The organism is Tsuneonella sp. CC-YZS046, assembly GCF_035581365.1.
In the GTDB taxonomy this organism is placed as follows: domain Bacteria; phylum Pseudomonadota; class Alphaproteobacteria; order Sphingomonadales; family Sphingomonadaceae; genus JAWKXU01.
This window is the reverse complement of the sequence record NZ_CP141590.1, coordinates 1474901-1529721: the sequence shown is the minus strand read 5'-3', so window position 1 is coordinate 1529721 and position 54821 is coordinate 1474901. Positions and strand designations below refer to the sequence as shown.

57 protein-coding genes, 2 tRNA genes and 1 riboswitch (1 of these 60 cut by a window edge) are annotated in these 54821 nt (G+C 64.7%); of the genes, 33 read left to right on the top strand and 26 right to left on the bottom strand.

Annotated elements, in window-relative coordinates; genetic code table 11:
* A protein-coding gene (locus tag U8326_RS07520) for a bifunctional GNAT family N-acetyltransferase/carbon-nitrogen hydrolase family protein (protein ID WP_324743338.1) crosses the window boundary here: on the bottom strand, positions 1-605 show its beginning. Its footprint begins 1009 nt before the window's first position; 605 of the gene's 1614 nt are visible here — the first part of the coding sequence; the start codon lies at positions 603-605; its stop codon lies beyond the left edge, outside the window.
* A gap of 84 nt (positions 606-689) precedes the next feature.
* Here U8326_RS07520 and U8326_RS07515 point away from each other — a divergent pair, with 84 nt between their 5' ends.
* The gene (locus U8326_RS07515; RefSeq protein ID WP_324743337.1) at positions 690-1910 is read left to right on the top strand and encodes an FAD-dependent oxidoreductase; all 1221 of its coding nucleotides are present in this window, start codon (positions 690-692) and stop codon (positions 1908-1910) included.
* Between the two features lie 19 nt (positions 1911-1929).
* On the opposite strand, the gene U8326_RS07510 is transcribed toward U8326_RS07515, so the two are convergent.
* A complete protein-coding gene (locus U8326_RS07510) occupies positions 1930-3150 on the bottom strand; it encodes an NADP-dependent isocitrate dehydrogenase (RefSeq protein ID WP_324743335.1) in 1221 nt (406 codons plus the stop codon).
* A gap of 177 nt (positions 3151-3327) precedes the next feature.
* Here U8326_RS07510 and U8326_RS07505 point away from each other — a divergent pair, with 177 nt between their 5' ends.
* The 3 genes from U8326_RS07505 to U8326_RS07495 are packed head-to-tail and all read left to right on the top strand — an operon-like array spanning position 3328 to position 6870.
* Positions 3328-4617: a 3-methyl-2-oxobutanoate dehydrogenase (2-methylpropanoyl-transferring) subunit alpha gene (locus tag U8326_RS07505; protein ID WP_324743334.1), complete on the top strand. Its 1290-nt coding sequence runs from the start codon at positions 3328-3330 to the stop codon at positions 4615-4617.
* Complete coding sequence (locus tag U8326_RS07500; RefSeq protein ID WP_324743550.1) at positions 4614-5618, top strand: alpha-ketoacid dehydrogenase subunit beta; 1005 nt, start codon at positions 4614-4616, stop codon at positions 5616-5618. Before U8326_RS07505 ends, U8326_RS07500 begins: the two co-directional genes overlap by 4 nt.
* Before the next feature lie 4 nt (positions 5619-5622).
* On the top strand, positions 5623-6870 hold the full coding sequence (locus U8326_RS07495) for a dihydrolipoamide acetyltransferase family protein (protein ID WP_324743333.1): 1248 nt from the start codon (positions 5623-5625) through the stop codon (positions 6868-6870).
* A 67-nt stretch (positions 6871-6937) separates the two neighbouring features.
* On the opposite strand, the gene U8326_RS07490 is transcribed toward U8326_RS07495, so the two are convergent.
* Positions 6938-7012, bottom strand: a tRNA-Val gene (locus U8326_RS07490).
* Between the two features lie 123 nt (positions 7013-7135).
* A complete protein-coding gene (cpdR, locus tag U8326_RS07485; protein ID WP_324743332.1) occupies positions 7136-7510 on the bottom strand; it encodes a cell cycle two-component system response regulator CpdR in 375 nt (124 codons plus the stop codon).
* A 121-nt stretch (positions 7511-7631) separates the two neighbouring features.
* Here cpdR and U8326_RS07480 point away from each other — a divergent pair, with 121 nt between their 5' ends.
* The gene (locus tag U8326_RS07480) at positions 7632-8594 is read left to right on the top strand and encodes an N-formylglutamate amidohydrolase (protein ID WP_324743331.1); all 963 of its coding nucleotides are present in this window, start codon (positions 7632-7634) and stop codon (positions 8592-8594) included.
* A 172-nt stretch (positions 8595-8766) separates the two neighbouring features.
* Here U8326_RS07480 and U8326_RS07475 read toward each other — a convergent pair whose 3' ends face one another.
* Positions 8767-9549: a SapC family protein gene (locus U8326_RS07475; protein WP_324743330.1), complete on the bottom strand. Its 783-nt coding sequence runs from the start codon at positions 9547-9549 to the stop codon at positions 8767-8769.
* A 70-nt stretch (positions 9550-9619) separates the two neighbouring features.
* Entirely contained in the window at positions 9620-11065 is a 1446-nt protein-coding gene (locus U8326_RS07470) for an FAD-binding oxidoreductase (RefSeq protein WP_324743329.1), read from the bottom strand.
* 174 nt (positions 11066-11239) lie between these two features.
* Here U8326_RS07470 and U8326_RS07465 point away from each other — a divergent pair, with 174 nt between their 5' ends.
* Both U8326_RS07465 and U8326_RS07460 read left to right on the top strand, forming a co-directional pair.
* Entirely contained in the window at positions 11240-11842 is a 603-nt protein-coding gene (locus tag U8326_RS07465) for a hypothetical protein (RefSeq protein ID WP_324743328.1), read from the top strand.
* A 153-nt stretch (positions 11843-11995) separates the two neighbouring features.
* The gene (locus U8326_RS07460) at positions 11996-13330 is read left to right on the top strand and encodes a DEAD/DEAH box helicase (RefSeq protein WP_324743327.1); all 1335 of its coding nucleotides are present in this window, start codon (positions 11996-11998) and stop codon (positions 13328-13330) included.
* A gap of 301 nt (positions 13331-13631) precedes the next feature.
* Here U8326_RS07460 and U8326_RS07455 read toward each other — a convergent pair whose 3' ends face one another.
* Both U8326_RS07455 and U8326_RS07450 read right to left on the bottom strand, forming a co-directional pair.
* Entirely contained in the window at positions 13632-14210 is a 579-nt protein-coding gene (locus U8326_RS07455; RefSeq protein ID WP_324743326.1) for a TMEM165/GDT1 family protein, read from the bottom strand.
* 21 nt (positions 14211-14231) lie between these two features.
* Positions 14232-14405: riboswitch (yybP-ykoY riboswitch) on the bottom strand.
* Positions 14406-14454: 49 nt separating this feature from the next.
* Positions 14455-16761: an ATP-dependent helicase gene (locus U8326_RS07450; protein ID WP_324743325.1), complete on the bottom strand. Its 2307-nt coding sequence runs from the start codon at positions 16759-16761 to the stop codon at positions 14455-14457.
* A 126-nt stretch (positions 16762-16887) separates the two neighbouring features.
* Here U8326_RS07450 and U8326_RS07445 point away from each other — a divergent pair, with 126 nt between their 5' ends.
* Positions 16888-17463, top strand: coding sequence for a hypothetical protein (locus U8326_RS07445; protein ID WP_324743324.1), 576 nt, complete (start codon positions 16888-16890; stop codon positions 17461-17463).
* 102 nt (positions 17464-17565) lie between these two features.
* Positions 17566-18855: an MFS transporter gene (locus tag U8326_RS07440; RefSeq protein ID WP_324743323.1), complete on the top strand. Its 1290-nt coding sequence runs from the start codon at positions 17566-17568 to the stop codon at positions 18853-18855.
* Positions 18856-18867: 12 nt separating this feature from the next.
* On the opposite strand, the gene rsmD is transcribed toward U8326_RS07440, so the two are convergent.
* Complete coding sequence (rsmD, locus tag U8326_RS07435; protein ID WP_324743322.1) at positions 18868-19410, bottom strand: 16S rRNA (guanine(966)-N(2))-methyltransferase RsmD; 543 nt, start codon at positions 19408-19410, stop codon at positions 18868-18870.
* Positions 19407-20354 (bottom strand): pseudouridine synthase, encoded by a 948-nt coding sequence (locus U8326_RS07430; protein WP_324743321.1) that lies wholly within the window; start codon positions 20352-20354, stop codon positions 19407-19409. Before U8326_RS07430 ends, rsmD begins: the two co-directional genes overlap by 4 nt.
* A gap of 240 nt (positions 20355-20594) precedes the next feature.
* Here U8326_RS07430 and U8326_RS07425 point away from each other — a divergent pair, with 240 nt between their 5' ends.
* Positions 20595-22304: an AmpG family muropeptide MFS transporter gene (locus U8326_RS07425; RefSeq protein ID WP_324743320.1), complete on the top strand. Its 1710-nt coding sequence runs from the start codon at positions 20595-20597 to the stop codon at positions 22302-22304.
* A 12-nt stretch (positions 22305-22316) separates the two neighbouring features.
* On the opposite strand, the gene U8326_RS07420 is transcribed toward U8326_RS07425, so the two are convergent.
* Genes U8326_RS07420 through trpB form a run of 4 tightly spaced genes read right to left on the bottom strand, consistent with a single transcriptional unit; the run spans position 22317 to position 26541 of the window.
* Positions 22317-23627 (bottom strand): folylpolyglutamate synthase/dihydrofolate synthase family protein, encoded by a 1311-nt coding sequence (locus U8326_RS07420; protein WP_324743319.1) that lies wholly within the window; start codon positions 23625-23627, stop codon positions 22317-22319.
* Positions 23628-23642: 15 nt separating this feature from the next.
* A complete protein-coding gene (gene accD / locus U8326_RS07415; protein ID WP_324743318.1) occupies positions 23643-24491 on the bottom strand; it encodes an acetyl-CoA carboxylase, carboxyltransferase subunit beta in 849 nt (282 codons plus the stop codon).
* Positions 24488-25300 (bottom strand): tryptophan synthase subunit alpha, encoded by an 813-nt coding sequence (gene trpA / locus U8326_RS07410; protein ID WP_324743317.1) that lies wholly within the window; start codon positions 25298-25300, stop codon positions 24488-24490. The genes accD and trpA overlap by 4 nt, the downstream gene beginning before the upstream one ends.
* The gene (trpB, locus tag U8326_RS07405; RefSeq protein WP_324743316.1) at positions 25297-26541 is read right to left on the bottom strand and encodes a tryptophan synthase subunit beta; all 1245 of its coding nucleotides are present in this window, start codon (positions 26539-26541) and stop codon (positions 25297-25299) included. Before trpB ends, trpA begins: the two co-directional genes overlap by 4 nt.
* A 235-nt stretch (positions 26542-26776) precedes the next feature.
* On the opposite strand from trpB, the gene U8326_RS07400 reads away from it, so the two are divergent.
* Positions 26777-27238 carry an outer membrane protein gene (locus U8326_RS07400; protein WP_324743315.1) on the top strand — a complete coding sequence of 154 codons (462 nt, stop codon included), beginning with the start codon at positions 26777-26779 and terminating at the stop codon, positions 27236-27238.
* Positions 27239-27292: 54 nt separating this feature from the next.
* Here the strand turns inward: U8326_RS07400 and U8326_RS07395 are convergent, their stop codons facing one another.
* On the bottom strand, positions 27293-27934 hold the full coding sequence (locus U8326_RS07395; RefSeq protein WP_324743314.1) for a phosphoribosylanthranilate isomerase: 642 nt from the start codon (positions 27932-27934) through the stop codon (positions 27293-27295).
* A 116-nt stretch (positions 27935-28050) separates the two neighbouring features.
* Here U8326_RS07395 and U8326_RS07390 point away from each other — a divergent pair, with 116 nt between their 5' ends.
* A complete protein-coding gene (locus U8326_RS07390) occupies positions 28051-28767 on the top strand; it encodes a glutathione S-transferase N-terminal domain-containing protein (protein ID WP_324743313.1) in 717 nt (238 codons plus the stop codon).
* A 20-nt stretch (positions 28768-28787) separates the two neighbouring features.
* Here the strand turns inward: U8326_RS07390 and pyrF are convergent, their stop codons facing one another.
* The 5 genes from pyrF to U8326_RS07365 form a co-directional block, all read right to left on the bottom strand.
* Entirely contained in the window at positions 28788-29465 is a 678-nt protein-coding gene (gene pyrF, locus U8326_RS07385) for an orotidine-5'-phosphate decarboxylase (protein WP_324743312.1), read from the bottom strand.
* Positions 29462-29824, bottom strand: coding sequence for a DUF1049 domain-containing protein (locus tag U8326_RS07380; protein ID WP_324743311.1), 363 nt, complete (start codon positions 29822-29824; stop codon positions 29462-29464). The genes pyrF and U8326_RS07380 overlap by 4 nt, the downstream gene beginning before the upstream one ends.
* An 86-nt stretch (positions 29825-29910) precedes the next feature.
* Positions 29911-31221 carry an adenylosuccinate lyase gene (purB, locus tag U8326_RS07375; RefSeq protein ID WP_324743309.1) on the bottom strand — a complete coding sequence of 437 codons (1311 nt, stop codon included), beginning with the start codon at positions 31219-31221 and terminating at the stop codon, positions 29911-29913.
* A gap of 306 nt (positions 31222-31527) precedes the next feature.
* A complete protein-coding gene (locus U8326_RS07370; RefSeq protein WP_324743308.1) occupies positions 31528-31848 on the bottom strand; it encodes a 2Fe-2S iron-sulfur cluster-binding protein in 321 nt (106 codons plus the stop codon).
* A gap of 35 nt (positions 31849-31883) precedes the next feature.
* The gene (locus tag U8326_RS07365) at positions 31884-33185 is read right to left on the bottom strand and encodes a cytochrome P450 (protein WP_324743307.1); all 1302 of its coding nucleotides are present in this window, start codon (positions 33183-33185) and stop codon (positions 31884-31886) included.
* A 180-nt stretch (positions 33186-33365) separates the two neighbouring features.
* On the opposite strand from U8326_RS07365, the gene U8326_RS07360 reads away from it, so the two are divergent.
* Positions 33366-34325: a fatty acid desaturase gene (locus U8326_RS07360; RefSeq protein ID WP_324743306.1), complete on the top strand. Its 960-nt coding sequence runs from the start codon at positions 33366-33368 to the stop codon at positions 34323-34325.
* Here the strand turns inward: U8326_RS07360 and radC are convergent.
* The gene (gene radC, locus U8326_RS07355) at positions 34299-35036 is read right to left on the bottom strand and encodes a RadC family protein (RefSeq protein WP_416385522.1); all 738 of its coding nucleotides are present in this window, start codon (positions 35034-35036) and stop codon (positions 34299-34301) included. The two genes, U8326_RS07360 and radC, sit on opposite strands and share 27 nt — an antisense overlap.
* A gap of 37 nt (positions 35037-35073) precedes the next feature.
* Here radC and U8326_RS07350 point away from each other — a divergent pair, with 37 nt between their 5' ends.
* The 8 genes from U8326_RS07350 (at position 35074) to U8326_RS07315 (ending at position 41774) form a co-directional block, all read left to right on the top strand.
* Positions 35074-38295, top strand: a complete 3222-nt coding sequence (locus tag U8326_RS07350) for a YdbH domain-containing protein (protein WP_324743304.1) — start codon at positions 35074-35076, stop codon at positions 38293-38295.
* A gap of 47 nt (positions 38296-38342) precedes the next feature.
* Positions 38343-38561, top strand: coding sequence for a YnbE family lipoprotein (locus U8326_RS07345; RefSeq protein ID WP_324743303.1), 219 nt, complete (start codon positions 38343-38345; stop codon positions 38559-38561).
* Entirely contained in the window at positions 38561-38968 is a 408-nt protein-coding gene (locus tag U8326_RS07340) for a YdbL family protein (RefSeq protein ID WP_324743302.1), read from the top strand. Before U8326_RS07345 ends, U8326_RS07340 begins: the two co-directional genes overlap by 1 nt.
* 185 nt (positions 38969-39153) lie before the next feature.
* Positions 39154-39471 (top strand): AtpZ/AtpI family protein, encoded by a 318-nt coding sequence (locus U8326_RS07335; RefSeq protein WP_324743549.1) that lies wholly within the window; start codon positions 39154-39156, stop codon positions 39469-39471.
* A 118-nt stretch (positions 39472-39589) separates the two neighbouring features.
* Positions 39590-40348 (top strand): F0F1 ATP synthase subunit A, encoded by a 759-nt coding sequence (locus U8326_RS07330; RefSeq protein ID WP_324743548.1) that lies wholly within the window; start codon positions 39590-39592, stop codon positions 40346-40348.
* A gap of 44 nt (positions 40349-40392) precedes the next feature.
* The gene (locus U8326_RS07325; protein WP_324743301.1) at positions 40393-40620 is read left to right on the top strand and encodes a F0F1 ATP synthase subunit C; all 228 of its coding nucleotides are present in this window, start codon (positions 40393-40395) and stop codon (positions 40618-40620) included.
* 82 nt (positions 40621-40702) lie between these two features.
* Positions 40703-41197, top strand: coding sequence for an ATPase (locus U8326_RS07320; protein WP_324743300.1), 495 nt, complete (start codon positions 40703-40705; stop codon positions 41195-41197).
* The gene (locus U8326_RS07315; RefSeq protein ID WP_324743298.1) at positions 41190-41774 is read left to right on the top strand and encodes a hypothetical protein; all 585 of its coding nucleotides are present in this window, start codon (positions 41190-41192) and stop codon (positions 41772-41774) included. The genes U8326_RS07320 and U8326_RS07315 overlap by 8 nt, the downstream gene beginning before the upstream one ends.
* A gap of 725 nt (positions 41775-42499) precedes the next feature.
* Here the strand turns inward: U8326_RS07315 and rpsA are convergent.
* Together rpsA and U8326_RS07305 are read right to left on the bottom strand one after the other, a co-directional pair.
* Complete coding sequence (gene rpsA, locus U8326_RS07310) at positions 42500-44200, bottom strand: 30S ribosomal protein S1 (protein ID WP_324743297.1); 1701 nt, start codon at positions 44198-44200, stop codon at positions 42500-42502.
* 489 nt (positions 44201-44689) lie between these two features.
* Complete coding sequence (locus U8326_RS07305; protein WP_324743296.1) at positions 44690-45562, bottom strand: MBL fold metallo-hydrolase; 873 nt, start codon at positions 45560-45562, stop codon at positions 44690-44692.
* Between the two features lie 71 nt (positions 45563-45633).
* Here U8326_RS07305 and U8326_RS07300 point away from each other — a divergent pair, with 71 nt between their 5' ends.
* From U8326_RS07300 to U8326_RS07290, 3 genes are read left to right on the top strand one after another with little or no spacing between them, the layout of a single operon-like run.
* Entirely contained in the window at positions 45634-45948 is a 315-nt protein-coding gene (locus tag U8326_RS07300) for a metalloregulator ArsR/SmtB family transcription factor (protein ID WP_324743295.1), read from the top strand.
* Positions 45949-45954: 6 nt separating this feature from the next.
* Positions 45955-46479, top strand: coding sequence for a rhodanese family protein (locus U8326_RS07295; RefSeq protein ID WP_324743293.1), 525 nt, complete (start codon positions 45955-45957; stop codon positions 46477-46479).
* Positions 46480-46486: 7 nt separating this feature from the next.
* Entirely contained in the window at positions 46487-47269 is a 783-nt protein-coding gene (locus U8326_RS07290) for a sulfite exporter TauE/SafE family protein (RefSeq protein WP_324743291.1), read from the top strand.
* Between the two features lie 6 nt (positions 47270-47275).
* Here U8326_RS07290 and U8326_RS07285 read toward each other — a convergent pair whose 3' ends face one another.
* From U8326_RS07285 to aroA, 3 genes are read right to left on the bottom strand one after another with little or no spacing between them, the layout of a single operon-like run.
* Positions 47276-47896: a d(CMP) kinase gene (locus U8326_RS07285; RefSeq protein WP_324743290.1), complete on the bottom strand. Its 621-nt coding sequence runs from the start codon at positions 47894-47896 to the stop codon at positions 47276-47278.
* Positions 47893-48147 (bottom strand): CBU_0592 family membrane protein, encoded by a 255-nt coding sequence (locus U8326_RS07280; RefSeq protein ID WP_324743288.1) that lies wholly within the window; start codon positions 48145-48147, stop codon positions 47893-47895. The genes U8326_RS07285 and U8326_RS07280 overlap by 4 nt, the downstream gene beginning before the upstream one ends.
* On the bottom strand, positions 48144-49466 hold the full coding sequence (gene aroA, locus U8326_RS07275; RefSeq protein WP_324743286.1) for a 3-phosphoshikimate 1-carboxyvinyltransferase: 1323 nt from the start codon (positions 49464-49466) through the stop codon (positions 48144-48146). The genes U8326_RS07280 and aroA overlap by 4 nt, the downstream gene beginning before the upstream one ends.
* Positions 49467-49666: 200 nt before the next feature.
* Here aroA and U8326_RS07270 point away from each other — a divergent pair, with 200 nt between their 5' ends.
* From U8326_RS07270 to rplS, 9 genes are all read left to right on the top strand, one after another.
* Positions 49667-49996, top strand: coding sequence for an FYDLN acid domain-containing protein (locus tag U8326_RS07270; protein ID WP_324743284.1), 330 nt, complete (start codon positions 49667-49669; stop codon positions 49994-49996).
* A 149-nt stretch (positions 49997-50145) separates the two neighbouring features.
* Positions 50146-50221: transfer RNA gene (locus U8326_RS07265), tRNA-Ala, on the top strand.
* Positions 50222-50337: 116 nt separating this feature from the next.
* A complete protein-coding gene (gene ffh / locus U8326_RS07260) occupies positions 50338-51801 on the top strand; it encodes a signal recognition particle protein (protein ID WP_324743282.1) in 1464 nt (487 codons plus the stop codon).
* A gap of 32 nt (positions 51802-51833) precedes the next feature.
* Entirely contained in the window at positions 51834-52391 is a 558-nt protein-coding gene (gene rpsP, locus U8326_RS07255; RefSeq protein ID WP_324743281.1) for a 30S ribosomal protein S16, read from the top strand.
* Positions 52392-52396: 5 nt separating this feature from the next.
* Complete coding sequence (gene rimM, locus U8326_RS07250; RefSeq protein ID WP_324743279.1) at positions 52397-52888, top strand: ribosome maturation factor RimM; 492 nt, start codon at positions 52397-52399, stop codon at positions 52886-52888.
* Between the two features lie 30 nt (positions 52889-52918).
* Positions 52919-53191 (top strand): antitoxin, encoded by a 273-nt coding sequence (locus U8326_RS07245; RefSeq protein WP_324743277.1) that lies wholly within the window; start codon positions 52919-52921, stop codon positions 53189-53191.
* Positions 53191-53577 (top strand): type II toxin-antitoxin system VapC family toxin, encoded by a 387-nt coding sequence (locus U8326_RS07240; protein WP_324743276.1) that lies wholly within the window; start codon positions 53191-53193, stop codon positions 53575-53577. The genes U8326_RS07245 and U8326_RS07240 overlap by 1 nt, the downstream gene beginning before the upstream one ends.
* Positions 53578-53691: 114 nt before the next feature.
* The gene (gene trmD / locus U8326_RS07235; protein ID WP_324743274.1) at positions 53692-54423 is read left to right on the top strand and encodes a tRNA (guanosine(37)-N1)-methyltransferase TrmD; all 732 of its coding nucleotides are present in this window, start codon (positions 53692-53694) and stop codon (positions 54421-54423) included.
* A 13-nt stretch (positions 54424-54436) separates the two neighbouring features.
* Positions 54437-54817, top strand: coding sequence for a 50S ribosomal protein L19 (gene rplS, locus U8326_RS07230; protein WP_324743273.1), 381 nt, complete (start codon positions 54437-54439; stop codon positions 54815-54817).
* The last annotated feature ends 4 nt before the right edge of the window (positions 54818-54821 follow it).

Here is a 54821-nt window from a genome sequence, read left to right as displayed (position 1 = left end):
ACGGCGTAGCTCTTGGATTTCTTGTCCTCCGGCAGATATTTCTCGAGGATGCCGATCGGCTCGAACCCGTTGGCGAGCTGGAAGCGCAGGACCGGATCGTGGAGCTTGCCCGAGATCACCTTGTCCAGATAATCGCGCGGACCGTCCACCTTGCGCCACATGCGGCGCAGGTTCGGCATCCGGCCGCCGAAGACGATCCCCGAGAGTTCGAGCTGCTCCGCCAGGGCGCGGCGTTCCTCATAGAGCCTGCGCCCGATGCGGGTGCCGCGCACCTTCGGATCGACGCACATTTCATAGCCATAGAGCCAGTCGCCGGTCGGATCGTGACGGCTGCCGAAGCCATTGCCCGTGATCTCGTCCCAGCTATGCGGCTTCAGCGCCGTATTGCCCGAAATGCGCAGGGAAGCGCAGTATCCCACCAGCTTGCCATCGAGCTTGGCGACAAAGCAGCCTTCAGGGAAGTTGTTCAATTGCCCGCGGATTTCGCCAAAGGTGTAGGGCGGCAGGTCATCATAGGCGCGGCGCACCAGGGCCGCGATGGCCGCCACATCGCCGGGTCTGGCCTGGCGGACTTCGAGGCGGGCCTTGGCCTGGTTTGCGGGCATATCTTACTCCGGACGAGGAATTTCGGCTGGGCTGCCGGCCGATAGGCTTTGCGTGTAAACCGCACGAAGCGCATATGTCACGTCATGGATGACGGCGGCAGACCCGATGTGCTCATAGTCGGCGGCGGCCCCGCCGGGATGATGGCCGGGCTGCTTTTCGCGCGGGCGGGCGTTTCCACCCTGGTGCTTGAGAAGCATGGCGATTTCTTCCGCGATTTTCGCGGAGACACCGTCCACCCATCCACCATGGAAATCCTGCATCAGCTCGGGCTGCTCGAGCGTTTTCTCCAGAGGCCGCATGATCGCCTGAGCAGTGCGGAAATACGCATCGCGGGCCGCGACTGGGTCATTGGCGACCTTGCCCATCTGGCGACGCCTGCGCCTTTCATAGCCATGATGCCACAGTGGGAGTTCCTGGACTTTCTGCGCGATGAGGCTTCCCGTTTCCCGTTCTTCAGGCTGGAGATGGAGGCCCCCGTTGCCGATTTCATCATGGAAGGCGACAGGGTCGCCGGTGTCCGCCTGGCCGATGGCTCGGAACGCCACGCAAGCAGGCTGGTGATCGCGGCGGATGGGCGGTCGTCGCTGGTCAGGGCTTTGCAGCTTCTTCCGGTCGAAACGCTTGGCGCGCCGATGGACGTGATCTGGCTGCGCTTGCCGAAATCTTCGGCCAGCGGCGGCGTATTGCGTGGCTCGTTCGAGGCCGGGCGGCTGGTGGTGCTGATAGATCGCAGGGATTACTGGCAATGCGCTTTCGTCGTGGGCAAGGGGCAGGCCGATGATGTCCGCAGAATGGGCGCGGGTTGGGTGGTGGCCCGCATCGCCGAGGCGTTCCCCGATCTGTCGTTTCCCGGCACCGAAACGCTCGAGGCGGATGATCTGCACGTCCTCAACGTGGCCCTGGACCGGCTGACGGTCTGGCATCGGCCCGGGCTTCTGGCGATTGGCGATGCCGCCCATGCGATGAGCCCGATCGGGGGCATCGGCATCAATCTGGCCATTCAGGATGCGGTGGCCGCGGCCAACATACTTGCCGGCCCGCTGGCTCGCGGCGGCTCGATAGACGCGCTGCTGCCACGGGTCAGGACACGGCGCCTGTTGCCGACCCGCGTCATTCAGGCCGGGCAGAAGCTAGCGCAGGACCGGCTGATTGCGCCGCTATTGGAAAAAGGCGCGGAGCCTGTCGCCCGTGCGCCTTTCCTGGTCCGTGCTCTCGACCGTATTCCGCTGCTCCGGCGCATACCGGGCCGGATCATCGGCCTCGGCATACGCCGCGAGCATGTGCGGTCGCCTGCGAAGCTTTAGGCTTCTCAGGCCCAGGCGATCAGCCCTGCTTGTTCATTTCCCGCTCGAGATTTTCCACGATTGCCTCGAAGAATTTCTCGGTGGTCATCCAGCTCTGTTCCGGGCCGATCAGCAGGGCGAGATCCTTGGTCATCTGCCCGCCTTCGACAGTCTCGATGCAGACGCGCTCGAGCGTTTCGGCAAACCGCACCACATCCGGCGTATCGTCGAAGCGGCCGCGATAGATCAGGCCGCGGGTCCAGGCGAAGATGGACGCGATCGGATTGGTGGAGGTCGCCTTGCCTTGCTGATGCTGGCGATAGTGACGGGTAACGGTGCCGTGGGCGGCTTCCGCTTCCACCGTCTTGCCGTCCGGAGACATCAGCACCGAAGTCATGAGGCCGAGCGAGCCGAAGCCCTGGGCGACCGTATCGGACTGGACGTCGCCATCGTAGTTCTTGCAGGCCCAGACGAACTTGCCGCTCCATTTCAGGGCGCTGGCCACCATGTCGTCGATCAGGCGGTGCTCGTAAGTGATGCCCTTGGCCTCGAACTGCGCCTTGAACTCGTTCTGGTAGATTTCCTCGAACAGATCCTTGAAGCGGCCGTCATAGGCCTTGAGGATCGTGTTCTTGGTGGAAAGATATACCGGCCAGCCGAGGCCCAGGCCGTAATTCATGGATGCGCGGGCGAAGTCGCGGATCGAATCGTCCAGATTGTACATCGCCATGGCGACGCCGGAGCTGGGGAACTGGAACACCTCCAGATCGATGTTCTTGCCGTCATCGCCTTCGAACACGAGGCGCAGCTTGCCGGGGCCGGGGATAAGGGTGTCGGTTGCTTTGTACTGGTCGCCGAAGGCATGGCGTCCGACCACGATCGGGTCGGTCCAGCCCGGCACCAGGCGAGGCACGTTCTTGATGACGATCGGTTCGCGGAAGACCACGCCGCCCAGGATATTGCGGATGGTGCCGTTGGGCGATTTCCACATGCTTTTGAGGCTGAATTCCTCGACGCGGGCTTCGTCGGGGGTGATGGTCGCGCATTTCACGCCGACGCCGAATTCCTTGATCGCATTGGCGGCGTCGACCGTGATCTGGTCGTCGGTTTCGTCCCGCTTTTCAATGGAAAGATCGTAATATTTCAGATCAATGTCGAGATAGGGGAGGATCAGGCGCTCGCGAATCCATTCCCATATGATCCGAGTCATCTCGTCGCCGTCGATTTCGACAACGGGGTTCTTAACCTTGATCTTTGCCATATCCGTCCTGTCAATCCGCGATGATCTGCGGGCCTCTTAGCAGGTGCGCGGGCAGGCGCAAGGCGCGCAAGCAGCCGGGATGTTACGAAACATGGCCGACCAGGGTGGTGCCGGCCGGAAAGGCAGGATAGGTTTTTATGCTGACGCGTTGAAGCATCGAGAGGGCGGTAGTGCGCGATGAAACGGGATGACATGGAAGCCGGCAAGGGGGCTGCCAACCGCCCTCCCTTGAGCCTGCATGTTCCGGAACCGCATTTCCGCCCCGGCGACAAGGTCGATTACAGCTATCTCAAGATACCCGAGCCTGACGCGATCCCACGGCCCGACGAAACGGCCGAGGCAGGGGGGATGCATGCGCTGGCCTATGGCCTGATCCGCGTGCTGGACGACGGCAATCGGGCGGTGGGCAGCTGGAATCCCCGGCTCGATCCCGACACGCTGCTGCTGATGCTGCGCAAGATGGCGTTGATACGGGCGTTCGACGACCGGATGTTTCGGGCGCAAAGGCAGGGCAAGACCAGTTTCTATGTCAAGTCGACCGGCGAGGAGGCGGTATCCATCGGGGCCGCCCTGGCGCTTGACCGCGAGGACATGTGCTTTCCCAGCTACCGCCAGCCGGGAATATTGATCGCGCGCGATTATCCGATCGAGCGGATGATGAACCAGATCTATTCCAACCGGCTCGATCCGCTGATGGGGCGCCAGCTGCCGATCATGTATTCCGCGAAGAGCCATGGCTTCTTCACGATCTCCGGCAATCTCACCACGCAATATCCGCAAGCGGTCGGCTGGGCGATGGCCAGCGCCTCGAAGGGCGACACCCGCATCGCCGCCGCATGGTGCGGGGAAGGCTCCACCTCGGAAGGGGATTTCCACAACGGCCTCACCTTCGCCGCCGTCTACAATGCCCCATGCATTTTCAATGTAGTGAACAATCAATATGCTATTTCCAGCTTTTCAGGATTTGCGGGAAGCGAGCGGACCACCTTCGCGGCGCGGGCCATCGGTTACGGCATCCCCGGTTTGCGGGTTGACGGGAACGACATACTGGCGGTCTATGCGGCAACCCGCTGGGCGGCCGACCGGGCGAGGTTGAACCTCGGCCCCTCGCTGATCGAGCTTTTCACCTATCGGGCGGAGGCGCACAGCACATCGGATGATCCGTCCGCCTATCGCAGCGCGCAGGAACGGGAGGAGTGGCCGCTGGGCGACCCGATCACCCGCCTCAAGCGCCATTGCATCGCGGAGGGCATCTGGGACGCGGAACGGCAAGAGGCGATGGATCTGGAAGTGGCGAGGGAAGTGCAGGCCGCCCAGAAGGAGGCGGAGCGCAATGGCATCCTCGGCCATGGCCTTCACCAGCCCGACCAGACCATGTTCCAGGATGTGTTCGAGAAACTGCCGTGGCACCTGAAGGAGCAATGCGCCCAGGCCATTCACGAAAGGAAGCTGAAGTGGCCCGAATGACGATGGTCCAGGCTATCAACAGCGCGCTTCGCGTGATGATGGCACGGGATGATCGCATCGTCGTGCTGGGCGAGGATGTGGGATATTTCGGCGGCGTGTTCCGGGTCACCGCCGGCTTGCAGGCGGAATTCGGCAAGCAACGCTGCTTCGATACCCCCATCAGCGAATGCGGGATCATCGGCGCGGCAATCGGAATGGCTGCCTATGGATTGCGCCCCGTGCCGGAAATCCAGTTTGCCGATTACATCTATCCCGGCCTGGATCAGATCATCAGCGAAGCGGCCCGGATCAGATATCGTTCGGCGGGGGACTTCATCTGCCCGATGACGGTCCGCGTGCCGTTCGGAGGCGGCATTTTCGGCGGGCAGACGCACAGCCAGTCCCCGGAGAGCCTGTTCACCCATATTTCCGGCATCAAGACGGTTGTGCCGTCCACCCCCCGCGACGCCAAGGGCCTGCTGATCGCCGCCATCGAGGACAACGATCCGGTGATCTTCATGGAGCCCAAGCGCTGCTATAACGGGCCGTTCAACGGCAAATACGATCAGCCTGCGAGGAGCTGGGCCGATCATCCCGATGCCGATGTCGACGAGGAATATTTCAGAATACCGCTGGGGAAGGCGAAGATCGTGCGCGAGGGGGATGAATGCACGATCCTGACATATGGAACGATGGTGCATGTCGCCGGGCAGGTCCTCGAAGACCGTGGGATCAATGGGGAACTGATCGATCTCAGGACCCTGCTGCCGCTCGACATCGAAGCGATCGAGGCTTCGGTCAGGAAGACGGGCCGCTGCCTGATTATTCACGAAGCTACCCGGACGAGCGGCTTCGGCGCGGAGCTGTCGGCCCTGGTGCAGGAGCGCTGCTTCTATCATCTCGAAGCGCCGATCGAACGGGTGACCGGCTTCGACACGCCATATCCCCATTCGCTGGAATGGGCGTATTTCCCGGGGCCGATCCGGATCGGCGAGGCCCTGGATCGACTGATGCAGGATTAGCGCTATGCCGAGGTTCGAATTCAAGCTTCCGGATATTGGCGAAGGCGTCGCAGAGGCCGAAATCGTCGAATGGCATGTGGCCGTGGGCGACCGGGTGGAGGAAGACCAGCTGGTGGCTTCCGCCATGACCGACAAGGCCACGGTCGATCTGGAGACGCCGAGGGCCGGGATAATCACCGAAGTGGGCGGCAAGGTCGGCGATATCCTGCCGATCGGGTCCGTGCTGGTGGTGATCGAGACGGACGAAGACCAGGCGAGTTCCGCTGGGCAGGGAATGGAAGAACCCGCCGTGGCTGCCCGACCATCCGGGCAGTCCGACAAGCCGCCGCTGGATTCGGAGGATGCCTCAGAGGCAACTGTGCAATCCGAGACAGTCGGGACCTTCGGCGAGCGGCGCGAAGGACAGGTGCTGGCGTCGCCGGCGGTCCGAAAGCGGGCGAAACAGCTCGGCATCGAATTGTCGGCGGTCCCCGCGCCCGATGGGCAGATTCATCATGCCGATCTCGACGCATTTCTTCTCGGCGGCCGTGCCGCACGGCCCGATTTGCCTGCGGAGGAGCGTGCTGACCGGCAGTTTCCGGTTCAGGGGATGCGCAGGCAGATCGCGCTGCGCATGGCTGAATTGAAACGGCACATCCCGCATTTCACTTATGTCGAGGAGATCGATGTCACCGAACTGGAGCGCCTTCGCTCCGTCCTGAATGGCCGGGAAGAGAGTGCCCCCAAATTGACGCTGCTGCCCTTTCTCGTGCTCGCGATGTGCAGGGCATTGGGTGACTTCCCCATGATGAATGCGCATTATGACGACGATTCAGGCATCGTCACCCAATATGGCGCGGTGCATGCCGGCATCGCCACGCAGACCGACAAGGGCTTGATGGTCCCGGTCATCCGCGATGCGCACCAGATGAATATCTGGCAGCTCTCCGGCGCGATCTCTCATGTGGCGGCAGGCGCGCGCGCGGGCCGCCTGCGCAAGGATGAGCTGAGCGGTTCCACTATTTCCATCAGCTCGCTCGGGAAATTGGGCGGAATCGCTTCGACGCCGATCATCAACCGCCCCGAAGTGGCGATATTGGCGCCGAACCGCATTGCCGAACGGCCGGTCTGGGTGGCGGATCGATTCGAGCCGCGCAAGATCATGAACCTGTCGATCAGCTGCGACCACAGGATCATCGACGGACACGACCCCGCATCCTTCATTCAGGCTGTCAGGGAGATGTTTGAGACGCCGGCGCTGCTGTTCGCCTGATCCAGGCGAAACATGAACTTGCAGAGCCAAGCTGCTGGTTCCCGGAGACTTTTCGGAAAGAGAAGAATGGTGGGCGTAGGAAGGATTGAACTTCCGACCCCTGCGATGTCAACACAGTGCTCTACCACTGAGCTATACGCCCACGTCATTCTTGCGAGCCGGTGAAGAGACCTTCGTGTCCGGCAGGGTTGCGCGTTTAGCGATCAGCCCAGCGGGATGCAAGGAGCATTTATCGCGCTTTCGGCACGTCCGGCGCGGACCACTGTCAGATGCGCGCGGTCCACTGATCGTCGAAGATCCGCTCCACCTCCATCACGAGATCCTTGAGGTGAAAGGGCTTCGAAAGCACCTTGGTTCCCGGCGTTTCCCGGCTTGCCTTCATGGTTACGGCGGCAAAGCCCGTAATGAACATCACCTTGGTGCGTGGAGCGATCTCGGCGCAAAGCTGGGCAAGCTCGATCCCGTCCATTTCAGGCATGACGATGTCGGAAAGCAGCAGGTCGAAATGCTCCTGTTCCAGCAACGGCACCGCCGCAGTGCCGCGATCCACCGCGACAACCTCATAGCCGGCATTCTCGAGGGCGCGAGCAAGGTAGCCGCGCATAGCCTCGTCGTCTTCCGCCAGCAGAATACGGATCATTTACTTCCCATCCTTGTAGAGCGCCAAGCCCACTCGATAGCGCGAACCCTCTTAATAATCTCATGCCAAAAAGAGATTGGCCAGCTTTGACACAAGGCCCAAACGAAGCCAGCATCGCCTCATGCCCCGGAAACTTCAGAAAATCGGTGATTCGCGCATCGTGGATTGCGGATTCATACCGGGGCTCGAACATCAGCCGGCCTTTCGCATAGAGGCGCGCAGGCCCTTGCCGATCCCGATCGTCATCGCGGTGCCGCATGCCGGAAGGGCCTATTCCGAATCGCTGCTTGGCGAAATGCGCAATCCGGGGCTTACCTGCCTGCGCCTCGAGGATCGCCATGTGGATCGGATCGCCGTTGCGGTGGCGCGGCAAACCGGGGCTGTGCTGATTGTCGCCGATGCTCCTCGCGCGATGATAGATCTGAATCGCTCTCTCGATGACATCGATTGGGACATGATCGCGGGCGACACTCCATCCGATGACATCGCCAAGATTGGCGGCGTGCGTGTGCGGGGCGGGCTGGGGCTGGTTCCAAGGCGCTTGGGCGGAACCGGCGAAATCTGGAGAAACCCGCTCGAACGCGCGGCGCTCGACGCGCGAATAGCGGGCATTCACAGGCCTTATCATGATGCGCTGTCGAAGCTGTTGGCTTCCGTTGCCGCTCATTGGGGTGAGGCGCTGCTGCTCGATCTGCATTCCATGCCCCCGCTGCCGGTTGCCGCCGGCAGGAACAGGGCGGAACTGGTGGTGGGCGACAGATTCGGAGGGTCCTGCTCCGGTTCGCTGATCTCCTCGGCCTTCGATTATCTTGCGGGGGAAGGGGTCTTCGCGGCGTATAACCGGCCATATGCGGGCGGATATGTGCTGGATCGCCACGGTGATCCTGCCAGGGGGATTCACGCGATCCAGGTTGAAGTCTGCCGCTCGCTGTATCTGGACCATCGCCTTGCGGAACCATCGCCGCAGCTTCCCGCGATAGCCGACATGATCTCAGGATTGGTGAAAATTCTGGCCGAGGAAATCGCCGCGAGGAGCCGCGGGCGCAGCTTGCCGGGTGGAACGATGGACATCGCGGCGGAGTAGAATCAAAAAACCACCCCGTGAATTCTCACGGGGTGGCCAAGGTTCAGGGAGGAAGGTGCAACGAATGCACCCTGCCAACCGGGTCATGAGGGAATACCCGGCCAGCTTTGCCAAGATAGTTACTTCCGGGCCACCTTGCAAGTGCGCCCGCATGAAGTTGAACCAGCCCAGCTCAATTCTTGGCTTTCAATGCCTCCGCCAGCGGACCCTTGCCCTGATTCAGCTGGCGCGTGAACACGCTGCGCAGCAGGTCCAGCGAAAACAAATGGGCGTAGATCAGCGCCAGGGCGCCGCTCTCGTTGAGCTTGCGGAGCTGATCGCCGCGCACTTTGCGTAGCTTCTTCTCGTCGACCATCTGGAAGCCGCGATAGAGGAACGGCTTGTCTTCCGCGCCCGACTGGCGAATGGCGACTTCACCGTCGATCAGCAGGCCGTTGTCCTTCAATTCCTGAACGAAATTGGTCGTCCGGATGCCCGCCTGTTCGAACCGCTGGCAGAATTCGAGCATTTCCTTGGTGCGCTGACTCGGCTCGTTGGCTTCGAACAGCGCTTCGCCTTCCTTGAATTCGCCCACCAGCTCGCTGCCCGGATCGAAGCACAAAGATAGTTCGTCCGTGTTCGGCGTCAGCTTGGCGAGCAGGAAGGGATAGCGGCGCGCATAGGCCGGAACATAGGCATTATCCAGGATCGTGCCATCTTCTTCGACAAAGGTGTTCACCCCTTCATTGAGGCCCATGAGGCCGAGCGGAACAGGATTGTCGCCGATGCTGAAAATGATCGGATAATGGCGCTGCGCCTGGGGAAATTCCTCCACGGTGAGCGGAATGGCGTGCTGATTGACAAGCCATGCGGCCTTCTCGACCGAACGCGTATGCCATGTGCCGTGGTCACGGCTGTTGAGCGGGGTGAGATCCTTGTAGAACAGGGGCAACTGGTTGGACGGCGCGGTGGCCATGGAAACTCTCCAAAACTGGCTGTCTTACTAACGGCATGTGATATGACGTCGCTTGCACGAAGCGGCGGCTTTAAGGATTGTTCAAACCCGGTGCAAGAGGAACGAGCTTCCCCGGATTGAGGATATCCCCCGGATCCAGCGCTTGTTTGACCCGGCGCATCAGATCGATCGCAACCGGATCTCCCAGGCGGGAAAGCTCATCGCGCTTGGCTTGCCCGATGCCGTGCTCGGCGCTGATCGATCCGCCCCATCCGGTGACCATTTCATAGACATGGGCGCTGATGAGCTTGCCCGCGCCGCGTTGCCAGTCGCCATGAACCGCGCCTTCGGGCGCCAGCACATGCAGATGCACATTTCCGTCGCCCAGATGGCCGAATGCGATAACCCTGGTTCCGGCATGGGCCTGCTCGATCTCGCGCGCGGCATGATCGACGAAATCCGGCATCCGATCCACCGCGACAGAGATGTCGTGCTGCACGGCCGGCCCCAGCGCCCGCTCCGCCGCGGCGATGGAATCGCGCAGAAGCCAGAACGCCTCCGCCTGGGTTTCGTTCGCGGCGATGGTCGCGTCGCGCACCATTCCCTGCCGTAAGGCCGATGAGAGGGCGGCGCTTGCCAGATCGGGCAGATCCGCGGCGTTTCTGCCGTCGGCCACCAGTTCTATCAGGCAGTGCCAGGGATGATCGCCCGCCAGGGGGCTGCGCGTGCCCGGCACATGGGCGAGGACGGCGGAAAGACTATGCGCGGGCAGCACTTCGAAACCTTCCATCGCGGAGCCTGCCTCGGTTTCGAAATGCAGCAGAAGCGCCCGGGCGGCCTGCAGATCGTCGACGGCGGCCCAGAGCACGGCCCGATCCGCAACGGCCGGGAGCAGCCGCAGCGTCGCGGCGGTCACTATCCCCAGCGTTCCTTCCGAGCCGATGAAGAGCTGCTTGAGATCGAAGCCGCGATTGTCCTTTTTCAATGCCGTGAGGGCGTTGAACCGGCTGCCATCGGCCAGCACCGCTTCGATTCCCAGCACCTGGGAGCGCATGCAGCCGTGTCTCAGGACCTGCGTGCCCCCCGCATTGGTCGAGATCAGGCCGCCGACGGTGGCCGATCCCTTGCCGCCGAGCGTCAGCGGAAAGCGAAGATCGTGTTGGGCGGCCGCCTCATGCAGGGTTTGCAGCACCACCCCGGCTTCGCAGACCACCTGCCGGGCGGCGGGATCGAGTTCGCGAATCGCGTTCATGCGCCGCAGGGACAGCAGGATCGACTGGCCGCTGCGATCCGGCGTGGCCCCGCCGACCATGCCGCTGTTGCCCCCTTGCGGGACGATCGGAACGTTGTTTTCCGCGCAATACCGGACCAGCGCGCAGACTTCCTCGGTCGAGGCGGGCGAGGCGAGGGCAAGCGCCGCGCCGGTATATACCCCGCGCCAATCGGTCAGCCAGGATTCCATGATCTCCGGGTCCCGGGTGAGGCCGCGCGGGCCGAGGATCGCCGTCGCCGCTTCGAGAATGTCCGTCTCTGCCATGCCGATGCCTATGCACCCATCGCCGCCATTTCTCCAGCCCGATGCAAGGCCAGCCGCCGCTCGGCGAGGTTAAGCCGCCATTCAAGGATATGTGTTAGGGGCGATATATCGTCAGTTTCGTGGCTGGACTGCGCCCTCTGCCTTATGCCAATCCGGAGCTTCGGTTCGAACGGAATGCAAAGCTTCTCTTCCCTTGTTGCCCTTGCCCTGATGTTTGGCGCGGAGCCGGTGAGCCAGCCGCTTGCCGTCTTGCCGAACGGCGATGATGCCGGCCGCCGGCTGGCCGCCGAACAGGAAGCGCCGTTTCCCGAGAGGCTGCACGAATTCGGCGGCGGCGCCATGCAGGGCGAAGTGTGGCGGGGCTTGACCGAGGCCTATCGCCCATTGCCGCAGTCGCAGGTCAGGATCGAGCGCAGGGTCATCATCCGGATCGCGCCGCGCCGGCCGGTCGAGAACGGAGACATGCTGGCAAGCCTGCCGCAGAATGGGCTGCCGCCGCGCTTCAAGGAAAAAGGCATGGCGAAATGCGTGCCCATTCGCGAGATCGGCGGCGCGCAGGTCCAGGGAAGCAATCGCCTGATGCTGTTCATGCGCGACCGGCAACTGGTAAGCGCCACATTGGAGAAGGGCTGCAGCGCCCGGGATTTCTATTCCGGCTTTTATGTGGAACGCGGCGACGACGGGCTGATCTGCAGCGGCCGCGACGTTCTCCAATCCCGTTCCGGCACCAAGTGCGAGCTGCGCAAGTTGCATCGCCTCGTGCCGGTGCGCGACTGAGCGGAGCCGGCATCAGGCCGCCACGCGGCTTTTCTTGACTTTTGCCGCCGGTTGAGCAAATGGCGCGGCTGCCTTCGCGATGGCCTTTCGGCTTCGCGGCAACCGGGCCGCTGCTGTGACTGGCGGCCGCCCTATCCGGAAAATGCCACGCCTATGAAGTTTGCCGATCTCGGCCTTTCCAATGAATTGCTGCAGGCTGTGCAGGCAGCCGGCTATGACACGCCTACGCCGATACAGGCGCAGGCGATCCCGAACGTGCTGATGATGAAGGACATCATCGGCATCGCCCAGACGGGCACGGGCAAGACAGCCAGCTTCGTTCTGCCGATGATCGACATCCTTGCCCATGGCCGCCGCCGCGCGCTGATGCCGCGTTCGCTGATCCTCGAGCCGACCCGGGAGCTTGCCGCCCAGGTCGCCGAGAATTTCGAGAAATACGGCACCAACCACGATCTGCGGATGGCCCTGCTGATCGGCGGGGTGCAGATGGGCGATCAGGTCAAGGCGCTGAACGAGGGCGTGGACGTGCTGATCGCCACCCCCGGGCGGCTGATGGATCTGTTCGAGCGGGGGAAGATTCTCCTCACGGGATGCGATCTGCTGGTGATCGACGAAGCGGACCGGATGCTCGACATGGGCTTCATTCCGGATATCGAGCATATCTGCACCAAGCTGCCGTCCAATCGCCAGACGCTGCTGTTCTCGGCGACGATGCCGGCGCCGATCAAGAAGCTGGCGGATCGCTTCCTGACCAATCCCAAGTCGATCGAGGTCGCCCGCCCGGCGAGCGCCAACATCAATATCGCCCAGCACAAGGTGATGGTCTCGCCCCGCAAGAAGCGCGAATTGCTTCGCCACCTGTTGCGCACGGACGATGTCAACACCGCGATCGTCTTCGCCAATCGCAAGACGACGGTGCGGGAGCTGGCCAAGAGCCTCAAGCGCCACGGCTTCGCGGTGGGCGAAATCCACGGGGACATGGACCAGCCGGCCCGCCTGGCGGAGCTGCGGCGGTTCAAGGACGGCGAGATCAATATCCTCTGCGCCAGCGATGTCGCCGCGCGCGGGCTGGACATCAAGGGCGTGAGCCACGTCTTCAACTTCGATACGCCCTGGCATCCCGACGATTACGTCCATCGCATCGGACGGACGGGCCGGGCGGGCGCAACCGGGCGGGCCTTTACCTTCGTGGCCGAGGAAGACGCCGAGGCCATCGCCAATGTCGAGAAGCTGACCGGGATGCAAATCCCGCTCTTCACGGCCGGGGAGCCGGAAGTCGCCGAGGAACCCGCGCAATCCTCCAGACCGGCGGCAAGGGACAAACCCCGCCGCAGCGAGAAGGGCAAGCGCCCCGAGCGCCAGCCTTCGGGCGGACGGCAGCGCAAGGCCGCCGCTGAAGCCGAGCCGGACGATGCAGCAGGCGGATCGGAACCGGCCGGCTGGAATGGCCCGGTGCCCGGTTTTCTCAACATCTCCGCCTTGGTCTGAACCTGGGGTCTGAACCTGGGGTCTGAACCCGGCGCGTCCTTTCTCCGCCGGGGGGGGGGGGTGACAGGGTTGACACTGTTATAGCGAAAAAACCTCAGCCTCGGATCGAGGCCGGATCGGGCGCGCGCAATGCCGCCATTGCCGCGCCTTGCGGTGAATACAACGCTGGGAAAGAGCCGGGGGACAAGCCGTCGTTTCCATGGCAGTTCGCAGGCTTGTAGGAAACCCCCGGCCCGCACCCATGCCGCCTTGCTTGGCGTGGCATGGGCGTGCCGTCCCCCTCGGTTCGATCACCCCTCAGTCAGCGGGTTGTGAACAATCCGGCCGTCTGCGCCAGCAGCCAGATGCCGATGGCCAGGAACAGCAGCGCGGCGATGATCCGCACCGTCCTGAGCGGCACGCGCTTGATCAGTTCATTGCCCAGGAACACCGCGGGCACATTGGCCAGCATCATGCCCAGCGTCGTTCCCATCGTGACCCAGCCCACCGCCTGGAATTGCGCGCCAAGGGCCACGGTGGCGATCTGGGTCTTGTCGCCCATCTCCACCAGGAAGAAGGCGATCAGCGTGGTGAGGAAGGCGCCGAAGCGCCCCACCTGCTGCCCTTCCTCCTCGAACTTGTCGGGAATCAGCGTCCATCCCGCCATCAGGATGAAGGAGATCGCGACCGCATAGCGGAACCATTGCCCGTCGAGGATGTTCGCGACCATCCCCCCGACCAGCGCCGCCAGGAAGTGATTGCCCAGCGTTGCCGCCAGAATGCCGAGGATGATGGGAAGCGGGCGTTTGAAGCGGGTCGCGAGCACGATCGCCAGCAGCTGCGTCTTGTCGCCGATTTCCGCGAGCGCGACGACCGCTGTCGACGTGAGAAAGGCTTCCATGAAAAAGTCTCCGGGGCCGGGAAATCGACAAGACGAACGACATCGCGCGTCCCGCCCGGCCCGAACGGAAGCGCAATGCCATTGGTCTCGCCCGAACGGTGACCCGCTCCTCCCGCACCATGGCCTCTCGGCCAAGCATGTTGATGCGGGAGCCCGCTCGATCGAGCGGCTGGCTACTCCCCAGATGACGGCGCGCGCTTAGCCGGGCTGCGGGCCAAGCGCAAGCGGCAAGTAGGAGAGGGGATCAGGCCGGCTTCACGAAGCTGTCGAGAACCCGCTTGCGGCCGCTGCCCTCGAACTCGATCTCCAGCTTGTTGCCTTCCTGCGCCAGAACCTCGCCATAGCCGAACTTCTCGTGGAACACCCTGTCGCCCTTCCTGATGTCCATGCGCGGCTTGGCGGCGAAGCTCGCCGCGCTGCGGCCCGGCTCCGCCAGCCGCTTGGGCGTGGCGTCGTATCCGGCCGATGCGGCGCGCTGCCAGCCCGGCCCGCGCGTGGCGCTGCGCGCAGGCTGGCTGCGCGCGACATTGGCGAAGGGATCGTCATGTTCCGACCAGCTCGCCCGCCACAGCGAGGCGCCGCCGGTGAGGGTGGTTTCGCGCTCGACATGATCGTCGGGAAGCTCCTCCACGAAGCGCGAGGGGATCGAGCTGGTCCATTGCCCGTAGATGCGGCGGTTGGCGGCATGGAGAATGGTGCAGCGCCGCCTGGCGCGGGTGATCGCGACATAGGCGAGGCGGCGTTCCTCCTCCAGGCTGGCCAGGCCGCCTTCGTCCAGCGCGCGCTGGCTGGGGAACACGCCTTCCTCCCAGCCGGGCAGGAAGACATGATCGAACTCCAGCCCCTTCGCCGCATGGATGGTCATGATCGTGACCTTTTCGTCATCGGCGGCGGCGTCATTGTCCATCACCAGCGCGACATGCTCCAGGAAATCGCCCAGCGTGGCGTAATCCTCCATGGCGCGGGCCAGTTCCGAGAGGTTCTCCGCCCGTCCGGCGGCTTCGGCGCTCCGTTCCGCCTGCAGCATGGCGTTGTAGCCGGATTCCTCCAGCACCGTGCGCAGCAGCTCGGCGGGGGAGACGCCATCCGCCATTTCGCGCCATCGCAGGAAATCGCGCATCAGCGCCGCGATCGCTCCGCTCGCGCGTTTGGGCAATTCGTCGGTCTGGGCGAGTTCGAGCGCGCCCGCCGCCAGCGGCATTCCGCGCGCCCGGGCATGGCGATGCATCGCCTCCAGCGCCTTCGCGCCAAGCCCGCGCTTGGGCTGGTTGTAGATCCGCTCGAAGGCGAGGTCGTCGCTGGGCTGGGCGATCACCCTGAGGTAGGCCAGCGCATCCCGGATTTCCGCCCGCTCATAGAAACGGAAGCCGCCGACGATCCGGTAGTTGAGGCCGATCTGGATGAAGCGGTCCTCGAATTCGCGCGTCTGGTATTGGGCGCGGACGAGGATCGCGATCCGGTCGAGCGGCGCGCCTTCGCGCTCCAGCCGCTCGATCTCCTCGCCCACCCGGCGGGCTTCCTCCGGCGCGTCCCACACTCCGATGACCTGAACCTTGTCCCCGCCGTTCCGCTCGGTCCACAAGGTCTTGCCGAGCCGCTGGCTGTTCGCGCTGATAAGGCCCGACGCGGCCGCCAGGATGTGGGGGGTGGAGCGATAATTCTGTTCCAGCCGGATGATCTTCGCGCCGGGGAAATCCTTTTCGAACCGCAGGATGTTGGCGACCTCCGCGCCCCGCCAGCTGTAGATCGACTGGTCGTCGTCCCCCACCACGCAGATGTTCTTCCGTTCCTGCGCCAGCAGGCGCAGCCAGAGATACTGGACGGCGTTGGTGTCCTGATATTCGTCCACCATGATATATTTGAAACGCTGGCGGTAATGCTCCAGCACGTCGCGTTCGCGCCGCAGGATATTGAGCATGTGCAGCAGCAGGTCGCCGAAATCGCAGGCGTTCAGCGCTTTCAGCCGGTCCTGGTAGAGCCGGTAGAATTGCTGGCCGCGCCCATTGGCATAGGCTTCGTTCTCCACCGCATCCAGGTCTTCCGGGTTGATGCCGCGATTCTTCCAGCGGTCGATCAGCCCGGCCAGCTGGCGCGCGGGCCAGCGCTTCTCGTCCAGATCGTTGGCGGTGATGAGCTGCTTCAGCAGGCGAAGCTGATCGTCCGTGTCGATGATGGTGTAGTTGGATTGCAGCCCGGCCAGCTCCGCATGGCGGCGCAGCATCTTCGCCGCGATCGAATGGAACGTGCCCAGCCAGGGCATCCCCTCGACCGCCGGGCCGATCAGCTGGCCCACCCGTTCGCGCATTTCCCGCGCCGCCTTGTTGGTGAAGGTGACGCACAGGATCTCGCTGGGCCAGGCGAGGCGGCTGTGGACGAGGTGGGCGAGACGGGTGGTGAGCGCGGCGGTTTTCCCCGTGCCCGCGCCGGCCAGCATCAGCACCGGGCCTTCGGTGGCCAGCACCGCTTCACGCTGCGACGGATTCAGGCCTGCCAGGTAAGGCGGCTCTGCCGCTGCTCCGGATGCGGCGAGGGGGGGTGTTTCATCCTGCATGATCTGGCGAACAGCTAGGGAACGCGGCGTATGGAAGCAAGAGCGCGTCGGGCGGAGGGCAAAAAAGGAACCCGGCCCATCGCAATGCGTAATTTAGCCAAATGGAAACGGGAACAGGAGTTCTAGATGCGTAGGCTGTTGCTGGGCAGCATGACTGCCCTTGGAATCATTGCCGCTCCGCTTGCTCTCCATGCGCAGGAGAGCACCCCGCCTGCCGATGCCGCGCCGGCGGGCGATCATGCCATGAGCCCGGAGCAGCAGGCGGCGTTCGATGCCTGGACGCCGGAAGAGCAGGCCCAATATGCCGCGCTGGAAGCCGCGCAGAAGCAATATTTCTGGACGCTGCCGCCGGACCGGCAGCGCGGCTACTGGATGCTGACCCCGGATCAGCGCACGCAGATCTACAACATGACGCCGGAGCAGCGGGAACTGGCCTGGCAGTCCATCTCCGCGCAGCTCGCGGGGGCGGCTCCGCCCACTCCGGCCACCCAGGCGAACCCGCCGGGGCAGGGCATGCCGACCGATACGGTGCCCGAGCCGAGGACCGCCGCCGAGCCGGTTCCACCCGCCATGCCGGCCGATGAATCCTATCAGGGCGGTCCCTACAAGGGGGCGCTCACCCCGCCGCCGCCAGCGGAAAAGGACTATCCGGTCTGCTCCAGGACCGTGCAGGACGGCTGCCGCAATCCCGGCGGGAAATAACCCGGCTTGCCGCAAGGCAGGAGAGGAGAAGAGCGCCACAATCGTGGCGCTCTTTTCGTTGGCCCTTGACGTGGCGGCGCTGGTGCCCAAGCAAGCCGCTCCATGAACCCGATAAGACAGCATCGCCGGATATTGGCGGCGGCCCTGGCCGGCACCGCCGTGGAATTCTACGACTTCTACGTCTACGCCACCGCCGCGGCGCTGGTGTTCGGGCCGCTGTTCTTTCCCGCCGAGAGCGAATCCGCGCAATTGCTGCTCAGCCTGATGAGCTTCGGCCTCGCCTTCTTCGCCAGGCCGGTCGGGGCGATCGCCTTCGGCCATTTCGGGGACCGCATCGGCCGCAAGTCGACGCTGGTGGCGTCCCTGCTGCTGATGGGCATATCGACCCTGCTGATCGCCTTCCTGCCCACCTATGAGATGGTGGGCTGGGTGGCGCCGGTGCTCCTGTGCATCCTTCGTTTCGGCCAGGGCTTCGGTCTGGGCGGCGAATGGGGCGGCGCGGCTCTGCTGGCGGTGGAGAACGCGCCCAAGGGCTGGGAGGCGCGCTTCGGCAGCGCCCCGCAGCTGGGCGCTCCGCTGGGATTCCTGGCCGCGAACGGGCTGTTCCTCCTGCTCGGGGTGTGGCTGCCAGAGGATGCTTTCAACGATTGGGGATGGCGCATTCCCTTCCTGCTCAGCGCGGTCCTGGTCGGGTTGGGGTTGTGGGTGCGCCTGCGGATCGGGGAAACCCCGGCCTTTCGCGAAGCGCTGGAAAGGGAAGCGCCGCCCATGGTTCCGCTCGGCAGGCTGCTGCGCAATCACTGGGGGCCGGTGATCGCGGGCAGCGCGGGGGTGATCGCCTGCTTCGCCATCTTCTATCTCTCCACCGCCTTTGCGCTGGGCCATCTGACCACCGGGCGCGGCATGGTGCGCGAGCTTGTCCTTGGTGTGCAACTGGCCGCGAACAGCTTCCTGGCCATCGGGATCGTCGTCGCGGCCATCTGGGCCGACCGGACCAACCCGAGGCAGGTGCTGGCGGCGGGCGCCGTCGCGACGGCCCTGCTCGGGGCGGTGTTCGGCCCGGTGCTCGGGGGATCGTCCCTGCCGATCGTGTTCGTGACGCTGGCGGCCAGCCTGTTCGTCATGGGGCTGGTCTATGGCCCGCTCGGCGCCTGGCTGCCCACGCTGTTTCCCCCGCTGGTGCGCTATACCGGCGTATCGGTGGCCTTCAACGCGGGCGGGATCATCGGCGGCGCGGTGGTGGCGGTGGAAGCGCAGAAGATCACCATGCAGGGCGGAATCGCGCTGGTCGGGCTGTTCCTGACCGTCGCGGGGATGCTCACTTTCGCGGGCGTGTTCATGGCCAGGCCCCTGCGCGCCGAAAGCCCGGTGGCGGAGCCGCTGATCCCCTGAAAGGACGGGACGCTATTCCGGCCGCAGCAGGTGCAGCCGCGCCTTTCCGCAATCGCGCGTGGCGTCGACGGTGAAGCCCCTGGCGTCCAGCTCTTCCCTGCGCGAGGTTTCCACGCTGATCCACGCGCCCGGAGCGATCCAGCCTAGCCGCCTGAGCTTGTCCAGCGCGACGGCGCCCGCGCCGGTTTCATAGGGCGGGTCGAGCAGGAGCAGATCCGGGGCGCGCTTGGCCGGGCCGAGCGCCAGGACGGACACCGCGCGCACGTCGCAGCGCGCCTGCGCGCCCAGGGCCGCGATATTGGCGCGCAGGACCCGCAGGGCGGCCGCATCGTTCTCCACGAAAATCGCTTCGGCTGCCCCGCGCGACAGGACTTCCAGACCCAGCGCGCCCGAACCGGCGAACAGATCCGCCACCAGCAGCCCCTCGAAACTGCCGATCCGGCTGGTCAGCATCGAGAACAGCGTTTCCCGCGTGCGGTCGGCCGTCGGGCGCGTCGTTTCCCCCTGCGGCGCATCGAGCTTCCGGCCGCGCCATTCCCCCGCGATGATCCTCATTTGCGCGGAGCCGGGCGGGATGGCCGGCCCGAACCACGGCCCTCCGGGCGGGCCTTGCGGGCGGCATCGCCGGGGCCGCGGTCCCCCCGGGCGGGATGGGGCTTTGCGCGGGGGGGCGGTTGTCTGGCGCCCTCGGGCGCGGGATTGACGCGTGGCTTCGGCCCCGCCTGTTTCAGCGACTTGCGGAAGCGTTCGACATCGCTTTGGCGGATTTCGGCGGTTTGCCCACGCTGCAGGTCGAGCAGGTGGAACGGGCCGTAGGACGTGCGCAGCAGCCGGCTCACTTCCAGCCCGAGATGCTCCAGCACCCGGCGCACTTCGCGATTCTTGCCCTCGGTCAGGGTCAGTTCGATCCATTGGTTGCGTCCGGTGCGCCGTTCCATATTGGCGTCGATCCGGCTGTAATACATGCCGTCGATGGTGACGCCTTCCATCAGCTCCTCGAGCTGGCTCTGGGACACGTCGCCATAAGTGCGGGCGCGATAGGTCCGGGGAATGCCGCTGGACGGCAGTTCCATCGCCCGCTTCAGCTCGCCATCGTTGGTCAGCAGCAGCAGTCCCTCGGTGTTGAGGTCGAGCCGCCCGATCGGCATGAGCCGGGGCGTTCCCGGCGGCAGGGCGTTGCGCAGCGCGGTATAGATCGTCGGCCGCCCGGCCGGGTCGCGTTCCGCCGTAATCAGCCCGGCGGGCTTGTGAAAGCGGAACAGGCGCGGCGGTTCGGGCCGGGCCACGGGCTTGCCGTCCACCGTCACCCCCGCCAGGCTGGGCAGGATGGTGGCGGGCGTATCGAGCACATTGCCGTTGAGCGCGATCCGGCCTTCGCCGATCATGCGCTCCACCTCGCGGCGGCTGGCGACGCCGGCGCGAGCCAGCAGCTTGGCGATCCGTTCGCCGGATCGTTCGACAGGCGGTGCGCCCGCGCCCTTGGGTTGCTTTTCGGCCATGACCTGCCCTTAGCGATCCGGCCTGGAGTGGGAAAGCGGGGACAGGATGTTTCTGCCGCCTTTCCAATGGAGATTTCCGCGCTAGACCTTGATCGTCCCGGCTTGACTCAGCCTGGGGCGATCAAGGTCTAGACTGTTGGAATAGAGCCTGATTCACGCCATCGGCGGAAATGCAAAGCACTTCCGCCTCAAACGATCAGGCTCTAGTTTCCCCGCAATTCGCGTGATGAGGAGTATGGGATGGGCGAAGCAGCCGAAAACAGCGGCAAGCCGGGGTGGCGCAGGGTTCTGGCATCGCTCGGCAACCGCAAGACCGGCTTCATGGCCCTGTTCGGATTTGCCAGCGCGCTGCCCTATGCCTTGCTGCTCGGCACGCTCTACGCATGGCTGTCGGACGCGCAGGTCGATCTGGAGACGATGGGCGTCTTTTCGCTGATCGGCCTGGCCTATTCCTTCAAATTCCTGTGGTCGCCGCTGCTCGACCGCATCAATCTGCCGCTGATCCGCAGGCTCGGGCGGCGCAAGCAATGGATCGTCACCGCGCAATTCCTGCTCGGCGGAATCCTGCTGGTGCTGTCCACGCTCAATCCGGGCGGCTCGATCGGCTGGTTCTCCCTGCTGGCCGGGATCGGCGCCTTCGCCTCTGCAACCCAGGATGTGGTGGTCGATGCCTGGCGCGTCGACGTGGCGGACGAGGTGGCGACCATCGACATGCTCTCCACCGTCTATCAACTGGGCTACCGCTCCGCCGTGCTGGTGGGCGGGGCGCTGGCCCTGTTCCTGGCCGAAGGGCTGGGCTGGCCCACGGTCTATGCGATCATGGGGTGCCTGATGCTGGTGGTGGGCGCATTCAGCCTGTTCGCGCCCGAAGGGCCGCAGTCGGTGGCCAGTATCGCGGCCGACCACGCGGCATTGGCCGAATTGCGCGAGGCGGGGGAACTGGAGCCGCGGGTGAGGGCGATCGCCCTGGCGATCGTCGGCGTGCTGTGGAGCTGGGCGCTGATTACGGTCGGGATATTCATGGTCCGCTCGCTGGGCAGCGATCCGGAAGCGCGGCCCGATTCCACGGCCTTCGTGGCCCAGCAAGGCCCGCTGATCGTGATCGCGACGGTGGTGATTCCGGCCTTGGTCGCGGCCTGGCTGGTCCGGCAGAAGCAGCATGGCCGCCGCGTGCTGGCGCAGCCCGCCCCGGCGGTTTCGCGGGCGGACAATGTGCTGGATCATGGCTATCGCGCCCTGATCCTGCCCTTGACCGATATTGTCGGAAGGCTCGGGTGGGCGACGATACTGGTGGTCGGGCTGGTGCTGTCCTACCGCATAACCGACACGATCTGGGGCACGTTCGCCTATCCGTTCTACCTTGGGGAGCTTGCCTATTCGAAGGAAGAGGTGGCGGTCGCCTCCAAGTTCTTCGGCGTCGGCGCGCTGATGTTCGGCGTGGCGCTGGGCGGGGTGCTGTTCACCTATATCGGGCGCATGGCGGTGATGACGCTGGGCGCGTTGACGGCGGCCCTGACCAATCTGCTCTATGCCGATCTGGCGACGGGCGGGGCGGTGATGTCCGCCGGGGCGAGGGCCATCGGCTTCACCTGGCTGGTCGAGCAGCTTGGCGGGGATGACCGTCTGGCCAAGCTGATGTTCGCCATTGCCGGGGAGAATGTCGCGGGCGGCATCGCCGGGGCCGCGCTGGTCGCCTATCTCTCGTCGATCACCTCGAAGAAATACAGCGCCGTGCAATATGCGCTGCTGTCCTCGCTCACTTTCCTGGTCGGCACCCTGGGGCGGGGGGCGCTGGGCAAGATGATCGAGACGCGCGGCTATCACGACGTATTCCTGCTGACCACCGGGATCGGGTTCGTGGCGGTCGTCCTGTGCCTGGCCGAATGGGCGCGGATACGCCGTCAGGGCAAGGCGGCGGGGCTGGACGAGGCGGCGCTGGCGAATGCCTGACCGGGGGATGGGTCAGTCCGGAATCTCGCGGTTGAGGTGCAGTACTTCGCCGGCAAGATAGAGCGAACCAGCGATCAGCACGTCGCCGCCGGGCGGCAGCGCGAGCAGCGCCTGCTCGACATCGGGAAAGCTCCTGACCGGCAAATGCGTATGCGGCGCGAAATCCTCGGGCTTGTGGGCTTCATGGCCCGGAGCCGGAACCACCGATACGCTCGACAGCTTGCCGGCCATCGGCGCGAGAATCGCCGCAGGGTCCTTGTTCGACAGCATGCCGATGACAAGGTGAAGCGGTGCATCGCCGGAGAAATGTCGGGCCAACGCCGCGCCAGCATCCGGATTATGCCCCCCATCCAGCCAGACCGCGCGGCCCGGCGCCAGATCGGCAAGCGGCCCGCCCGCCAGCAATTGCATCCGGGCCGGCCACCGCGCTTGCACGATGCCGTCGGATATCGCGTCTATGGTCACGGAAACCGCGCGCTGATGCCGCAATATCGCGACGGCCAATGCCGCATTGTCCGCCTGATGCGCGCCGGGGATGGTGGGCAGGGGCAGCTGGATGGAACCCGCGGCATCGGTGTAATCGATCAGCCCGCCATTTATCCGCGCCTTCCATTCGAGGCCCCGCATCGCGACCGGGACCTTCAGCCTGCGCGCGATCTTGACGATCTGCTGGGTCGCTTCGGGGGGATAGGACTGGGTTATCAGCGGACAGCCCGGCTTGGCGATGCTGGCCTTCTCGAACGCGATCCGCGCGAGCGGATGGCTGGGCGCGCCCATCTCCTCCTGCAACAGGAACGCCTCGTGGTCGATCCCCAGCGAGGCGATCCCGCAGGCCGCCGGCTGCTCCAGCACATTGGTGGCGTCGAACCGCCCGCCCAGGCCGACCTCGATGACGCAGGCGTCTGCTGGAATCCGCGAGAAAGCCAGAAAGGTTGCGGCTGTCGTCACTTCGAAGAAGCTCGGCGCCAGATCCTCGCCGGCGTCGAGCACTTCCTCAAGGAGTTCCGCCAGCAGGGCGTCGCCGATCAGCTTCCCCGCCAGCCGGATGCGCTCGTTGTAACGGACGAGGTGAGGCTTGGTGGCCGTATGGACCGTCAGGCCCTGCGCTTCCAGCATCGCCCGGAGATAGGCGCAGGTCGATCCCTTGCCGTTGGTGCCCGCGATGTGGAACGCGGGGGGTATCCGCCTTTGCGGATCGCCCAGCCGCGCCAGCAGCGCGTGGATCGTTTCCAGACCGAGGCGGCCCTGCGGCAGCGACAGGCGAGCGAGGCGGTCCAGCTGGGCCTGGACCCCGGGATCGTCCGACGTGGCGAAATCCTTCACCGGCCGGCGCGGGCCTCAGGCCGCCGCTGCCGGTTGCAGATAATCGAGCAGCCGGGCCAGCGTTTTGCGAATATCCTTTCGCTCCACCACCATGTCCACCATGCCGTGCTTGTGCAGATATTCGGCACGCTGGAAACCTTCCGGCAGGCTTTCGCGGATGGTGTCCTGAATCACCCGTTGCCCGGCGAAGCCGATCAGCGCCCCCGGTTCGGCGATATGGATATCGCCCAGCATGGCATAGCTTGCGGTGACGCCGCCCGTGGTCGGGTCGGTCAGGATGACGATATAGGGCAGCCCCGCTTCCCTCAGCCGGCGGGTCATCACCGTGGCCTTCGGCATCTGCATCAGGCTGAGAATGCCCTCCTGCATTCGCGCGCCGCCCGCCGCGGTGACCACGATATAGCCGCATCTTTCGTCGAGCGCGCGCTGCGCGCCGGTGACGAAGGCCTCGCCCACCGCCATGCCCATCGACCCGCCCATGAAGGAGAAATCCTGCACCCCGACCACGGCCTTGCGGCCTTCGATGCTGCCGCTGGCGACGGTGAATGCGTCGGGATGCGGGCTATTGGCGCGCGCCTGCTTCAGGCGGTCGGTATAGCGCTTGCTGTCCTTGAACTTGAGCGGGTCTTCCTTGACCCTGGGCGCATCCAGCAGGGTAAACCCCTCGTCCAGCACCTGGGCCAGGCGCGTATCCGCGCCGATCCGCCCGTGATGGTCGCAGCGCGGGCATACGGAGAGGTTTTCCTCATATTCCCGGGTGAACAGCATTTCGCTGCAATTGGGGCATTTGACCCAGAGATTGTCCGGGGTCTCGCGCTTCGGCCGGAACGGCAGCGATTTGCGGATTCGGGTAAGCCAGCTCATGCCAGGGCTTTTCGCGCATCATGGACGGCGGAGGCAAGGGCCGAGGTGAGATCGCGCACCGGGGCCGCGGCTTCCGTTCCGAATTTTCCGATAAGTTCCACCAGCGCGGAACCGACCACGACACCATCGGCGACCCCCGCGATGGCGGCCGCCTGCTCGGGCGTGCGGACGCCGAAGCCGACGGCCACGGGAATGGAACTTGCCGCTTTCAACCGCGCCGTGGCGCGTTCGATCGATTCGATTCCCGCTTGCTGCATCCCGGTGATGCCGGCCACCGACACATAATAGAGAAAGCCCGCCGAACCTTCGAGCACGGCGGGAAGCCGCGCGTCATCGGTGGTGGGCGTGGCCAGCCGGATCGGCGCAATTCCCGCCGCGCGCAGTTCCGGACCGAGCGAATCGTCCTCTTCCGGGGGAATGTCGACGCAGATCACCCCGTCCACGCCCGCCTTGGCGGCTTCGGCGGCGAACCAGTCTGCCCCGCGATGGATCATGGTGTTGGCATAGCCCATCAGCACCAGCGGCACGTCAGGGTGGCGAGCGCGAAAATCGGCCGCGATCTTGAGGATGTCGGCGGTCGTGGTTCCGGCGCCGAGGGCGCGGAGATTGGCTTGCTGGATCGCGGGGCCGTCGGCCATCGGATCGGTGAAAGGCATGCCCAGCTCGATCACGTCCGCCCCGCCTTCCACCAGCGCGTCGAGAATGGCGGGAGTCGCCTGCGGAGTGGGGTCGCCCGCCGTCACGAAACAGACGAGCGCCGGATGCGGCTTGCCGAAGGCGGCGGCGATGCGGGCGTGCGGGGTGGTCACAGTTCTACTCCCAGCGCGCCGGCCACGGTGAAGATGTCCTTGTCGCCCCGGCCCGAAACATTGACCACGATGATCCTGTCGCGCGCCAGCCTGGGCGCTTCGGTCTTGAGCGCAGCCAGCGCATGCGCGCTTTCCAGCGCCGGGATGATGCCTTCCGTCCGGCAGCAGAGCTGGAAGGCCTCGAGCGCTTCATTGTCGGTCACGGGGATATATTTCACCCGGCCGCTTTCATGCAGCCAGCTGTGCTCCGGCCCGATGCCCGGATAATCCAGCCCCGCCGAAATCGAATGGGCGTCGTTGATCTGGCCATCCTCATCCTGCAGGAGATAGGTCTTGTTCCCGTGCAGGATGCCGGGCGAGCCGCCCGCGAGGCTGGCCGCGTGCTGGCCTGTCTCGATCCCGTGCCCGGCCGCTTCCACGCCGACCATCGCGACCTCCGGATCGTCGAGGAAGGGGTGAAACAGGCCGATCGCGTTGGACCCGCCGCCCACCGCCGCGACCAGCAGATCGGGGAGCCTGCCTTCGGCCTGCATGATCTGTTCCCGGGTTTCCTTGCCGATCACCGACTGGAAGTCCCGCACCAGCTCCGGGTAGGGATGCGGGCCGGCCGCGGTGCCGATGATGTAGAAAGTATCGTGCACATTGGCGACCCAGTCGCGCAGCGCGTCGTTCATCGCATCCTTGAGCGTCTGCGCGCCCGAGGTCACCGGCTTTACCTCGGCCCCCAGCAATTTCATGCGGAAGACGTTGGGCTGCTGCCGCTCCACGTCCTTGGCGCCCATGAAGATCGTGCAGGGCAGGCCGAACCGCGCCGCGACGGTGGCGGTCGCGACCCCGTGCTGGCCCGCGCCGGTTTCGGCGATGATCCGGGTCTTGCCCATCCGCCGGGCCAGCAAAATCTGGCCGATGCAATTGTTGATCTTGTGCGCGCCGGTGTGATTCAGTTCCTCGCGTTTGAAATAGATTTTGGCGCCCATGCCTTCAGGCGCGCTGGCGCGAAATTCCTCGGTCAGCCGCTCCGCATAATAAAGCGGGCTGGGCCGACCGACATAATGCTTCATCAGCCCGTCGAATTCCGCCTGGAACTCCGGATCGGCCTGCGCCGCGCGATATTCGCGCTCCAGGTCCAGGATCAGCGGCATCAGGGTTTCGGCGACATAGCGGCCGCCGAACTGGCCGAAATGCCCGCGCTCGTCCGGCTGTTTGCGCAGGCTGTTGGCGGTGGTGGTGGTTGCAGACATGTCGCTGCGCGATTGGCAGAGCGGATCGCGTAAGTCCAGCCCGAGACTCCGCGCAACGCTGGCCGGCGACGCTGCCGGGGGGCGTCGAACCGATGCTCGAAAGTTGCAAGAAGGCAACACTCGCAGGTGCAATATGTTGTCTGAATGCAATGTTCACAGCAGCGCAAGATTGCGAATCCTAGATCTCGCTTCGCCCCAAATGCAAAGAACGGGCAGTGTTTTCAGGAGTTTATTTATGCGTCTCGTATTTCTTTCGCTCGCCGCCGCTACGCTTGCGGCAACGCCCGCCTTGGCCAATGAAGGCCGGATCGAAGCTCGCGGTGGCGTGATTTGGAACGGCAGCGACAGCGAGGCAATTGCCGGTGTCGCTGCAGGCTATGACTGGGATCTCGGCGAAAAGAGCTTTGTCGGCATCGAAGCCTCGGGCGACAAGATTCTGGAGTCGAACACCCGGGTATCCTTCGGGGGATCACTCCGCGCCGGTTTCAGGGCTTCGGAAGCCGGCAAGCTCTACGCGGTCGGCGGTTACGCCACGAAGCCCTGCAAGTTCTGCGAGGATTCCGTCAATCTTGGCGCGGGCTACCAGCACAGCTTCGGCCAGAACTTCTACGGCAAGATCGAATATCGCCATAATTTCATCGGCAAGGGCATCCCGGACACGGATGTCGCGGGCGTCGGTCTGGGCGTGAAGTTCTGATCTGGCGGCATCCGCCGGATTATTCGAGGGCGGTCCGCACGGGCCGCCCTTTTTTCATGCAGCGCGGGCCGCGCGGCAGAATGCCGCGATCCTGTCCAGATCCTTCACCCCAGGCGCGCTTTCCACGCCCGAGGAGGTATCGACCAGCGGGGTCCCGGTGATGCGGATGGCGTCCGCGACGTTTTCGGGATTGAGGCCGCCTGCAAGACCCCAGTTGACGGCCGCCCGGTAGCCGCCCAGCAGCGACCAGTCGAAGGCGAGGCCCATTCCACCCGGCAAGGCGCCCTTCGGCGTCTTGGCATCGAACAGGATCAGGTCGGCCGCTTCCCTGTAGGCCAGGGCCCGATCCACATCCGCCGCGCAAGCGACGGGAAGGGCCTTCCACACCGGCTTGCCGAACCGGGCCTTGATCCGGGCCGCGCGCTCGGGCGTTTCATTGCCGTGCAGCTGGATGGCGTCCAGCCGGGCGGCATGGACGGCTTCCGCGATCTCGAGGTCGTCCGCGTCCACGAACAGGCCGACCTTGCCGATGCGGGTGCCGGCGCGCGCCGCCAGCTTCGCCGCCTCGCTCGGGGTCAGGTGGCGGGGCGAGGGCGGGTAGAACACGAACCCGGCGTGCCGGGCCTGGGCGGTAATGACCGCTTCGAGAGCCTCGGCGGTGGTGATCCCGCATATCTTGATTTCGGTGCTGGCCATGACCGGCCCGTTACGCCAACACGGCGCAAGAGCAAAGAGCCTGCGCGGGCGCTTGTGGGATGCAAGCGGCGGCGATACGGTTCGCGCCCGAGAGAGATGAAGGAAAAGGCCCCCGGATGATAACGCTGTATTATGTCGCCAGCCCCAATGTTCACAAGATCTGCATCGCGCTGGAGGAGATGGAGCTTCCCTATGAACTCTCTCCGGTCGATCTCAGCAGGAACGAGCATCGCGATCCGGCCAAGGTCGGCGGGGCGAAGAACGGCCGCCTGCCCATCATCCGCGATGATGAACCGGCCGATGGCGGGGAACCGATAGTAACCTTCGAATCCGGCGCGATCCTGCAATATCTTGGCGAAAAGACCGGGCGCTTCCTGCCGGCAGAACGGCGCGCGCGGCAGGAGGTGCTGCAATGGCTGTTCTGGCAGATGGGCGGGCTTGGCCCGATCGGCGGGCAGTTGTTCCACTTCATGGCCTTCGCCCCGCAGATCGCCCCGGATTTCGACAACAGCTATTCGCTCAGCCGCTATCGCAACATGTGGATCAGCCTGTGGGAGCTGATGGACCGCCAGCTTGGCGAAACGCAGTTCCTCGCGGGCGATTACTCCATCGCGGACATGGCCTGCATCCCGTGGATTCAGTATATCCCCCCGCATGACGGGGAGGAGCGCTACCCCAATGTGGTGCGCTGGCGCGATCAGGTCGGCTCGCGGCCCGCGGTCAAGCGGGCCTATGAGCGGGCCTTTGCGCTCGACACCGGCTACGAACGCAACGAGCTGGGCGCGACGCTGTTTCCGATCGACGGGATACTCAAGCACGTCATCGTGACCTGAGCGGCCCCGATGCCTTGATCCTATAGCGTCGCCTCGATCGCCCGTGCCGCAGCCAGCGGATCTTCCGCGCGGCTGATCGGGCGGCCGATCACCAGCACGCTGGCCCCGTCGTCGCGCGCAGAGCGCGGGGTGGCGGTCCGCTTCTGGTCGGCCGAAGGCTTCCCGTTCCCGGGGCGCAGGCCGGGGACCACGAAGAATCCGTCCTTCCATTGCCGGTGAACGGCGGCGACTTCGTGGCCGGAGCAGACGATTCCGTCCAGCCCGGCGGCATGGGCCAGGTCGGCCAGGCGCATGACCTGATCGTGGGCCTGACCGCTGATCCCGGTCGCGGCCATGTCGTTTTCGTCCATGCTGGTCAGCAGGGTGACGGCCACGACTTTCGTTCCGGCGGCGGCCGCCGCCTTCGCGTCTTCCATCATCGCGCGCCCGCCGCCCGCGTGGATGGTGACGATGGCAGGTTCCAGCACATGGATCGCCTGCATGGCGCCCGCGACGGTGTTGGGAATATCGTGCAGCTTGAGATCGAGGAAGATCGGCAGCCCGACATGGGCGATCTCATGCACGCCGTGATGCCCGTGGGCGCAGAAGAATTCGAGGCCGAGCTTCAATCCCCCGATATGCGACTTTACACGCTCGGCCAGCGCCTTCGCGGCTTCGAGCTGCGGCAGATCGAGAGCAAGATAGATCGGATTGCTCATGGATTCTCGCTTGCGGGCTTGCCGGTATCGGCGGCGGGCAGGGCGGCGGCCGCTGTGTCTTCGCTGGCTTCCGGCGCGGACGGCCGTTCGGCTTCCGCCTGCGCCAGGCTGGCCGCGGCATTGCGGGCGGCGCTTTCCAGAATGCCGATCCGCCGGTTGAGGCGCCAGACCTTGCCGCGATGAAGCAGCCACATCGGCACCAGCCCGATCAGGAACGACAGGATCAGAAGCGCGGGAAGTTTGGTTTCCAGCACGAAGCCTTCCCAGACCTTCACCTCCACCGGGCGCCAGTTGTTGATGGCGAAGATGATCAGCGCGATCACCAGCACCACCCATACGATGGTTCTCACGATTTGCATGGATCGCAGGCTCCTTCCCCGTTGTTGGCGCCATTGCCGCGGCTGGCGATGCTAGGCTGCTCCGGCCGTGAAGGAAAGAGCGAGGATCATGCGAAAATACGGGCGAAGATGCGGTCCACCTGCGCGAAATGATAGTCGAGGTCGAATTTCTCTTCCAGTTCCGCCGCGCTGAGCGCCGCGGTGACTTCCGGGTCCTGCTTGAGCAGTTCGAGCAGGGAAAGCTGCCCATCGGATTCCCACACCTTCATCGCGTTGCGCTGGACGATGGCATAGGCGCCCTCGCGGCTCACCCCGGCCTGGGTCAGCGCCAGCAGCACGCGCTGGGAGTGGACGAGGCCGCCCATGCGGTCGAGGTTCTTCTGCATCCGCTCCGGATAGATCAGCAGCTTGTCGACCACGCCGGTCAGGCGGGCCAGCGCGAAATCCAGCGTGATCGTGGCGTCCGGGCCGATGTAGCGCTCCACCGAGGAGTGCGAGATGTCCCGCTCGTGCCAGAGCGCCACGTTTTCCAGAGCGGGAGTGACGGCGGAGCGGACCACCCGCGCAAGCCCGGTGAGGTTTTCGGTGAGCACCGGGTTGCGCTTGTGCGGCATGGCCGAGGAGCCCTTCTGGCCGGGGGCGAAATATTCCTCCGCCTCCAGCACCTCGGTGCGCTGCAGGTGGCGGATCTCCACCGCCAGCCGCTCGATCGAGCTGGCGATCACCCCCAGCGTGGCGAAGAACATCGCGTGCCGGTCGCGCGGGATCACCTGGGTGGAGATCGGTTCGACGGAAAGGCCCAGCTTCTCCGCGACATATTCCTCCACCGCCGGGTCGATATTGGCGAAGGTGCCCACGGCGCCGGAAATCGCGCAGGTGGCGATTTCCGCGCGGGCCGCGACGAGGCGGGCCTTGCAGCGCGCGAATTCGGCATAGGCCTGGGCCAGCTTCAATCCGAAAGTGGTCGGTTCCGCGTGGATGCCGTGGCTGCGGCCGATGGTGGGCGTATATTTGTGCTCTTCCGCGCGGCGCCGGAGCGCGGCAAGCAGCGCATCGAGATCGGCGAGCAGGAGATCGGCGGCGCGGGTAAGCTGCACCGCCAGCGCCGTGTCGAGCACGTCGGAGCTGGTCATGCCCTGATGCATGAAGCGCGCTTCATCGCCCACCTGCTCCGCGACCCAGGTCAGGAAGGCGATCACGTCATGCTTGGTGACGGCTTCGATCGCGTCGATCGCGGCGACGTCGATGGCCGGTCCGGTCGCCCACCAGTCCCACAGCGCCTTGCCGGCGGACGGCGGCACCACGCCCAGTTCGCCCAGCTTGTCGGTCGCATGGGCCTCGATCTCGAACCAGATGCGAAAGCGCGCTTCCGGTTCCCAGATCTCGGTCATTGCGGGGCGGGCGTAACGGGGGACCATGTTCGACTCCGGTAATTCTGGACGGGCTGTGCGCTAGGGACAGGGGGCGCCGAAGGCAACCCCGATGGGAGTGAAGGGGCCAGCGCGAATCCCCTTCGGTTCAGGAAAGGCAGGCTTTCCCTGACGCAGGTTGACACAGTTGACACTGTTCAGGAGAGAAAATCTCTTTTCATCCGAAGACGGGCGAAACCTTTTCAGGACAAGGGGTTGGAGCAGGGAGCACAGCGCAAGGCATGCCGTTTCCCTGCCATCTTTTGGCGCTGTAGGAAATCCCGATCCGTTGAGGGCGGCTGAGGCGAAGGCTGGCTAGTCGATCGGCGGGGGCACTGTGATGCGCAGGCCGTTCGGCACGGCCTCGTAGGAAAGCTGGCAGGACAGGCGCGATTGCTCGACGCTGTTCTCGATGCCGCTCAGCAGTTCTTCCTCCTCGATCTCGATTTCGGGCAATTGCGGCATGAACAGGCGGTCCACATAGACGTGGCAGGTCCCGCAGGAGCAGTTCCCCCCGCACAGCGCCGCGACGCCATCCGGCTCCGCTTCCCGGATCGCTTCCATCAGGCTCTGGCCCGGGCTGATGGTGGCGTCGCGCCTGTCTCCATTCGCCAGGGTCAGGATCACATCTTTCACGGGTCCGAACTCCCCTTCCGGTTCGATGATCGCTTTCAGGCGTGGGCGCTGGCGAGCCAGGCCTCGACCGCCTTCCGCTGCGCGCCGCCATGCCGGTTGAGCGGCTTGCCCGGCTTGAAATGGACAGGCACCGAGGAGATTCCGGCGATGGGGCCGGGAATCCAGTGAATGTCTTTCCCGCTGTCCACTTCGTAATCCGGCATCCTCTGCAGGAATTCCTCCAGCAGCACGCGCGCTTCCAGCGTGATGAGATTGGCGCCGAGGCAGCGATGGGTTCCGTTGCCCAGGGCGAGATGCTGGTTCAGCTTGCGGTCCAGGCGGAACTCATCCGGGTTCTCGAACTTGCGCGGGTCGCGGTTGGCGATGGGGATGACGCATTGCATCAGGTCGCCCGTTTTCATCTCGCAGCCGTGGAAGGTGACGTCCCGGGCGATCATCCGGCCGACGCAGGCGGGGGAGTAATAGCGCAGGAATTCGTCCACCGCCGCCGGGATCAGCGCGGGGTCCTGCCGCAGCCCGTCGCGCAGTTGCGTATCCCGGCCGAGATGCCAGAGGATGGCGGAGAGCAGGCGCGCGGTGTTGTCGATGCCGCCCACCATCAGCAGGGTGCAGTAGCCGCGCAATTCGTCATGGGTGAACTTGCGACCCTCGAATTCCGAATTGACCACATGGGACAGCACATCGCCGCCGGGGTCGGCCTGGTAGCGCGCGATGGTCTGGTCGAAATAGGCATACATTTCGTCGATATTCGCCTCGCTCTGCTCCACCGTCATGGTGTGCGCTTCGGCAAGGGCCGCCACCCAGCGGGCGAACCTGGGGCCTTCTTCCGCCGGAAGCCCCATGATGATGGCTGTCACCAGCGCCGGGATCGGCTTGGCGATGATCTTTGCGAGATCGGCCTGCCCATCCTCGATGAAACCGTCGATCAGCAGATTCACATTCTCGCGAATCTGCGCTTCGTAGACCTTCACCCCCACCGGGTTGAACGGGCGGTTGACCAGGCCGCGCTGCAGCCGGTGGTCGGGATCGTCGTAGGAGACGATCATGAACGGCTCCTTCACCGGATAGGGCGGGAAGGTCGGCTCCTTGTTCGAGAAGAACTCCGGCTGCCGCGCCAGCTCCATGAACTCCTCATAGCCGAACACCGCCCAGAACCCGCCGTGGCGTTCCGCCCAGCCGACCATGCGGCCTGCGGCCAGCGCTTCGTCGCGCACCCGGCGATAATAATCGTAAGGCGTTCCATCCGGCCCGATCTGCGGATCGACATGATCGAATTCCCGCATCAGCGGGCCGGATTGCGGGCCTCTTGCGACAGTGGACGACGCGCTCGTCATCATGCTCTCCGATTTTATTTTGGTCTGATGTTTTATTCCATGTTTGGTATCATCGTTTCAAGCCCGGCGATGCGCTTTTTTCCGCCTTTTCCCGATTCGGCGCAGGCGGCGGCGCAGCTTGCCGAAACGCGGGGGAACTTGCCTGGCGCTGACATTTGCATCATTGTATGGCATAAGTTGCGAATGCCCCCGAAAGGGGAAGATGCCGGGGCCTTAATCGTGGATCACAGCGTGGCATTGCGGGAATTCCGGGCCGATCCCTTCGTCAGGGAGATGGCCCGCACGCCGTTCCTTGCCTGGCCGACCTTCCTGATCGGCGCGGGCTATCTTTCGCTGGTCGCATGGTGCTGGTATCTGGTCCTGACGGACCGGCACGAGCCGCTGTGGGTCATCCTCTCCATCGGCGTGGCCGGCTTCTATGCCATGACCCCTGTCCATGAAGCGGCGCATGGCCTCATCAGCCGCAACAGGACCTTCAACGACGTGTTCGGCAGCATCGTCAGCGCCACCGTGCTGCCCTGCCTCACCAGCGTCTATTATCGCTGGGAGCATAACCAGCATCACCAGTATCTCGGGGACCGGGAGAAAGACCCCGACGCCTATGTCTTCGAATATCCGTCATGGGCCAAGTTCTTCACCTGGATGTTCGTCGATTACCATCTGGCCTTCGCCTATGTGAAAGTGTTCCACACCCGCCCTTTGCGGGAACGAGCCTTCACTTACGCGGCGGTGGCGGCGACGCTGCTGATCCTGGCGCTGGCCGCCGTGACCGGCCATCTGCTCGACATCTTCCTCTACTGGTTCATCCCGTCGCGCATCTCGCTGATGCTGTTCGTGCTGCTGTTCGGCTACATGCCGCACGCCCCCGGCTTCGTCACCTTGCGGGATGACGGGGCGTTCAAGGCCTCGCGAGTGTTCCTGGGGTTCGAGCGGTTGCTGACGCCCGTCCTGCTGTTCCAGAATTACCATCTGATCCATCACCTGATCCCGACCGTGCCGTTCTATCGCTATGGCCGGATCTGGCGGGCGAAGAAGGATTTCCTGATCGCCAACGGGGCGGCGGTTTCCTATCTGGACGGGCGCGGGCGGCGGGCCATCCATCCACCGGCATTGCCGTCAGATCAGGCCCTTGGCCCGCAGTGAAACGTGGCCTTGGCGGCCGATGATGACGTGATCGTGAACCACTATGCCCAGCAGCCGCCCGGCTTCGGCGATGCGGTTGGTGATCTGGATGTCGGCCCGGCTCGGCTCCGGCGAGCCTGACGGGTGATTATGCGCGAGGATCAGCGCCGCCGCGCCGAGGTCGAGCGCGCGGCGGATCACTTCGCGCGGGTGGATCGCCGCTTCGTCGAGCGAGCCGTCGCAGACATGCTCGTCATGGATCAGCACGTTCTGCGCGTTGAGATAGAGCACCCGGACGCGCTCCACCGTGAGATGCGCCATGTCGATGTGGAGATAGTCGATCAGCGCCTGCCAGCTTCCCAGCACGGGTTGCCGGTCGACCTGCTCCCGGGCGAGGCGGCGGGTCGCCAGGGAAACGATCTTCAGCCCGGCGGCGCTGGTTTCGCCAAGCCCCGGATGCCCGGCGAGGGCTGCCGGATCGGCGTTCAGCACCCCGGCCAGCCCTCCGAAGCGGCGCATGAGCGCATGGGCGATGGGCTTCACGTCGCGCCGGGGAATGACCGTCATCAGCAGATATTCGATGATCTCGTGATCGGCCAGCGCGTCCGCTCCGCCCTGAAGGAGCCGGCGGCGCAGGCGCGCGCGATGGCCCGCCGTATCTTTCGGGTCCGCGCCGCTTTCCCCCACCCTGCAACTTCCTCGTTCATCTTGCGTTTCAGGCTTTGAACGCATTGCCTTTGCGGGCGCTTGCGCGCAAGTGTGAGAAGAGATGGCCGAACCGCAGGATGAAGGTGACGAGATAGCCGAAGGGGGGAAGGCTGGTCCGCGCAGGCGGCTATGGCCCAGGGTGCTGCTCGGCTTCTTCGGAGTTCTCGGGATCGCCGTGCTCTACGCATGGATCACGCGCGAGGACATCGCCGACAACATCATCGCGTCCCAGCTCGAAAGCCTCGGCATCCCGGCGACCTACAAGATCGAATCCATCGGCCCGGGCGATCAGGTCCTGAGCAATATCGTGGTGGGCGATGCAAGGCGTCCCGACGCCACCATCGAACGCGCCGAAGTCTCCATCCGCTATCGCTTCGGCTTCCCGCGAATCGGGCAGGTAAAGCTCACCCGGCCAAGGGTTTACGGTTCCTATCGGGAAGGGAAACTGAGCTTCGGCGCGCTCGATCCGCTGATTTTCGCCGGGGAGGAAGAGCCGTCGCAAGGCTTGCCGGACATAAATCTCGCGCTGGTCGATGGCCGCGGCCTGCTGGAAACCGATTTCGGCCCGGTCGGAATCAAGGCCGATGGCAAGGGCAATCTGCGCGGCGGATTTTCCGGCATCCTCGCCGTCAGCGCGCCCCACCTTTTCGGGGAAGGCTGCGCGCTTTCCCGGGCGACGCTTTACGGCAAGGTTTCCGTTCAACGCGCCCGCCCGCGCATATCCGGCCCATTGCGCGTGGCCTCGCTCGCCTGTCCGCAGCAGCAGATGCTGATGCGCGATGCGGCTGTCGCGCTCGACGTGAAGGGCGATGCCGATCTCGCGGGGCTGGATACGAAGTTCGATTGGCGCAATGGCGCCGCCGGATTCGGGCAAGCCGGCCTGTCAGGCATCAACGGGCAGGGTAGCGCAAGCTGGCGCAATGACACTCTGGCCCTGAATTACGATGTCGCCGCCCGAGGCATCGAAAGTTCCCAGATCGCCGCCGCCTTGCTGACCGGGAAGGGCAGCCTGCGCGGCAGGGCCGGGATGGCCCGGCTGGAATGGGAAAGCGATTGGGAGGCGAATGGCGTGCGTCTTGGCTCCGGCCTGGACACGGGCTTGCGCGATCTGGAACGAAGCAGCGAGGGCACGCTGCTGGCGCCGATGGCCGAACGCATCCGCCTTGCCCTGGTGCGGGAGGGGCGGGGAAGTCGCCTGGTTGCCCAGACCACGCTGCGCAAGACGGCGGATGGCTTCAGCCTGATCGTCCCCCAGGCCAGCTTGCGGGGGGGCAGCGGAGCTACTCTCCTGTCGCTGTCCCGATTCCTGATGGGCAGCGATGGCAAGGGCGCGCCACGCCTGGCGGGCAATTTCGTGACCGGGGGTATGGGCCTTCCCCAGATCACCGGCCGGATCGAACAGCAGGGTGCGGCGGGCACGCAATTGCGTCTGGCCATGGCCGAGTATCGCGCGGGCGGCGGCAGTCTTGCCGTGCCCGAGCTGTATCTCGTTCAGCATTCCGATGGCGCGCTTGGTTTTGCCGGGCAGGCCCTGGCCGAAGGAGCGTTGCCGGGCGGATCGGCAAAGGGGCTGGTCCTGCCGGTTTCGGGCAACTGGTCACCCGGAAAGGGACTCGCGGTCTGGCGCAAATGCACGGAGATCCGGTTCGACCGGCTGGCCCTTGCCGGCCTCGCGCTGGAGCGCCGGGGGCTGACCCTGTGCCCGCCGCGCGGAGGCCCCATACTGCTGAGCAATGCTGCCGGCACGAGAATCGCGGCCGGTTCGCCTGGGCTGGACGTGGCGGGCCAGCTCGGCGAAAGCCCGATCCGCATCCGCTCCGGCCCGCTTGGCTTCGCGGTGCCGGGCGTGCTGGCCGCCCGCGATCTCGATGTGGTGCTGGGGCCGGAGGAGACGGCCACCCGGTTCCGCCTCGCCAATCTGGACGCGAAGATCGGCAAGGATGTCGCCGGGCGGTTCGACGGGGCGGATTTCCAGCTTTACCAGGTTCCGTTCGATGTTCTGCAGGCGTCCGGGGACTGGCGCTTCGCCAATGGCCGCCTCAGTCTCGGCAACGCCAGCCTGCGGGTCGAGGACAGGGAAGCGCTGGATCGGTTCGAGCCATTGATCGCCACCGGCGCCTCGCTCGATCTGTCCGACAATGTGATTACCGCCGATGCCTTGCTGCAGGAGCCGAAATCCGGGCGGAACATCACGCGGATAGCGATCCGTCACGATCTCGGCTCCGGCGCGGGCCAGGCCGATCTGGCGGTGGACGGCCTGGTGTTCGACAACCGCTTGCAGCCGGATACATTGACCGGGTTGGCCCTGGGCGTGGTCGCCAATGCCAGGGGAACCGTCCTTGGAGACGGCCGGATCGAGTGGGACCAGTCAGCGGTGAGGAGCAGCGGCCGCTTCTCCACCTCCGGGCTGGATTTCGCCGCCGCTTTCGGCCCTGTGAAAGGTCTGTCGGGCACGGTGGTTTTCACCGATCTGCTCAATCTCGTCACCGCGCCCGATCAGCGTCTCAAGATAGCCAGCATCAACCCGGGGATCGAAGTCCTGAACGGGGAGTTGGTGTTCGCCCTGCGCCCGGGAAATATCATGGCGATAGAGAACGCGACCTGGCCCTTCATGGGCGGAACGCTGGTGATGCAGCCCGCCAGCCTGCCCATGGGAGCCACCGAAACGCGCCGCTTCGTGCTGCAGATCACCGGGCTGGATGCCGGCCAGTTCGTCGAGCATATGGAATTGGCCAATATCAGCGCCACCGGCACCTTCGACGGCACGCTGCCCCTGGTGTTCGACAAGGATGGCGGGCACCTGCAGGGCGGGATGCTGGTTTCGCGTTCGCCGGGGGGCAATGTCGCCTATGTCGGGGAACTGAGCTACAAGGATCTCTCGGCGATGGCGAATTTCGCCTTCGACGCCCTGCGGTCGCTCAACTACACCGACATGACGATCGCGATGGATGGCGAGCTGACCGGCGACTTCGTTACCCGTGTCCGCTTCGACGGGGTGAAGCAGGGAACCGGGACCACGCAGAACTTCCTTACCAAGCAGATCGCCAAATTGCCGGTGCGCTTCAATGTCAACATCCACGCGCCCTTCTACAAGCTGATTACGACCTTCAAGTCCATGTACGACCCTGCCTTCGTGCGCGATCCCAGGGAGCTTGGGCTGGTCGATCAGAATGGCCAGCCAATCGTTCCGGGCGCGACCCGGTCGCTGTCATCCGTGAAGCGGGAGGAGAAAACATCGCATGAATCCGCCATTCAGCCGTCAGACAGCGAGGGCCTGCCATGAACCAGCATGAATTGACCTCGAACATTCCGGCTGCAACAAGCGTGGCCATGAGGAAAGGTTCCGGAATGCTGGGGGGCACGCGTTTGGCCGGCGGGCTGGTCGCGATGTTGGTGATGGGCGCGGGGGCGCTGGGCGGGTGCATTTCCGTAAATGCGCCTGACAAGCCGATCGTCATCGAGCTTAACATCAACATAAGGCAGGAAGTGATCTATCGCCTGGCGGATGATGCCGCGGGCACGATACAGGACAATCCGGAGATTTTCTGATGAGGCGCATGAGCGAAAAGAAGCGGATCGGGAAGCTGGGGCTGGCGGCGGGCGCCGTGGCGCTGGCCTTGGCGGGCCTTGCCGGGACCGCGCTGGCGCAGCGCGATCCCGCCTATGAGGCGGCTCGCTCCGGAGGCAAGGTGGGCGAGAAGATGGACGGCTATCTCGGGATCGTCGGGGCGTCCACGCCGGATCTCGACAAGATGGTGAAGGACATCAACATCAAGCGCCGCGCGGTATATGCCCAGAAGGCGCAGGCGGCCAACGCCACGCTGGAGGAATATGCGCTCACCGCCGGCTGCCTGGCGATTTCGCGCACCGCGCCGGGCGAGAAATACCAGGCTCCGGACGGCAGCTGGCAGACCCGCGGCAGCGGCCCGCCGCAGCGGGATAGCCGCTGCCCCTGACGGCAGGGGCGCATTGTGGCTTATGATCCTCCCCATGGCAGATGGCTGTGGGGAGGATTTTTATTAAGTGGTTGAGTAATCGCGTTCAGTCGCGGTTGACTTGAGTTTACCCCCCGCCTAAGGGGTCGGCGCCCTTGGCGGGCAGCTATTGCCCGTGCCGCGCGACCTCTTGAATGGAGCATGGCATGAGCAATAAGCCGTCCGATCGGGAACCCATCGGTGAAGATGCGCGAATTGACGCGCTCGACCAGCGGTTGAAAGCCGCGCGCGAGCGAGAAGAGGAGCGCAGCAAGCCGCAGGTGCAGGGGGCCGATGCGAATTATCGCATGGGCAACCGGGTGCTGGCGGATCTCATCGGGGGTATCGGTGGCGGCGCGTTGATCGGTTGGGTAATCGACCGGTTTGCGGGAACGGCGCCCTGGGGCCTGTTGGTGATGATGTTCCTCGGAATCATCGTTGCCTTCAGGAACATTTTCCGGATGGCGAACCGGCCTCCCGATTGACCCTGTAATGGGGCAGGAAGGGGGCTTTCGCACATTCTCCGAGTTTGCTGGGCCGAATTTCAGGGCCGGATTGACAGGGACGGAACGCGTGGCAGCCGAGCAAGGCAAAGTCGACCCGATGCACCAGTTCACCATCGAGCCGTTGTTCGGCTCGAACAACTGGGAAATCGCGGGCTATAACATCGCCTTCACCAACAGTGCGCTATGGATGGCCTTCGCGGCGATCGCGCTCTGGGTCTTCGTGGCGGGCGGAATGAAGCGCCAGCTCGTGCCGGGCCGCTGGCAGATGGCCGTGGAAAGCTTCACCGGCTTCATCGACGATATGCTGGCCGCCAATGTCGGGAAGGAAGGGCGCAAATACGTCCCCTATATCTTCTCGATCTTCATGTTCATTCTGTTCGCGAACATCCTGGGTCTGTTGCCGATCGGCGTTCTGGGCCTTCATGCCTTCACCTTCACCAGCCATTTCAGCGTGACCGGGGTCCTTGCGATCCTGTCGTTTGCGATCGTGCTGATCGTCGGCTTCTGGAAGCACGGCCTTCACTTCTTCTCGCTGTTCGTGCCGCATGGCACGCCGCTGCCGATGATTCCGCTGATCTTCGTGATCGAGCTGGTCAGCTTCCTCGTGCGCCCGTTCAGCCTCGGCCTGCGGCTTTTCGTCGCGATGATGGCCGGTCACGTTCTGCTGGAAGTGCTTTCGGGCTTTGTCATCAACGGCTTCAATGCCGGGCTTGGCATCGGCCCCGTGGTCAGCGTGCTCAGCTTCGTGCTGATGGTCGCGATCTGCGCGCTGGAAATCCTGGTGGCGGGCATCCAGGCCTATGTTTTTGCGTTGTTGGCTTCGCTCTACATCAACGACGCTGAAAATCTTCACTGACAATCTGTTATTTTTACACGAGATTCTGAAAAGGAGTTATGGAAATGGAAGCAGAAAGCGCGAAGCTGATCGGTGCTGGCCTCGCTGCGATTGGCGCCGGCATGGCCGCCATCGGCGTGGGTAACGTCTTCGGTTCGTTCCTTGAAAGCGCTCTGCGCAATCCGGGTGCGGCCGACGGCCAGCAGGGCCGCCTGTTCATCGGCTTCGCCGCCGCTGAGCTTCTCGGCCTGCTCTCGTTCGTCGTCGCGATGATCCTGATCTTCGTCGCCTGACATTCCAGACTGAAGCCGGACCGGCCGGGGATAGCCTCCGGCCGGCCCAGATCCGTTCTCGCCTGACCCTCGGAAGCTGACGATGCCTCAGATTGCCCAACTCGCGGAAACCTATTCCAGCCAGATCTTCTGGGTGCTCATCTTCTTCGGGTTCATCTTCTTCGTCATCGGCAAGGGCATGGTTCCGAAGGTGATGGATACCGTGGCTCTGCGCGACAAGCAGATCGCGGACGATCTTGCGGCGGCGGACGCCGCCCGGACTCAGGCGGATGAACAGGAAGAGGCGTGGCGCAAGCGCGAGAATGAAAATCGCGCCTCCGCCCAGGCGCTGATCGCCAAGGCGAAGGCCGAGGCGGCGGCGCAGACCGAAAAGAAACTTGCCGCGGCGCAGGCCCGTATCGATCAGAAGCTGGCCGAGGCCGAGGCGGGTATTTCCCAGGCTCGTGCCGCCGCGCTTGGCGAGATCGAGGATGTGGCGAGCGAGGCCGCGCAGGACATCGTTCGCCGCCTGGCCGGGATCGATATCGCTCCTGCCTCCGCCAAGAGCGCTGTGAAGGATGCATTGAGCCATGGCTAATCCCGCCGCCGTCGAACATGCCGGACACAGCGAACCGGGCGAAATGAGCGCCACCGTCGAACATGATGCCGCTCACGGCGCGGGGCATGCCGCTCCCGTCGCGTTCGGCATCGTCGGGCCGGCTGCCTGGGTTTCGCTGGCCATGCTGGTTTTCATCGGCATTCTGGTGTGGAAGAAGGTGCCGGGCCTCATCGTGGGCGGCCTCGATACCAAGATCGCCGAGATCAGGAAGCAGCTCGAGGAAGCCAAGACCCTGCGCGCGGAAGCCGAGGCGTTGCGCAAGGAATATGCCGACAAGATCGCCAATGCCGAGAAGGATGCGGCGGCGATGCTCGACCATGCCAAGGTCGAGGCGGAACAGATCGTCGCCAAGGCCGAGGCGGACAGCGAAGCGATGATCGCCCGCCGCCAGAAGATGGCGGAAGACAAGATCGCCGCTGCCGAACGCGGCGCGGTCGACGAATTGCGCGCCAAGGCCGCGAGTGCCGCCGCCGCCGCCGCGCGGGGCCTCATTTCGGAAAAGCATGACGCGGCAGCGGACCGCAAGCTCGTCGACGAGGCTATTTCCGCGATCTGACGCGATCCCGCTGAACTGACGCGCTACAAGGCCCTCCGCATTGCGGGGGGCTTTTTGTTGTTGGGGATGAAGGATGCGCCACCGAGGTTTGCTAACGACTTGAGAACGGTAGCGTTATCATCCTGAAACCTTTTGTTGACGGGAACTGATGCCAAGCTACTTTTGCTGGGATGAGGGGAGCCCTGCATTTTTTCGCGTTGCTGATGTGCAGTGGATGTTCCGATGCTTGCCAAAATGCGGTTGTATCTTGCATTTTATCGCCTGACCGCTCTCATGTTGCGACCTTGTTTCAGCGTGATTGTGGAGCAACGACCGGTTTCTCAACCCAAATCTCTGTCTTGGAGCTCGGCGAAACTCCCATAGGTAGCGGCAACACCTATCGAGCGGACGACAATAACGGGGCAGCTTCGTTGGGCGATTGGCGGGGGCCTTGGGTGGATATGAGATGGCTGGGGCCGGATCATCTTCTGATCCGCTACGCTGCCAAGTCCCGCATCTTTCAACAGGGAAGCAAAGTGAGTGGGGTCAAGATCGAGTACCAGCAAGTAGACCACTAGAGAGGCGCAGTAATGCTCGCAATCGCGATCATCGTTGGTTGACTGCATTCCACCCCGTTGCGTTTCAAACCGCTCCCCAATCCATCCTCCATTCCCCAAGAAAAAGCCCGCCCGCTGCGAGAGCGGACGGGCCTTTTTCCTGCTTGGCGGGGGAGAACCCCGCTGCGATCAGTCTTTCTGCTTGAGCGCTTCGCCCAGGATGTCGCCCAGCGATGCGCCGGAATCGGACGAACCGTACTGTTCGACGGCTTCCTTTTCCTCGGCCAGTTGGCGGGCCTTGACGGAGAAGTTCGGCTTCTTCGAGCGGTCGAAGCCGGTGACCATGGCGTCGACCTTCTGGCCGGCCTGGAAGCGGTCCGGACGCTGCTCGTCGCGGTCGCGCCCAAGGTCCGAGCGCTTGATGAAGCCGGTCGCGCCATCGTCGCCCGCCTGCACCTCGAGGCCGCCATCGCGGACTTCGAGAACGGTGACGGTGACGACATCGCCACGCTTCAGGCCGCCCGAGCCAGCGCCGCCGGCGGCCGGAGCGCCCTTTTCAAGCTGCTTCATGCCGAGGCTGATGCGTTCCTTCTCGACATCCACGTCGAGCACCACGGCCGAAACCTGCTCGCCCTTGCGGTGCAGCGCCAGCGCATCCTCGCCGGAAATGCCCCAGGCGATGTCGGACATGTGGACCATGCCGTCGACGTCCCCGTCGAGGCCGATGAACAGGCCGAATTCGGTGGCGTTCTTGACTTCGCCTTCCACGGTCGAGCCGACCGGATGCTTCTCGGCGAATTCTTCCCACGGATTGCGCTGGGCCTGCTTGAGGCCGAGGCTGATGCGGCGCTTGTCGGAATCGACTTCCAGCACCACCACATCGACTTCCTGGCTGGTCGAGACGATCTTGCCCGGGTGGACGTTCTTCTTGGTCCAGCTCATTTCGGAAACGTGGACCAGACCTTCGATGCCTGCTTCCAGTTCCACGAAGGCGCCGTATTCGGTGATGTTGGTGACCGTGCCGCTCAGCTTGGCGCCGATCGGATATTTGGCGGCCACGCCATCCCACGGATCGCTTTCAAGCTGCTTCATGCCGAGCGAGATGCGCTGCGTGTCGGTGTTGATGCGGATGATCTGGACGGTGACGGTGTCGCCGATATTGATCACCTCGTTCGGGTGGTTGACCCGCTTGTAGCTCATGTCGGTGACATGGAGCAGGCCGTCGATGCCGCCCAGGTCCACGAAGGCGCCGTAATCGGTGATGTTCTTCACCACGCCTTCGATCACCTGGCCTTCGGAGAGCTTGTCGATCAGCTCGCTGCGCTGTTCGGCGCGGGTTTCTTCGAGGACTGCGCGGCGGGAAACCACGATGTTGCCGCGGCGGCGATCCATCTTCAGGATCTGGAAGGGCTGCGGCATGTCCATCAGCGGGGTCACGTCGCGAACCGGGCGGATGTCCACCTGGCTGCCGGGCAGGAAGGCCACGGCGCCGTCGAGGTCGACCGTGAAGCCGCCCTTGACGCGGCCGAAGATGCGGCCTTCGACGCGCTTGCCTTCGCCGAATTCGTTTTCGAGCTTGTCCCACGCGGCTTCGCGGCGGGCGCGGTCGCGGCTGAGCATCGCTTCGCCATCGGCGTTCTCGACGCGATCGACGAACACTTCGACTTCATCGCCCACATTGAGGGTGACGCCGTCGCCATGCTGGAATTCGCGGAGAGGGATGCGGCCTTCGCTCTTGAGGCCGACGTCGATCACGACCTTGTCGTTTTCGATTCCGGTGATGGTGCCCTTCACGACGCGGCCTTCAAAGCCGTCGCTGTCGGCGCCGCCGAGTTGTTCTTCGAGGAGTTTCGCGAAATCGTCGCGCGTGGGATTTGCCGAAGTGGCCATAAATTAGATATCCTGACTTACATTTTCCGGCCAAGCGGTTGTTTCCGCCGGTCTGTTTGGCCGAACCGCCGCGCAGGCCGAATACCTGGCGCGGCACCCTTGCGTCTCAGCGCCAGGCGGGGCCGGAAAGGAACGGGCAGGGCAGGGCGGGAAAGCCCGGCAACCGGCCGTCACATTTTCGCGAAAGCCGCCCGGCGGACCTCAGCCGCTCGGACGGACGCGCGCCTAGGGGAAAAGCGGCGGGAAAGCAAGGAAAATGGGATGGATGGCCGCAAACGGGCGAGGGGGGTGACAGGGTTGACACTGTTCTGGGAAGAAAAACCTTTCCCTGTCGGGCGATGGCGATCCCGCGCGATTGCGCGGCGCGGGCCTGCCGCTCGGGGGGATGGGCCGACGATGCGAAGGAGCCGTTTCGCAACCTGCCAGAGCGCGCGCCGGTAGGAAAATGGAATCGGCGGGCCGCGCTCGCCAAGGCATAATGCCAACGGCTCAGGCGTCGGCCTTGGGCCGCACCGGAATGCGCAGATAGCTCACCCCGTTGGCCTCCGCCGCGGGGAAGCGCCCGGCCCGCACATTGACCTGGATCGAGGGCAGCAGCAGCTTCGGCACGGAGAGCGTGGCGTCGCGGGCTTCGCGCATCGCCACGAATTCGTCCTCGGTTATCCCGTCATGGACATGCACGCTCGCCTTGCGCTGTTCCGCCACGGTGGTTTCCCAGCGGTATTCGTCGCGGCCCGGCGCCTTGTAATCGTGGCACAGGAACAGGCGGGTATCGCCGGGAAGGCTGAGCACCCGCCGGATCGAGCGATAAAGGCTCCGCGCGTCTCCGCCGGGAAAGTCGGCGCGGGCGGTCCCGTAGTCCGGCATGAACAGCGTATCTCCGACGAAGACCGCATCGCCGATCCTGTAGGCGACATCGGCGGGGGTGTGCCCCGGCACATGCATCACCTCGACCGTCAGCCCGCCCAGCGGGAATTGCTCCCCATCCGCGAACAGCCGGTCGAAATCCGATCCGTCGGTGGCCAGATCGTCCATGGCGAACACCGGCCGGAATATCTTCTGCACGTCGCGGATATACTCGCCGATCCCGATCCATGCGCCGGTGCGCGCCTTGATGAACGGCGCCGCCGAAAGGTGGTCCGCATGGGCATGGGTTTCCAGCACCATCGCTATGCGCCAGCCCTTGTTGGCGGCCTGCTCGACGATCCGCCCGGCCGAGCGCGTATCGGCTTCGCCGCTGGCTAGGTCGAAATCGAGCACCGGGTCGATCACCGCCGCTTCTCCGGTGGCGGGGTCGGCCACGAGGTAGCTGATGGTATTGGTCGGTTCGTCAAAGAACGCTTCGATGAGTGGCTGGCGCATTGAAACCTCCATTCAGGCCTTGCTTATATATTAGTATATGCTACATTAGCAAGAGCTAATGGAGTAATGTAATGCTCAAGCCGCCGATGGATCTTGCGACTTTCGAGGAAAAGGCGGGCGCGGTCGCCGCCCAGCTCAAGGCAATCGGCAATGCCCGGCGCCTGATGGTGCTTTGCAAGCTGGTCCAGCATGGGGAAATGACCGTGACCGATCTCGCCCGGGAAGTGGGCCTGTCACAATCCGCGCTTTCCCAGCATCTCACCAGAATGCGCGAGGAAGGGCTGGTCGGCTTCCGCCGCGAGAGCCAGACGCTCTGGTACAGGATCGCCGATCCGAGGACCGAAACGCTGCTCGCCACGCTCTATCAACTTTATTGCGAGGAATGATCCGCCATGACCATAACCACCATCTCTCCGGCCGAGGCGCGCAGGAAAATCGAAGCGGGCGCCCTGCTTGTCGATATCAGGGACAAAGACGAGCACGCGCGGGAAAATATCCCCGGGGCCGTCAATGTGCCGCTGTCGCGGATCGGCAGCCTGCCGCCCTGCGCGCAGCCGGTGATCTTCCATTGCCGCTCCGGCATGCGCACGGCGGCCAATGCCGATCTGCTGGCCGGGGCGGCGCGGGATGCGCCCTGCTACATCGTCGAAGGCGGCATGGATGCGTGGCGCAAGGCGGGGCTGCCGGTTTCCGTCGATAGGAAGCAGCCCCTCGAAATCATGCGGCAGGTCCAGCTCGGGGCCGGCGGTCTGGTCCTGCTGGGCGTCGCCCTGGGCTTCCTCGCCGGGCCGGGCTTCTTCGCCCTGTCCGCCTTCGTCGGAGCGGGGCTGATGCTGGCCGGGGCGACCGGCTGGTGCGGCATGGCCAGCCTGCTGCGCCATATGCCGTGGAACCGGGGCTTCCGGCAGGGCGCATAGGCCGGGCATGACCATCGCGACGGTTGTCGCCGCGCTGCTGTCGGGCGGGCTGATCGGCCTGATCCTCGGTCTGGTCGGCGGCGGCGGCTCCATTCTGGCGGTGCCGCTGCTGGTCTATGTCGTCGGGATCGGATCGACGCATATGGCGATCGGCACCGCAGCGATTGCCGTTGCCGCCAATGCGGCCGCCAGCCTGGCCGGCCATGCCCGCGCGGGGATGGTCAAATGGCGCTGCGGCAGCGCCTTCGCGATGGCGGGCGTGATCGGCGCGGCGATGGGTGCGGAGCTGGGCAAGGCTCTGGATGGCAAGCGGCTGCTGATGTTGTTCGGCCTGCTGATGATCGGCGTGGGCATTTCCATGCTGCGCAAGCGGAGGGCGGCGGAAGCGCCTGACGTGCGTCTGACGCGCCAGAGCGCAGGCTATCTCCTGCCCCGGCTGCTCCCCATCGGTGTCGGGGTGGGGCTTGCCGCCGGTTTCTTCGGGATCGGGGGCGGCTTCCTGATCGTGCCGGGCCTGATGCTGGCCACCGCGATGCCGTTGCCCAATGCGATCGGCACTTCGCTGCTGGTCGTCACCGCGCTGGGGTTGACCACGGCGGCATCCTACGCCCTGTCGGGGCTGGTGGATTGGCCGCTGACGGCGTTGCTGGCCGGGGGCGGTGTGGCTGGCGCTGCCGCCGGAATTGCCCTGGGGCGCAGGCTGGCGAGCCGGAAGAACCTGCTGGAGCGGATATTCGCTGCAATCGTGATTGCGGTCGGGCTTTATGTGGCGTTCGGGGCGCCAAGCTGACTGCCGTCAGGCGCGGTGCCGTTCCACGATTGCGATGGCGGCGGCGATGGCGTCGTCCCGGTCCAGCTCCGACGTGTCGAGGATGATCGCATCCGTCGCCGCAACCAGCGGAGCCTGGGCGCGGGTGGTGTCGCGCTCGTCGCGGGCGCGCAGATCGTCCTCTATCGAATCCAGGGTCCGGTTCTCGCCGCGCTCGCGCATTTCCTTCCAGCGCCGGACCGCGCGCGCCGCGACCGATGCGGTGACGAACAGCTTCACATCGGCATCCGGGGCGATCACGGTTCCGATGTCCCGCCCGTCCAGCACCGCGCCGCCGGGCTGGCGGGCAAAGGCGCGCTGGCGTTCGAGCAGCGCCGCGCGCACCGCTGAGTGGATCGAAACGCGGCTGGCGATGCCGCCCGCGCCCTCGCTGCGCAAGCGGGGGTCGGCAAGCAGGCTTTCGGGGAAGGCGCAGGCGGCCAGCGCATCCATCGGATCGTCCGGATCGCCGCCGTTGCGGACGAGCTGCTGGCCGACCGCGCGATAGAGCAGCCCGGTATCGAGATGGGGCAGGCCAAAATGCCGGGCCAGCGCCCGGGCGATGGTGCCCTTGCCCGAAGCGGTGGGGCCGTCGACCGCGATAATCATGCGCCCCGCTTTCGTGCAACCAGCGCCTTCGCCAGGCCCCAGATGGCGATGGCGGCCCAGAAGCCCTCCAGCACCAGCGAGGCGGGATTGAGGTTCACCAGCAGCGAAACGGTGAGCAGGCAGGCGCCCAGCAGGTTGACGCCGTGCTGGATGAACGGGTTCGGCTGCGCGTGCCAGGTGATGTAGGCATAGGCGCCGATGATGCAGGCCATGCCGGTGAAGCCGAACAGGTTCGCCATCTCCGGGCTCATGCGCAAAGGCCGTCCAGCAGCCCCTCGAAGCCCGGAAAGCTGGTGCCGATGGGGGTGGTGTCGTCGACTTCGACGCCGCTTGCGCTGGCCAGCCCGGCAATCGCCATGCTCATGGCGATGCGGTGGTCGAGATGGGTGGCGATAGGCTGCCCGTTTTCCGGCGTTCCGGAAAGGGGTTCGCCCCCGGTGCCATGGATGACCAGCCCGTCCTCGCGTTCCTCCACCCGCGCCCCGGCGGCGGCGAGGGCCGCGGCCATCACGGCCAGCCTGTCCGATTCCTTGACGCGCAGCTCGTCCAGCCCGCTGGTGACGGTGGTGCCCTCGGCCAGCGCGGCGGCGACGAACAGGATGGGAAACTCGTCGATCATGCTGGGGGCAAGCGCGGGATCGACCGCGATTCCGCTCAGCGGCGAATGAGTGACGCGCAAGTCGGCCACCGGCTCGCCGCCGACCTCGCGGGGGTTCACTTCCTCGATCCGCCCGCCCATGGCGCGCAGCACGGAGAAAAGCCCGGCGCGGGTCGGGTTCAGTCCGACATTCTCGATCAGCACGTCGCTGCCCGGCACCAGCAGGGCGGCGGTGACGAAGAACGCGGCAGAGGATGGATCGCCCGGCACGACGATGGTCCGGGGCTGAAGCTCGGCCTCGCCGCGAATGCGGATGATGCGGGTGCCTTGTTGTTCCTCCACCTCCAGATCGGCGCCGAACCCTTTCAACATGCGTTCCGAATGGTCGCGCGTCGGCACCGGCTCGATCACGGTGGTGATTCCCGGCGTGTTCAGCCCGGCCAGCAGCACCGCGCTCTTGACCTGGGCCGAGGCGACCGGAAGCCTGTATTCGATGGGGACGGCGGGGCACATTCCCCGGATCATCAGCGGCAGGGTGCCGCCGGGGCTGGCGGTGATTTCCGCCCCCATCAGGGAGAGCGGCTCGGTCACGCGGCCCATCGGCCGTTTGGAAAGGCTTGCGTCGCCGGTGAAGGTCGCGGTGATGGCGTGGCTGGCGATGAGGCCCATCAGCAGGCGGGTGGAAGTGCCGCTGTTGCCCATCTCCAGCGCGGCCCGGGGCTGCAACAGGCTGCCCACGCCCACGCCATGGACCAGCCAGTCGCCCATCCGGTCGCGTTCGATCGTCGCGCCCATGGCCCGCAGCGCGGCGGCGGTGGCCAGCACATCCTCGCCCTCCAGCATGTCGGAGATGCGGCTCTCGCCTACGGCCAGGGCGGACAGCATCAGCGCACGGTGGCTGATCGACTTGTCGCCCGGCACGCGGAGGGTGCCGAGCAGCGGCCCGGAAGGGCGGAAGCGGCGCGCATGCATGGCGGAGGATCGGTGGGATGATCGGGAAGCGGACAAAGCTGGAATACCCTTGTTGATGAGGGCCTGGATTGCGCGCGGCTTTTGACAGCGCCTGCGCGCTATGGCAAGGCGCGCGCCGCGCTCCATCTGGGAGCTTCCGCTATAATGTGATTCATTTGTCCAGCCAGTGCCCCCCGGGGCAGGCAAATTGAGGATTTTCGATGGTAAAGCCTGAATGGGGCACGAAGCGCAGCTGCCCGAAATGCGGCACCCGTTTCTATGACCTTGGCAAGGAAGACCCGGTAAACTGCATCGAATGCGGTGAGCACTGGTATCCCGAGCCGGTCCTGAAATCGAAGCAGCCCATTCCGTTCGAGGAAATCGAGAAGGAAGACAAGGCGAAGGTCGAGGATGCCGATCTGGCGGATGACGATCTGGACATCGACGTCGATGTCGATGACGATGATTCGCCTGACAATGATGTCGATCTCGGCGGGGACGACGACCTCGGTGTCGGCACGTCCGGCGACGATGACGAGGACGACAGCTGATCTTCCAACGGCATGGGGATGCCGATCCGCGCTTTCCTTCGCAGGTCGAAAATCCCTCTTGCCAATTCCGGGGCTCGCTACTAGAGGCGGCGTCCCGGGCCGGAAGGCGCGGCAAGGCATGTTCCCCAGAGCGTGCCGATGAATGGAACGGGGCCTTAGCTCAGCTGGGAGAGCGCTACAATGGCATTGTAGAGGTCAGCGGTTCGATCCCGCTAGGCTCCACCATTCATAAGATAGTACGGGTTTCATAGGGGATATTCCCCGCGCTGGCCGACGAGGTTTCGTCCGCCGGCGTTTTTCGCGTTCGGTGGCCGGCAGGCCGCGAAGGAGTGACGAAGGCCATGTTCGACAGCCTTTCAGATCGTCTCGGCGGCGTGTTCGACAAGCTGCGCGGGCGCGGCGCGCTGCGCGAGGAAGATGTCCGCGCCGCCATGCGCGAAGTGCGGATCGCCCTGCTGGAGGCCGATGTGGCGCTTCCGGTGGCCCGCCGCTTCATCGACAATGTCACGGAAAAGGCTGTCGGCCAGCATGTCCTGAAGTCGGTCACTCCCGGGCAGCAGGTCGTCAAGATCGTCCACGACGAGCTGGTCGCCATGCTGGGCGGCGATGCGGAGGGCGCGGAAGAGGCGGTCGGGCTCGATCTCAACGCGGTTCCGCCGGTCGTGATCATGATGGTCGGCCTTCAGGGCTCCGGCAAGACCACCTCCACCGCCAAGATCGCCAAGCTGCTCAAGGACAAGCAGGGCAAGAAGGTGATGATGGCGTCGCTGGACGTCAATCGCCCCGCCGCGCAGGAGCAGCTTGCCGTGCTGGGGGAGAAGGTGGGCGTCGCCACCTTGCCGATCATTGCGGGGCAGGCGCCGGTGGATATCGCCACCCGTGCTCTTCAGTCCGCGAAGCTCCAGGCGATCGATGTGCTGCTGCTGGATACGGCGGGTCGCCTGCATGTCGACGATGCGCTGATGGCGGAGATGAAGGCGGTCGCCGCCATCTCCCGCCCGCAGGAAGTGCTGCTGGTGGTCGATTCGCTGACCGGCCAGGATGCTGTGAACGTCGCCCAGAGCTTCTCCGGCGAAGTGGATCTGACCGGCGTCATCCTCACCCGGATGGATGGCGATGCCCGGGGCGGGGCGGCGCTGTCCATGCGCGCCGTCACTGGCAAGCCGATCAAGTTCGCCGGCACCGGCGAAAAGATCGACGCGATCGAGCCGTTCCACCCGGGGCGCGTGGCCAATCGCATTCTCGGCATGGGCGATGTCGTCTCGCTGGTCGAGAAGGCGGCCGCCGTCGTCGAGAAGGAAGAGGCGGAGAAGCTCGCCGAGCGGATGCTCAAGGGTCAGTTCGACATGAACGACCTGCGCACCCAGCTCCGCCAGATGCAGAATATGGGCGGCCTCGGCATGCTGGCGGGCATGATGCCGGGCATGAAGAAGGCCAAGGCGGCGATGGCGGCCTCGAACATGGACGACAAGGTCCTGCTCCGGATGGACGCGATCATCGGCTCGATGACGCCGAAGGAACGCCAGCGCCCCGAATTGCTCAACGCCAAGCGCAAGAAGCGCATTGCCGCCGGTTCCGGCACGGAAGTGCAGGACATCAACAAGCTCCTGAAGATGCATCAGGAGATGGGCCGGGCAATGAAGCAGATCAAGAAGATGGGCGGGCTCAAGGGCCTTGGTGCCCTGTTCGGAAAAGGCGGCCTCGGCGCCGCCATGCCGGGCCTTGGCGGCGGCGGTCCCGGGCTTCCCGGATTGGGTGGAGGCCAGCTTCCGCCCGACTTGCAGAATTTGCTGAACAAGAAGTGATTACATAGGGTTACAGAAGAAAGGTTATACAAATGGCAATTGCAATGCGTTTGTCGCGCGGTGGCGCGAAGAAGCGTCCCTATTACCGGATCGTGGTGGCCGACAGCCGCAGCCCGCGCGACGGCAAGTATCTGGAGCAGATCGGCACCTACAATCCGGTTCTGCCCAAGGGCGATGAAAACCGCGTGAAGCTGAATGAGGATCGCGCGCGCTACTGGCTGGGCGTCGGCGCGCAGCCGACGGATCGCGTTGCCCGCTTCCTCGACGCCGCGGGCGTGAAGGAACGCGCCGCCCGCAACAACCCGAAGAAGGGTGAACCGGGCGCCAAGGCCAAGGATCGTGCCGAGGAACGCGCCAGCAAGATCGCGGAAGCGGAAGAAGCGGCCAAGGCTGCCGAGGAAGCCGCCAACGCTCCGGCTGAGGAAGTCGCTGCGGAGGAAGCTCCTGCCGAGGTTCCCGTTGAACAGGCTGCTGCCGAGGAAGCCCCCGCTACGGAGGAAGCTCCTGCTACCGAGGAAACTCCGGCCGAGGAAGCTCCGGCCGAGGAAGCGCCCGCCGAAGCGGCTGGCGAGGAACAGGCCGAAGGCTGAGGCCCTTGGCTGGCGACAAACCCGTCACGATCGCCGCCGTTGCCGGCGCGCATGGCGTGACGGGCGAAGTCCGGCTCAAGCTGTTCGGGGAGGGCGTGGATGCGCTCTCCCGCTTCAAGAGCTTCAATGACGGCGCATTGACGCTGAAAAAGCTGCGCAGCGACAACAAGGGCGGGGCGATCGCCCGCTTTGCCGAGATCACCGACCGAAACGCAGCCGAGAAGCTGAGAGGCACGGCCCTAACGGTTCCTCGTTCCGCCCTTCCGCCGCTGGAGGAGGGCGAATATTACCACGCGGACCTGATCGGCCTGCCGGCGATCTCCACCAGCGGAGAGGCGTTGGGCAAATGCGTTGCCGTCGAGAATTTCGGCGCGGGCGATGTCCTCGAAATCGAGAAACCGGACGGCAAGCGCTTCATGGTGCCGATGCGCGAGGAAGCGGTGCCGGAATGGAGCGATCCCGAGGGCCTCGTGATTGACGCTGCCTTTGCCGAATAGTATATACATCCGAGATATACGGAGCGACGTATGACTCGCGAATGGACAACCAAGACCTTCAAATCGGGCAATTCGGTAGCGATGCGTCTGCCCAAGGCGCTTGGAATTGCCGAAGGCGATGAGGTCGTGATCGTGCCTCATGCTGACGGCAGTCTCAGCATCTGGAAAGACAGCGATACCAAGAAGGTCTTTCTGAGCCTTTATGGCAGCATGTCGCCCGGCTTCATGTCCGAAGGTCGCGGGGATATCGAGCAGGACGACTATGATTGGGATGGTCCATCGGATCGACCGGCGGTGGCTTGATGTACCTGCTCGATACGAACGCCTGCATCGATTTCCTCGATGGCAGGAGCGAACGCCTGTTGGCTCGCATCGGCGAGCATTTCGAGAATTTGTCGGTATCGTCGATCAGCGTCGGTGAGCTGATGGTCGGCTCCAAACGTTCGCAAGATCCCAAGCGCGATGCCGAGAGAATCAACATCTTCGTTGCGAGCGTGAAGATCGTCGATTTCGATCTGGCATGTGCCAGGCGTTACGGATCGATTGTGAAGCAGATCGGCGTGCGAAGAAAGAGCTTCGACCGGTTGATTGGCGTGCAGGCGCTGGAACTGGATTTGACGCTCGTGACTCGAAACGGGCGAGATTTCGCCGACGTGCCGGGTCTGAAGGTCGAGAACTGGACGGTATGATGGAATTTCCGCTCCTTATGGCTCCGGTTCTGTTGGCGCCTGCCCTGCGGGCATCTGCGGCAAGAAAGCTGCGGGGCGATGTTTCATGTCTGGTTTCGTGAAAAGCTTTGCGGAATGACCTTCGCCGCCACCATCATCACGCTCTATCCGGAGATGTTCCCCGGTCCGCTGGGCGTTTCGCTCGCCGGGCGGGCGCGGGAAGAAGGCGCGTGGTCGCTCGAAACGGTCCAGCTTCGCGATTTCGCGGCGGACAAGCATCGCACGGTGGACGACACGCCGGCCGGCGGCGGCGCCGGCATGGTGCTGAAGGTCGATGTGCTGGGCCGGGCGATCGACCATGCCCTTGCGCTCCATCCTGATTGCCCGGTGCTGGCGATGACGCCGCGCGGCAAGCCGATCACGCAGGAGCGGATTCGCGAGCTGGCTGGCGGTCCCGGAGTGACGATTCTGTGCGGCCGATTCGAAGGTTTCGACGAACGCATCTTCGAGGGGCGCGCGGTCGAGCAGGTTTCCGTCGGCGATATCGTGCTGTCGGGCGGAGAGCCGGCCGCGCTGATGGTGCTCGACGCTTGCATTCGCCTGCTTCCCGGCGTAATGGGCGCGACCGAAAGCGGACATGAAGAGTCCTTCGAGGAAGGCTTGCTCGAATATCCGCATTATACCCGACCAGTTGATTGGGAAGGGCGCACGATCCCTGAAGTGCTGCGATCGGGGGATCATGCGAAAATCGCCGCATGGAGGAAACTCCGGGCGGAAGAAGACACACGGTTACGCAGGCCGGACCTTTGGGAGCGTCACAGGGGCGCTCGGGACCGACCTGCCTCTGGCGCGCGGCGCGAAAAGTGAAGGATATGAGGACATGAACCTCATCCAGAAGCTCGAAGCCGAGGCGATCGAGCAATTCGTTCAGGGGAAGGACATCCCCGATTTCCGCCCGGGCGATACCGTCCGTGTCGGCGTGCGCGTCGTTGAAGGCGAACGCACCCGCGTCCAGAATTTCGAAGGCGTCTGCATCGCCCGCTCCAATCGCGGCCTTGGCAGCAACTTCACTGTCCGCAAGATCAGCTTCGGCGAAGGCGTGGAACGCGTGTTCCCGCTCTATTCCCCGAATATCGACAGCATTACCCTCGTCCGTCGCGGTGTCGTGCGGCGGGCCAAGCTCTATTACCTGCGCGGCCGCACAGGTAAACGCGCGCGCATCGCCGAACGGCGCGATCAGAGCGCCGGCCAGGAGGGCTGAAACC

Coding starts and splice junctions, on each gene's coding strand:
- U8326_RS07440 (WP_324743323.1), top strand. CDS start 17,566: ATGAACCCGATAAGACAGCATCGCCGGATATTGGCGGCGGCCCTGGCC.
- U8326_RS07245 (WP_324743277.1), top strand. CDS start 52,919: ATGACTCGCGAATGGACAACCAAGACCTTCAAATCGGGCAATTCGGTA.
- U8326_RS07455 (WP_324743326.1), bottom strand. CDS start 14,210: ATGGAAGCCTTTCTCACGTCGACAGCGGTCGTCGCGCTCGCGGAAATC.
- U8326_RS07315 (WP_324743298.1), top strand. CDS start 41,190: ATGGCTAATCCCGCCGCCGTCGAACATGCCGGACACAGCGAACCGGGC.
- U8326_RS07505 (WP_324743334.1), top strand. CDS start 3,328: ATGAAACGGGATGACATGGAAGCCGGCAAGGGGGCTGCCAACCGCCCT.
- U8326_RS07280 (WP_324743288.1), bottom strand. CDS start 48,147: ATGAGCCCGGAGATGGCGAACCTGTTCGGCTTCACCGGCATGGCCTGC.
- U8326_RS07475 (WP_324743330.1), bottom strand. CDS start 9,549: ATGGCCACCGCGCCGTCCAACCAGTTGCCCCTGTTCTACAAGGATCTC.
- rplS (WP_324743273.1), top strand. CDS start 54,437: ATGAACCTCATCCAGAAGCTCGAAGCCGAGGCGATCGAGCAATTCGTT.
- rpsP (WP_324743281.1), top strand. CDS start 51,834: ATGGCAATTGCAATGCGTTTGTCGCGCGGTGGCGCGAAGAAGCGTCCC.
- U8326_RS07365 (WP_324743307.1), bottom strand. CDS start 33,185: ATGATGACGAGCGCGTCGTCCACTGTCGCAAGAGGCCCGCAATCCGGC.
- U8326_RS07240 (WP_324743276.1), top strand. CDS start 53,191: ATGTACCTGCTCGATACGAACGCCTGCATCGATTTCCTCGATGGCAGG.
- U8326_RS07290 (WP_324743291.1), top strand. CDS start 46,487: ATGACCATCGCGACGGTTGTCGCCGCGCTGCTGTCGGGCGGGCTGATC.
- aroA (WP_324743286.1), bottom strand. CDS start 49,466: ATGCATGCGCGCCGCTTCCGCCCTTCCGGGCCGCTGCTCGGCACCCTC.
- U8326_RS07270 (WP_324743284.1), top strand. CDS start 49,667: ATGGTAAAGCCTGAATGGGGCACGAAGCGCAGCTGCCCGAAATGCGGC.
- U8326_RS07400 (WP_324743315.1), top strand. CDS start 26,777: ATGCGTCTCGTATTTCTTTCGCTCGCCGCCGCTACGCTTGCGGCAACG.
- U8326_RS07470 (WP_324743329.1), bottom strand. CDS start 11,065: ATGGCAGAGACGGACATTCTCGAAGCGGCGACGGCGATCCTCGGCCCG.
- U8326_RS07425 (WP_324743320.1), top strand. CDS start 20,595: ATGGGCGAAGCAGCCGAAAACAGCGGCAAGCCGGGGTGGCGCAGGGTT.
- U8326_RS07305 (WP_324743296.1), bottom strand. CDS start 45,562: ATGCGCCAGCCACTCATCGAAGCGTTCTTTGACGAACCGACCAATACC.
- U8326_RS07320 (WP_324743300.1), top strand. CDS start 40,703: ATGCCTCAGATTGCCCAACTCGCGGAAACCTATTCCAGCCAGATCTTC.
- U8326_RS07430 (WP_324743321.1), bottom strand. CDS start 20,354: ATGGCCGAAAAGCAACCCAAGGGCGCGGGCGCACCGCCTGTCGAACGA.
- U8326_RS07380 (WP_324743311.1), bottom strand. CDS start 29,824: ATGCAAATCGTGAGAACCATCGTATGGGTGGTGCTGGTGATCGCGCTG.
- radC (WP_416385522.1), bottom strand. CDS start 35,036: ATGCGTTCAAAGCCTGAAACGCAAGATGAACGAGGAAGTTGCAGGGTG.
- rsmD (WP_324743322.1), bottom strand. CDS start 19,410: ATGAGGATCATCGCGGGGGAATGGCGCGGCCGGAAGCTCGATGCGCCG.
- rpsA (WP_324743297.1), bottom strand. CDS start 44,200: ATGGCCACTTCGGCAAATCCCACGCGCGACGATTTCGCGAAACTCCTC.
- purB (WP_324743309.1), bottom strand. CDS start 31,221: ATGGTCCCCCGTTACGCCCGCCCCGCAATGACCGAGATCTGGGAACCG.
- cpdR (WP_324743332.1), bottom strand. CDS start 7,510: ATGATCCGTATTCTGCTGGCGGAAGACGACGAGGCTATGCGCGGCTAC.
- U8326_RS07335 (WP_324743549.1), top strand. CDS start 39,154: ATGAGCAATAAGCCGTCCGATCGGGAACCCATCGGTGAAGATGCGCGA.
- U8326_RS07345 (WP_324743303.1), top strand. CDS start 38,343: ATGAGGAAAGGTTCCGGAATGCTGGGGGGCACGCGTTTGGCCGGCGGG.
- trpB (WP_324743316.1), bottom strand. CDS start 26,541: ATGTCTGCAACCACCACCACCGCCAACAGCCTGCGCAAACAGCCGGAC.
- U8326_RS07465 (WP_324743328.1), top strand. CDS start 11,240: ATGCAAAGCTTCTCTTCCCTTGTTGCCCTTGCCCTGATGTTTGGCGCG.
- ffh (WP_324743282.1), top strand. CDS start 50,338: ATGTTCGACAGCCTTTCAGATCGTCTCGGCGGCGTGTTCGACAAGCTG.
- trmD (WP_324743274.1), top strand. CDS start 53,692: ATGACCTTCGCCGCCACCATCATCACGCTCTATCCGGAGATGTTCCCC.
- U8326_RS07445 (WP_324743324.1), top strand. CDS start 16,888: ATGCGTAGGCTGTTGCTGGGCAGCATGACTGCCCTTGGAATCATTGCC.
- U8326_RS07295 (WP_324743293.1), top strand. CDS start 45,955: ATGACCATAACCACCATCTCTCCGGCCGAGGCGCGCAGGAAAATCGAA.
- U8326_RS07480 (WP_324743331.1), top strand. CDS start 7,632: ATGCCCCGGAAACTTCAGAAAATCGGTGATTCGCGCATCGTGGATTGC.
- U8326_RS07460 (WP_324743327.1), top strand. CDS start 11,996: ATGAAGTTTGCCGATCTCGGCCTTTCCAATGAATTGCTGCAGGCTGTG.
- U8326_RS07500 (WP_324743550.1), top strand. CDS start 4,614: ATGACGATGGTCCAGGCTATCAACAGCGCGCTTCGCGTGATGATGGCA.
- U8326_RS07390 (WP_324743313.1), top strand. CDS start 28,051: ATGATAACGCTGTATTATGTCGCCAGCCCCAATGTTCACAAGATCTGC.
- U8326_RS07515 (WP_324743337.1), top strand. CDS start 690: ATGGATGACGGCGGCAGACCCGATGTGCTCATAGTCGGCGGCGGCCCC.
- U8326_RS07330 (WP_324743548.1), top strand. CDS start 39,590: ATGCACCAGTTCACCATCGAGCCGTTGTTCGGCTCGAACAACTGGGAA.
- U8326_RS07395 (WP_324743314.1), bottom strand. CDS start 27,934: ATGGCCAGCACCGAAATCAAGATATGCGGGATCACCACCGCCGAGGCT.
- U8326_RS07285 (WP_324743290.1), bottom strand. CDS start 47,896: ATGATTATCGCGGTCGACGGCCCCACCGCTTCGGGCAAGGGCACCATC.
- U8326_RS07510 (WP_324743335.1), bottom strand. CDS start 3,150: ATGGCAAAGATCAAGGTTAAGAACCCCGTTGTCGAAATCGACGGCGAC.
- U8326_RS07340 (WP_324743302.1), top strand. CDS start 38,561: ATGAGGCGCATGAGCGAAAAGAAGCGGATCGGGAAGCTGGGGCTGGCG.
- U8326_RS07360 (WP_324743306.1), top strand. CDS start 33,366: ATGCCCCCGAAAGGGGAAGATGCCGGGGCCTTAATCGTGGATCACAGC.
- accD (WP_324743318.1), bottom strand. CDS start 24,491: ATGAGCTGGCTTACCCGAATCCGCAAATCGCTGCCGTTCCGGCCGAAG.
- U8326_RS07495 (WP_324743333.1), top strand. CDS start 5,623: ATGCCGAGGTTCGAATTCAAGCTTCCGGATATTGGCGAAGGCGTCGCA.
- U8326_RS07450 (WP_324743325.1), bottom strand. CDS start 16,761: ATGCAGGATGAAACACCCCCCCTCGCCGCATCCGGAGCAGCGGCAGAG.
- U8326_RS07300 (WP_324743295.1), top strand. CDS start 45,634: ATGCTCAAGCCGCCGATGGATCTTGCGACTTTCGAGGAAAAGGCGGGC.
- U8326_RS07350 (WP_324743304.1), top strand. CDS start 35,074: ATGGCCGAACCGCAGGATGAAGGTGACGAGATAGCCGAAGGGGGGAAG.
- pyrF (WP_324743312.1), bottom strand. CDS start 29,465: ATGAGCAATCCGATCTATCTTGCTCTCGATCTGCCGCAGCTCGAAGCC.
- U8326_RS07325 (WP_324743301.1), top strand. CDS start 40,393: ATGGAAGCAGAAAGCGCGAAGCTGATCGGTGCTGGCCTCGCTGCGATT.